Here is a 57671-nt window from a genome sequence, read left to right on the forward strand (position 1 = left end):
CGATGGGAAATCTCATCTTGAGGGGGGCTTCACGCTTAGATGCTTTCAGCGCTTATCCCTTCCGCACATAGCTACCCAGCGGTGCCCCTGGCGGGACAACTGGTACACCAGCGGTGCGTCCATCCCGGTCCTCTCGTACTAAGGACAGCTCCTCTCAAATTTCCTGCGCCCGCGACGGATAGGGACCGAACTGTCTCACGACGTTCTGAACCCAGCTCGCGTACCGCTTTAATGGGCGAACAGCCCAACCCTTGGGACCGACTACAGCCCCAGGATGCGATGAGCCGACATCGAGGTGCCAAACCTCCCCGTCGATGTGGACTCTTGGGGGAGATCAGCCTGTTATCCCCGGGGTAGCTTTTATCCGTTGAGCGATGGCCCTTCCATGCGGAACCACCGGATCACTAAGCCCGACTTTCGTCCCTGCTCGACTTGTAGGTCTCGCAGTCAAGCTCCCTTCTGCCTTTGCACTCTCCGAATGATTTCCAACCATTCTGAGGGAACCTTTGGGCGCCTCCGTTACCTTTTAGGAGGCGACCGCCCCAGTCAAACTGCCCACCTGACACTGTCTCCCGCCCCGATCAGGGGCGCGGGTTAGAATGTCAGTACAGCCAGGGTAGTATCCCACCGTCGCCTCAGCGCAAGCTGGCGCTCACGCGTCTCTGGCTCCTACCTATCCTGTACAAGCTGTACCCACATTCAATATCAGGCTGCAGTAAAGCTCCACGGGGTCTTTCCGTCCTGTCGCGGGTAACCTGCATCTTCACAGGTACTATAATTTCACCGAGTCTCTCGTTGAGACAGTGCCCAGATCGTTACGCCTTTCGTGCGGGTCGGAACTTACCCGACAAGGAATTTCGCTACCTTAGGACCGTTATAGTTACGGCCGCCGTTTACTGGGGCTTCGGTTCGCACCTTCGCTTTTCGCTAAGCGCTCCCCTTAACCTTCCAGCACCGGGCAGGCGTCAGCCCCTATACTTCACCTTACGGTTTCGCAGAGACCTGTGTTTTTGCTAAACAGTCGCCTGGGCCTTTTCACTGCGGCTCATCATGGCTTATCACCTTGATGAGCACCCCTTCTCCCGAAGTTACGGGGTCATTTTGCCGAGTTCCTTAACGAGAGTTCTCTCGCTCACCTTAGGATTCTCTCCTCGCCTACCTGTGTCGGTTTGCGGTACGGGCACCTCTCACCTCGCTAGAGGCTTTTCTTGGCAGTGTGGAATCGGGAACTTCGGTACTTCCTTTCCCTCGCCATCACAGCTCAGCCTTCCGGCAAGCGGATTTGCCTGCTTGCCAGCCTAACTGCTTGGACGCGCACATCCAGCCGCGCGCTTGCCCTATCCTCCTGCGTCCCCCCATTGCTCAAACGGTGAGGAGGTGGTACAGGAATATCAACCTGTTGTCCATCACCTACGCCTTTCGGCCTCGGCTTAGGTCCCGACTAACCCTGAGCGGACGAGCCTTCCTCAGGAAACCTTAGGCTTTCGGCGGAGGGGATTCTCACCCCTCTTTCGCTACTCATACCGGCATTCTCACTTCTAAGCGCTCCACCGGTCCTTCCGGTCCGGCTTCGATGCCCTTAGAACGCTCTCCTACCGCTGACACCAACGGTGTCAACCCGCAGCTTCGGTGATACGTTTAGCCCCGGTACATTTTCGGCGCAGAGCCACTCGACCAGTGAGCTATTACGCACTCTTTAAATGGTGGCTGCTTCTAAGCCAACATCCTGGTTGTCTAAGCAGCTCCACATCCTTTTCCACTTAACGTATACTTTGGGACCTTAGCTGGCGGTCTGGGCTGTTTCCCTTTTGACCACGGATCTTATCACTCGCAGTCTGACTCCCAAGGATAAGTCATTGGCATTCGGAGTTTGACTGAATTCGGTAACCCGATGGGGGCCCCTCGTCCAATCAGTGCTCTACCTCCAAGACTCTTCCCTTGAGGCTAGCCCTAAAGCTATTTCGGAGAGAACCAGCTATCTCCAAGTTCGATTGGCATTTCACCCCTACCCACACCTCATCCCCGCACTTTTCAACGTGCGTGGGTTCGGGCCTCCAGCAAGTGTTACCTTGCCTTCACCCTGGACATGGGTAGATCACCTGGTTTCGGGTCTGCGACCTCGTACTATTTCGCCCTCTTCAGACTCGCTTTCGCTGCGGCTCCGCCTTTCGGCTTAACCTTGCACGAAATCGCAACTCGCCGGTTCATTCTACAAAAGGCACGCCATCACCCGTTAACGGGCTCTGACTACTTGTAGGCACACGGTTTCAGGTTCTCTTTCACTCCCCTCCCGGGGTGCTTTTCACCTTTCCCTCACGGTACTGGTTCACTATCGGTCACTAGGGAGTATTTAGCCTTGGGAGATGGTCCTCCCTGCTTCCGACGGGATTTCACGTGTCCCGCCGTACTCAGGATCCACTCGGGAGGGAACGGAGTTTCGACTACAGGGTTGTTACCTTCTCTGACGGGCCTTTCCAGACCTCTTCGTCTACCCCGTTCCTTTGTCACTCCTTAATCGAGTGTCCTACAACCCCAAGAGGCACGCCTCTTGGTTTGGGCTGTTCCCGTTTCGCTCGCCGCTACTCAGGGAATCGCTGTTGCTTTCTCTTCCTCCGGGTACTTAGATGTTTCAGTTCCCCGGGTTGCCCTCCATACCCTATGGATTCAGGTATGGATACTGCCCCATTACGGGCAGTGGGTTCCCCCATTCGGACATCTCCGGATCGACGCTTACTTACAGCTCCCCGAAGCATTTCGGTGTTTGTCCCGTCCTTCATCGGCTCCTAGTGCCAAGGCATCCACCGTGCGCCCTTTCTAACTTAACCGTTTCTTCCTAACATGAGCGATCTATTCGTGAATGTCTTTCCGTTATCCAGTTTTCAAAGAACAATCAAGAAGGATATGATCCTTCAAAACTAAACAAAACGGAAAAGCGCACCCTATTTCAATGTATATATCCTTAGAAAGGAGGTGATCCAGCCGCACCTTCCGATACGGCTACCTTGTTACGACTTCACCCCAATCATTTGTCCCACCTTCGGCGGCTGGCTCCCGTAAGGGTTACCCCACCGACTTCGGGTGTTACAAACTCTCGTGGTGTGACGGGCGGTGTGTACAAGACCCGGGAACGTATTCACCGCGGCATGCTGATCCGCGATTACTAGCGATTCCGGCTTCATGCAGGCGAGTTGCAGCCTGCAATCCGAACTGAGAGTGGTTTTTTGGGATTCGCTCCACCTCGCGGTTTCGCTGCCCTTTGTACCACCCATTGTAGCACGTGTGTAGCCCAGGTCATAAGGGGCATGATGATTTGACGTCATCCCCACCTTCCTCCGACTTTTAGCCGGCAGTCACCTTAGAGTGCCCAACTGAATGCTGGCAACTAAGGTCAAGGGTTGCGCTCGTTGCGGGACTTAACCCAACATCTCACGACACGAGCTGACGACAACCATGCACCACCTGTCACCCTGTCCCCGAAAGGGGAACGCCCTATCTCTAGGGTTGTCAGGGGATGTCAAGACCTGGTAAGGTTCTTCGCGTTGCTTCGAATTAAACCACATGCTCCACCGCTTGTGCGGGTCCCCGTCAATTCCTTTGAGTTTCAGCCTTGCGGCCGTACTCCCCAGGCGGAGTGCTTAATGCGTTTGCTGCAGCACTAAAGGGTGGATACCCTCTAACACTTAGCACTCATCGTTTACGGCGTGGACTACCAGGGTATCTAATCCTGTTCGCTCCCCACGCTTTCGCGCCTCAGCGTCAGTTACAGGCCAGAGAGCCGCCTTCGCCACTGGTGTTCCTCCACATCTCTACGCATTTCACCGCTACACGTGGAATTCCGCTCCCCTCTCCTGCACTCAAGTTCCCCAGTTTCCAATGGCCGCTCGCGGTTGAGCCGCGAGATTTCACATCAGACTTAAGGAACCGCCTGCGCGCGCTTTACGCCCAATAATTCCGGACAACGCTTGCCACCTACGTATTACCGCGGCTGCTGGCACGTAGTTAGCCGTGGCTTCCTCGTCAGGTACCGTCAAGGTACCGCCCTGTTCGAACGGCACTTGTTCTTCCCTGACAACAGAGCTTTACGATCCGAAGACCTTCTTCGCTCACGCGGCGTTGCTCCGTCAGACTTTCGTCCATTGCGGAAGATTCCCTACTGCTGCCTCCCGTAGGAGTCTGGGCCGTGTCTCAGTCCCAGTGTGGCCGGTCACCCTCTCAGGTCGGCTACGCATCGTCGCCTTGGTGAGCCGTTACCTCACCAACTAGCTAATGCGCCGCGGGCCCATCCTGCAGTGACAGCTAAAAGCCGCCTTTCAACCGAAAACCATGCGGTTTTCGGTGTTATCCGGTATTAGCTCCGGTTTCCCGAAGTTATCCCAGTCTGCAGGGCAGGTTGCCCACGTGTTACTCACCCGTCCGCCGCTAACCTAAAGGAGCAAGCTCCCATCGGTCCGCTCGACTTGCATGTATTAGGCACGCCGCCAGCGTTCGTCCTGAGCCAGGATCAAACTCTCCAAAAAAAGTTTGTCACCAAATGCTCTTTTAGAATCAACAGGCACGCTTTTCGTTTTGTTCAGTTTTCAAGGATCATTTTGGAGCGGGTGATGGGAATCGAACCCACGACATCAGCTTGGAAGGCTGAGGTTTTACCACTAAACTACACCCGCGCGAAAATATTTGTTTTTCTATTTAAATGATAAACACGCATTTTCCATGCCTCTTCCTCTTCCAGCATTGTTCGAGGATGTAAATGCGTCGAGGCAACTCGCAGATTATTCATTGAAGTGTCGCTCGTGGCTGAGGTTTTACCACTAAACTACACCCGCATATCTTAATTTATTCATGCAATTTTGCTTTTAAGCCTATATTGATCAAAATCGGGAAGACAGGATTCGAACCTGCGACCCCATGGTCCCAAACCATGTGCTCTACCAAGCTGAGCTACTTCCCGTATATGGCGCGCCCGAGAGGAGTCGAACCCCTAACCTTTTGATCCGTAGTCAAACGCTCTATCCAATTGAGCTACGGGCGCATTCCACAGGTTTTTTATTGTAACTCACTTAAAATATGATGTCAATACTTTTTTTGGTGCGGTAGAGAGGACTCGAACCTCCACGGGGTCGCCCCCACTAGGCCCTCAACCTAGCGCGTCTGCCATTCCGCCACTACCGCGAATATGCGGGTGGAGGGACTTGAACCCCCACGCCGTAAGGCGCTAGATCCTAAGTCTAGTGCGTCTGCCAATTCCGCCACACCCGCATTAAATGGTGAGCCATGGAGGATTCGAACCTCCGACCCTCTGATTAAAAGTCAGATGCTCTACCGACTGAGCTAATGGCTCATAAAAAGTAATTTCTTCTAATCTGTTTTAAAGTCGGTCAGATGTCCCTTCCTCTTCCAGCTTTCTCAAGGATGCTGGATGCGTCGGGACAACTCGCTGCTTATTCAACGAAGTCTTGCTCGTTGCTCTACCGACTGAGCTAATGGCTCTTATTATTTTTATAATAAGTGGCTGGGCTAGCTGGATTCGAACCAGCGCATCACGGAGTCAAAGTCCGTTGCCTTACCGCTTGGCTATAGCCCATCAAAAAGTCACAAAACTTATTGTAACATTTTTTGAACGCTATGTAAAGACTTTTTGGTTTGGATTTTTTAAAGTTAGAAATAGGAAGTTTTTCAACTTCCTATTTCAGCGAATATGAATGACCCGTACGGGATTCGAACCCGTGTTACCGCCGTGAAAGGGCGGTGTCTTAACCACTTGACCAACGGGCCATTTTTCATGGCGGAGAAGGAGGGATTTGAACCCTCGCGCCGCTTACACGACCTACTCCCTTAGCAGGGGAGCCCCTTCAGCCACTTGGGTACTTCTCCAAATTGGCTCCGCAGGCAGGATTCGAACCTGCGACCGTTCGGTTAACAGCCGAATGCTCTACCACTGAGCTACTGCGGAATGAAGAAAAAAATTGACGACTGTAACCATTGTAATGAGCATTTATAATTTTGTCAACAGTTCATTATATATTGTTTTTCGCTGCCATCCAATTAGCGACGGCTTTTATACTTTATCATATCTTTCTCCTTTTCGTCAACCATTATTTTTATAAAATTGAATTTTTCCTCCGCACTTTCCGCATAAATATCGTTCTGGGTTCATTTTTCTATGGCGAATAAAAGTGCTCATACATGATAGGCATTTATAAATATAAATAATATTATTTTTATTTTTTTCTCTTAATGGTGTGCAAAATCTAGGTGCACCTACTTTTTTTAAAAGCATTTTAAAGTCAGAGTCCCGATGCCGAAATCCTTTTCCTTCGATATGAAGATGGTAGTGGCAAAGTTCATGCTTAATAATCCCTATTAATTCGTCCATTCCGTATTGTTCATAATATTTTTTATTCACTTCAATATCATGGCTGTTTAATAAATATCTTCCGCCTGTTGTTCGAAGACGGTGATTAAAATACGCTTTGTGAACAAATTTTTTCCCAAAAAAGGATAGTGAAATTTGCTCCACAAGTTTTTGAAGCTGGTCATCATTCAATGTACTGCACCTACTTTAAAAACATGTTGAACAGGACAACAACTTAACGCATACAATAAATATTACTACATCTAATCGGACTCACATATTTTATTTTAGCATATGCTTTTTTTCTTGACCATAAAATGGCAAGCCAAAAAGAACAATACATCCAAGGAGGTATTAACCAATGCCGAATTGGCTTATAAATCAAATGAAGAAAGCATATTATGAAAAAAACGTTTATCAAATCAAGTTATTAAATCAATGCTGGTATTTCTATAGAAAAAAGCACTGCTCATAATTCAACAGCTCTCAAAGAACAGACTAACTTTTTTTCAAAATTTTTGGTTGATAGATCGTTGTTTGCTTCCATCAGCATGCAATATAAGGTTGATAAAAAAATCAGCTGTCGACTTTGCCGACAGCCGTGATTTCTGTTGTTATTTATTTAACCATTGTTAAAGCGACTCTTCCCTTTATCAACATCAACTTTTTCCACCCAGACTGTCACGATGTCCCCAACCGAAACAACGTCCAAAGGATGCTTTACATATTGTTTGCTTAATTTTGAAATGTGCACAAGTCCATCCTGTTTAACGCCGATATCAACAAATACACCAAAGTCTACTACGTTTCGAACCGTTCCTTGCAGCTCCATTCCTTCTTTCAAGTCTTCAAGCTGCAGCACATCTTTTTTCAAAAGAGGTTTTGGAACTTCATCACGAGGATCGCGCTCCGGTCTCATTAAAGCATCGCATATATCCTTCAATGTATATTCGCCAATATGCAAGGCTTTTGAAGTTTCTTGAATATTCAGCGATCTGATTTTATCTTTCAACAGTTCTGTACCGATATCATCGACTGTCAATGAAAGGCTTGACAGCAGTTTTCTAGCGTCTTCATAGCTTTCAGGATGAATGCTCGTCCTGTCAAGCGGATCGTCGCCGTCCAATATTCTTAAAAAGCCGATACATTGCTCATACGTTTTCTCCCCAAGCCGTGGGATGGATTTTAAATCGTTGCGATTCACAAATTTTCCAATTTCTTCTCTTCGTTTCACAATATTATGAGCCACTGTTTTTGATAATCCAGATACGTATTGCAACAGAGACGGCGAAGCAGTATTTACGTTGACACCGACTTGGTTGACAACTGTTTCCACAACAAACGTTAAAGAGTCATGCAATTTCTTTTGGGATACATCATGCTGGTATTGACCAACACCGATTGATTTAGGATCAATTTTCACCAATTCAGCAAGCGGATCTTGAAGCCTTCTAGCAATGGATACTGCGCTGCGTTCTTCGACTTCAAGATCTGGGAACTCTTCCCGGGCTAAATCAGAAGCTGAATAAACACTTGCTCCCGCCTCGTTAACAATTAAATAATAAATATCTTCTTTTAATTCTTTTATTACATCTGCAACAAATTGTTCTGTTTCTCTTGAAGCTGTTCCATTGCCGATAGCGATTACTTCAATTTGGAAGCGTTGAATAATATCGATCAGCTTTTGTTTTGATTTTTCTATTTCATTTTTTGGCGGATGAGGATAAATCACATCAATATAAAGAACTTTTCCAGTTTCATCGACTGCCGCAAGCTTGCATCCTGTACGGTAAGCCGGGTCGATTCCTAAAACGATCGTTCCTTTTAATGGAGGTTGAAGGAGCAGTTTTCTTAAATTTTCGGAAAAAACACGAATGGCCTGATCTTCAGCTTTTTCAGTCAATTCTTTTCTAATCTCCCGCTCAATCGAAGGCTGTATGAGCCGTCTATACGCATCCTCCAACGTTTCAATTAAAATATCAGCAGCAATTGTCCTTTGATCCGAAACAACTTTTTTCTTCAAATAGGCTACTATTTGTTCTGTCGGCGGCTCGATTGCCACCCTTAAAATCCCTTCCTTCTCCCCTCTGTTTAACGCCAAAACACGATGGGGAACGATTTTTTTGATCGGTTCTTCATATTGGTAATACATTTCGAATACTTTTTTCTCATCTTTTTCTTCGTCTTTACACGTTGAGACGACCATACCTTCTTTCAACGTTTGCTCCCTTATCCATTGCCGAAAATTCGGATCGTCTGAAATCCATTCTGCAATAATATCTTTTGCACCAGAGAGAGCATCTTCAACCGTATGGATTTCTTTCTCTTCATTGATGTATTTTTCGGCTTCTTCTTCAATCGATCCCGCTAGCGGCAAGGAATATATCCATTTGGCTAAAGGCTCAAGCCCTCTTTCTTTTGCAATCGTTGCTTTCGTTCTTCTTTTTTGCCGGTATGGCCGATACAAGTCTTCAACTTGCTGCAATTTTTCAGCCGCCAGTATTTCATTTCGCAAAGATTCTGTTAGTTTTCCTTGTTCCTCAATTAACCGAATAACTTCTTCTTTTCTTTTTTCAAGGTTTTGTATGTATTGCCAGCGTTCACTAATGTTTCGTATTTCCACTTCATTTAAAGCGCCTGTTTGTTCTTTTCTGTACCGCGCAATAAAAGGAACGGTGTTGCCGTCTTCAAGCAATGCAATGACATTTTGAATTTGTTTGGTGGATATTGATAATTCGCTGCTTAACATTTGAAAAATTTTCTCATTATTTAACATTCTTTAGCCTCCACTACTATTTCCATCTACATAAACATTTTATCAAAAATTTTTTCAACATAAAAAGACAACCGTTTTCCATCCGATTGTCCCAACAATTAAAAAAGCTGCCCGATTATATAAGTTAAATCATCTGTCCGATCGGAAAGAAATTTATCGAAGCCTTTCGCAATCTCGTGAATAGAAGAATGATCTTTTAACGCCGTTTTAATGTTTGAAGCATAAAGGCCATCAGTGTGAATAATAAATTTTGACCCTTTTTCATATGAAAAAGTGCGGATGCGATATTTCTTCATTTTACCAGGTAAATATCCAGCGGTTGGAATTGGATAAATGTATTCCCCAGAAGGCAAATATAAGATGAAACGAACGTTTCCTACCGAGCCGTATGTAATAGTTTTGTCTACGAAATCCACCTTTAATATTCCGGCTGTCGCGCCTCTTTTACCTTTTAATTTCTTATGGCACTGTTTAAAAATCTCATGTACAGTTTCCTGCTGGTATTGCTTCACCGTTTGGCATATGATTTCAGATGATTCACGCGCAGCTTGTCCACTTCCCAACCCATCTGCGACAACACAAACAAATCTATGCTCGTCCGTACAGGTGAAAAAACTGTCTCCACAATAAGCACTGCCTACTTTTCCAACCTGACATGTCAAAAATTGAATATGTTCAGTTTCTTGATATTGAATCATTGCCCTATCTCCATTGGATCAGCGTGAACAGCTTTTTTTAATTTTTTTAATGCTTGGCGCAATAGTCTGGAAACATGCATTTGGGAGATACCTAAAATTTCACCTATTTCTTTTTGACTGCGGTTATGATAAAAAGAATGTAGAATAATTTCTTTTTCTCTCTCAGTTAAAACGTGCATAATGTTTTCAATAGTCAGTTTTTGAAGAATGCGTTCAAAGCCCTCGTCTTTTTGTCCGACAAGATCTAAAATGGTGACCGCGGTTCCATCCGGTCCAGCTTCTATTGAGTGATCAACAGAAAGCGTATGATAGTTTTTGACCATTTCCATAGCTTCCAAAACTTCTTCCTCAGCTGCTCCTAAATATTCTGCTATTTCCTTGACCTTCGGAGAGCGCTCCAGCTGACTCGTCAACTGCTCCACCGCTGCATTTATTTTTGGTCCAAGTTCTTTCATTCTGCGGGGCACATGGACGCTCCACGTTTTATCCCGAAGATAGCGTTTGATTTCTCCAATAATCGTTGGAACAACAAACGCATCAAATGATTTCCCAACTGTTGGGTCGAAGCGATCAATCGCTCCCAATAAACCGATCATCCCGACCTGTACCAAATCCTCCTGATACATTTTCGAACTTGAGTACTTTTTTGCCAGTGCAACAACAATTGGCTGATAAAGTTCAATAATTTGTTCTTGTGCTTTTTCATCTTTATTTTCCTGAACTTGACGAATGAGTGCATGGATTTCGTTATTGCTTCGTTTTTGACCATGAGGTTTGTTCATTTCTCATTCGCTCCTCATTTAAAAGCTTGGACATCTTGACAGTTACTCCTGAGTTCATATCGATTGTCACTTCATCCATGAGCGTTTTAATTAGAAACAAACCTAAACCGCCCTCGCTCAATTTTTCAATCGGCATGGAAGGAGAATAAGGCCCGGTGTTTTCTTTCATTTTTGATAAATCAAAATTTTTTCCATCGTCTGAAACAGTGATCTCTAATCGATTTTCGAACAAGCTGAAGCCGATTCTCACTTCACCGTTTTCATTATGACCGTAGGCATGCTGCACCGCATTTGTACACGCTTCACTGACGGCAATCTTTAAATCTTCAATGTCATCATATGTGTACCCCATTCTATTGGCGATACCGGATAGAGTCAATCTGACAATCCCTATATACTCAGTTTTCGCAGGTATTTTCATTTCAATGTAATCAATACATTTATCCATTAATCCTCACCTTTTCTTGAAATCTCGATGATGCTGTCCAAACCGGTAATATGAAATAGGCGCTCCAGCCGCGGCGACAAATTTGTCAATTTCAGCTTTCCGCCTTGTTTTCTGACCGTTTTCAACAATCCGACAAAAACTCCTAATCCGGTTGAGTCCATATATTCAACATCTTTTAGGTTGACTTCAATAAAAGGTTCGCTTTCCTCAGAAATGGGCGCAAGTTTATTTTTTAGCGCTGGCGCAGTATAGGCATCAATCTCTCCTTTTAGATGCACATACGAAACCTTTTTTTCCCTTTTAATATCAATTTCAAGATTCATTCTGATCCCCCTCATAAAAGACAAAATCATCCATTCACTTATACCCTTTTTCGAAGCCGTTTAAACATTTTTTTTCATAATGATTAAGGTGAAATCATCCCGCAATTGAAAACCTTGCATTTTCTCAAAATCTTTATAAATATTTTCTACTATTTGCTGAGCAGGCAAATGTAAATGAGCTCGGATGGCGCTCGTCACTGCAGCTCTATCAATAAATCCTTCCTTCGTTCTTGTTTCAGTTACTCCATCTGACAAAAGAATAATCATATCGTTTTGGAAAAGATTTAATTCATATTGCTCATATTTCACTTGCCGGTCAACACCTAAAACAAGCCCTTTTGATTGAAGGTCATAAAAGTGATCCTCGCTGGCGCAATAATAAAAGCCCGGTTCATGTCCTGCAGATGCATATGTAATCTTATTCGTCCGAAAATCGTACTTACCAAAAAACATGGTAATAAACATATTGACATCGATGTTTTGTTCAACAACTCTATTTAAATTTTCTAATATGTAACTCGGATTTTGCCTTGATTCCAGGAGGCTGTCCATCGCATATTTAATCATTGATATACACAATGCTGCAGGTATGCCTTTGCCTATGACATCCGCAATCGCAACGCTCATTGTGTTTTCATGTTCTGCAAACTGGTAATAATCTCCGTTCATAATTTTGGCAGGAACGCTGATGACCCCTATGTCCAATTCTTCGACTTTTGGAATATTTGTTTGCAGCAGTGCCTGCTGTACGTTTGCTGCAATTTCAATTTCGGATTTCAGCTCAAGCTGCCTGCCCCTCAAAAATTGATGTTCTTGATAAGCCAGACCATAACCAACCATTACCTCCAATAAAAAGTCAAAGGAATCTAAAATCTTTTTTGGTATGTCTGGAAATAATTCTTTTAAAACTTTTAAATGGATGTTGATGATTTCCTCAGGCGGTATTTTATGTTCAATTGCTTTCCAACTGAAGCGCTGCCCTTCATATAAAGCTTGTTCGGTCAGTTCTTGAATGTAATTTGCTAACATCTCTTTATATTTCATTTGAATATCATCATCAAACGCCATAAAATCCTCCTAACGAAGCCATTTCACCACTTGTACAACGGTCCCTTCGCCTGTCTTTGAGTCGATATAAAATTCGTCCATTAAGCGCTTAACACCAGGCAATCCAGCCCCAAGTCCTCCTGACGTCGTAAATCCATCCTCCATTGCCTTGCGAATATCAGGAATTCCCGGCCCATGATCAGAGGCGGTAATTTTAATTCCTTTTTTTTCTTTTTCTTCAATTTTATCGATGTAAATTTTCCCACCATTTGCATAATGATAAATGTTCCTTGCTAATTCTGATATTGCGGTGGTAATCCGGGCTTGGTCCACTGCGCCGAATCCAAGTTCTTTCGCAGCATGACGACCCAATTGGCGGGCAGCCACAATATCCCATTCGTTCATAATCATTACACAGGATTGGCCATCCATTCTAATCCTCCAGCTCCTTAAGCAATTCCAGCCCTTTTTCCAAGTCAAGCGCAGTATGAATATCTTCCAGTTCAATGCCTAATTCGATCAGCGTAATAGCCACAGCAGGCTGAATACCTGTCAACACGACCGTCGCCCCCATTAACTTAGACATGTTGACACAGTCCCCTAAAATCTTGGCGATAAATGAATCAATGACATCAACGGAAGTTAAATCAATGACAACACCTGTTGCTCCTGTTTCATGAATTTTCTTTAATAAATCTTCCTGAAATTGCATCGCTGTTTTGTCGTCCAGCTCCCACTGTATTGAAATTAATAGATTATTATACAGTTTTAAAATAGGTATTTTTGACGTTTTCATCATCTGCGTTCACCCATTGAAACAATTTTTCGATTGGTCATTTCAAGCGCAGCTTCGATGCCTTTTTGAAGGGTATTTTTCGTCGTAATTTGACTTAAATCAATGCCTAGATTCACTATCGTTTGCGCAATTTCAGGGCGAATGCCGACAAGCAAGCTTTTTGCTCCTACAAGACGAACTGCTTCTGCAGCTTGTATAATGTGATGGGCTACCATCGTATCCACAACAGGCACACCGGTTATATCAATCAGCACCACTTCAGAACGATATTTAACGACCCCCTTTTAATAAATTTTCCATAATTCTTTTGGCACGGTCCGTATCAATCGTTCCAATCAATGGCATAACAGTGATGCTATCAAAAACTGGAATCAACGGCGCAGACAATTCTTGCAGAGCCATTTTTTGGAGATTAATGGTTCTTTCATATGAAGAGGTATATTGCAGAAATACTTCCCGATTAACCGGTGAGGTAACTTTCTCTATCTCCGATAATAATTCAAGCGGATCACCCGGTATTTGTTTCTCAAGCAATTTAGCAAATAATATTTTTTCAAAAGTATGTAAGCATTGAGCAATTTTGTCCATTGGCCAGTCAAGCTGGACAATCCGTTTTGAAAATTCATGAATTTTTCCAGAAAATTCATCTTCTTTGTTTTTGCTCCATTCGATGAGAATATTCACATATTCTGCAGCAATTGCTTGATCAATTTGATCAGACTCAGCGGAAATTGATTGAGCATCAGCCTTGTTGAAGCGATCAATCCAATCCTTCATAATCTCGTCTCGATGCATTCGGATAAATTCAACTATTCCAGAAATTTTCAGTGACATGTTGCATGTCTCCTTTCAAAAACTTGGCCTTTTCAACTTTTATAGAAAAATAAAAAAAAATTATAGATATGTTCCCGTTTTTATCATTTTTCTTCCACAATATCTGCTAAGCTGTCGCATTCATTGCTTACAGCTATTTTATAAAGGGAACGCGGCAAATCTTCCTTTCGCTTCTCGACTATGGAAGATGCTGTTTTTAAATGCTTCGTCGTTTAAAAAAGCGAATGCAGCTTGTCAGCACGTCTGTTCATTTTTGCGCAAAAATCAAAAATACCACAGTTTCGCAACTGTGGACATTTTTTCAATCTTATTTATCTTAAACATTCTACCTGCAGGCAGTCCTTTTGAAAAGATCGTTGAAATATACGTAAAAAATATTAGAAATCGATCAGGCCTAAACTGATTTGTAAGGCATCGTCCACTTTATCCATCATTTCATCATCAAGATGGGTAATTTTATCCGTTAACCGTTGTTTATCAATCGTTCTAATCTGCTCAAGCAAAATGACCGAATCCCGTTCAAATCCATATTTTTTCGCATCAATTTCAACATGAGTCGGCAATTTTGCTTTTTGAATTTGTGCTGTAATAGCGGCTACGATCACCGTTGGACTAAAACGATTCCCTATATCATTTTGGATAATTAAAACTGGACGAACGCCGCCTTGCTCTGAACCAACTACAGGGGATAAATCAGCAAAATAAACGTCGCCGCGTTTAACAATCAAAAGATTACCCCCCGCTAACTAAGCGTTCAACGGTGTGTTCAGCCTCATACTCTGCCAGAAAAGCCTCCGATGCAATATTTAGATTGATCTTCGCCATTTCCATATAACCGCGTCTCATTGACTCGCGAATTTGGCGTTTTTTACGCTCTCTCAAATACATTTTCATTGCTTGATAAATAAATTCACTTCTGTTTCCGTTTTCCTGTTTCACGATTCCATCTAATTCAGAAACAAGTGCTTGTGGCAATCGAACAATAATTTCCGTTGTTGAGCTGGATTCAGACACCAAAATACACCTCCACCGTTCCTACAAAGCCGAAATCATTTTATTCCAATATTAATATTAACATTTATATTCGTTGAAGCAAAGCCATTTTTCAAATAATTTCTTCAATATTATCGGCATTGATATGAATATTTTATTCAAGTTTCTTCATTTTTCAGTAAGCAGAGGATTTCTTACGTTTGTTTTGCCCCCATTTCTTATATAAATCCGAGGAACCCGCCAATTGATCATGCATGGAATTTCATAATTAATCGTTTCCAGCCGTTTAGCCACTTCATCAACTGAAATCATGTCATTGCCTTGTGAACCGATAAGTGTCACTTTTGTCCCGACAGGTTTTTTTTCCGGAAGCTTAATCATCAGTTGATCCATGCAAATGCGCCCGATAATAGGAACGCGCCTTCCATCGACAAGAACTTCCGAACCAGTCAATTTTCGAATCCATCCATCAGCATAACCGATTGGAACCGTACCAATCCATTCCTCCTCTTTCGCTGCGTATGTTGCTCCGTAACTTACTTTTTCCCCTTTTTTTATTTTTTTAATATGAACAATCTTTGAGTGTAAAGAAAAGGCTTCATATAACGGAAAAGGCAGCGTGCTTTTGATAAATTCCGATGGCGCCAAACCATACATGGAAATGCCAAAGCGAACCGCATTAAAAGTTTTTGTTGGAAAGCGAAGAGTCGCAGCACTGTTAGCACAATGAATAATCAAACCGTCTGTATCCACGATTTGCAATAATTCCAGGAAACGTTCATATTGCTGTTCAAAATATGCTGTATCGTGTTCGTCTGCTGTGGCAAAATGAGTGAATATACCTTCTAATCGAAATAACTGCTGTCCCTTTATGAGCGAAATGGCTTGTTCGAGTTCTTTTTTATCTCTTATTCCGATCCGTCCCATACCTGTGTCTAATTTCAAGTGGATGTTGACTGATGTTTTCCCTAAATATTTTCCAGAACTTTCCAGCCATTCAGCTGAATAGGCAGTCACACTTATCCCATTTTCTCCTGCAACTGTAACATCTTCTGGTCTTACCGCTCCTAAAACGAGGATAGGGGCCTTTATTCCTGCTTGTCTCAATTTCAATGCTTCATCTAGAAAAGCGACTGCTAATTTAGCCGCACCTGCTGACAATGCTGCTTGGGCAACTTCCACATCTCCATGACCATAAGCATTAGCCTTCACAACAGCAATAATTTCAGTTTCATTCGGCAAATGTTCTTTTAATCCATGAATGTTCGCTTCAATATGATCTAAATTAATTTCTGCCCATGTATCTCGGAAATAGTTCTGCATCTTAATTTCATCTCCAACGATATCGTTTTGTTTATTTTATATCACTGTTTCTTTTTAAACAATAGTACATAAAAAAGGCGGCAGAAGATCGTTTCTTTTGCCGCTCAATTTTACTACTTCCCTGATTGGCTTTGTACAGAACGAGCAACTGCAATCATTTCTTTTTGCGTCAGTTCGTTTGAAGCGAGCATATAATCCACACCATTATATGTCCATGTTAAAGAATTGTCGGTCAGCGCTCCAACTGCAAACCCTAAATCGACCAGCTCTCCACTGACAAATTCTGAAGAGGTAACTGGTGAAACTTCCGCAAGCTCCTCAATAAGAGTAAATGATTTTTCGCCTCCGTAAGTTAATACTACTCGTTTTCCGCTATCTGTATTCAGCTCTTTTTCTTGGACGAGATCGACACCTTCCGGCAAGTCTTCCTTAAGCGGATAAAGAACAGCAAATTGTTTGTTCGCTGATTGAGCCAAAACAGGAATATCCACTTGGGCATTGGACATCGTTTTTTCTATTTCAAAGGCATTTTTATCAAATTTTGGATTCGATTCAAAATTGGAAAATTCAACAGAAACAAGCGCATTCCGATCAACATCCATCACTTTCACATATGAAGGTGTCAAATTTTTCTTATGAAATGCAATTTTTTGGTATGGGAGCATTTGATTGTTTTGATAATTGGTTTTTGTTTCAAATACATAGTTCTTTTCCCCGACTTCGAATTTCGCTTCTTTATCCTTCAATATATCTTGGACAAGCGATTCATACAGGTAAGCTTGACTCGAATTTTGCGGCCAATTGCTTTGGAAACGGAAGCTTTTGTTCAAAGCAGGAGTCAGAACAAATACCCCATCATCATTTCTTAAAATAATTTGGCTTTGATCCCTGTCATCATTTTTTAATAGCACTCGATAATAATGGGGCTTTTTGTGCCAAATTTCCACTTCATACACATGCGGCTCTTCCGCTGTTTTGATCGTCATTTTGGCGTTCACCTTATAGCCTTTTAATTCTTCAATTTTTTTGTTCAATGCACTTGAAACGTCTTCTTTTGATTTTACGCCACATGCAGATATTAATCCCACAAAAAGCAGACAGACAATCACGAGCTTTACGCCTCTCGTCAAATTTTTCAACCCCTTTGCCTCAATTAGCGTCACTAGGAAGTTTTGAAGAGTCAGTGAACAATTTCTGACTTGTCTCCCCTACCGCATTACAACTATATGAGGCAAGGTCAGCAAATATGCAGACTAGCTTGACAGGCTTTCAATGATTACTTGCGCAGCAGCAAAATTTTTTGAATGAGTGATTGTCACAAACACCCGGTCTGATGTAATATTTTGCACAATGATCGGTTTCCCTTTTTCATCATGTAAAATTTCAATATCTAAAAAGCCCACTGTCTTTCCGATTCCTGTCCCTAATGCTTTGCTAAATGCTTCTTTAGCGGCAAATCTGCCTGCCAAAAACTCCAATTGTCTTGAATCCCGCAATTTATTAAAGATTTCCTTTTCGCGAAACGATAAGATTCTGTCAATAATGTTGGATCTCCGCTCCATAATATCTTTCATCCTGTCCATTTCAACGATATCAAGTCCAATCCCAACGATCACACCATCACATCCCTTTAATTTTCTACTGTACTATTTATAAATTGAAAATCATACAAATGATTATAGAATACTTGTCCTGTTGAAAAGGAGAATTCACATGTTTCGCAGAACAGAAAGCCTTCACACTTTTATTCGCCTTTATCCTGCTGTCACGATCATAAGCTGCATACATGTTGTGTTATGGATTATGATGAAACTTTCTTTCCCAATATTTACGCTTCTATTTTCTTTTTTAACCGGATACAATGCAGGGGTTCATTCAGGGGAATGGTGGCGGCTCATTACACCAATTTTTTTGCATACTAGCTTTTCCCATCTTTTGTTTAATACAATCACACTTATTATTTTTGCCCCGCCGCTGGAACGAATGGTAAAGTCAATTTATTTTCTGGTCATTTACAGTGCATCAGGCATTATAGCCAACATTGCAACCTATTTGATCATGCCAATGGATTATTCTCATGCAGGAGCTTCAGGGGCGATTTTTGGCATTTTGGGCACGTACATGTTCATCTGTTTTTTCCGAAAGGAATATATGGATCAAAAAAACTCTCAAATGATCTTAACGGTTACAGCCATAGCTCTCGTACTGTCCTTTATTGATGCCCATATCAATGTAGTTGCACATGTAACAGGACTTCTGGCTGGATTTTTGCTAGGTAAAGTGTTTGTCCGCAAAAAACCAAGCTTCATTCATTATACGTATTATCATCAACCGGTTCGGCAGGAAGGAATGAAATTATTTTTCAAAAAATGGTCGATATGGATTTTTGTTTTCGTTTTTATACTTGCGGCTATTTTATATGTGTTGTAAAAATTTAAATCACTCCCATCCACATGAGAGATGGGAGCTTCTAAACTTGTCCTTCACTTCTTCTTGAAAACCATTTATAAATTTCCATTCCGTCCTTTTCCTCGAGGTTTTTAACAGCAAAAAAGCTTCCAGTAGACTTGGAAATAATACTGCACTGAACAGAAGTCAGATCTTTTTGTCTCTGAAAATAGGATTGTTTCAATTCCAATGATTGAATCCGCTTTTTTTCGAAAAAGACGGTTGTCTTATTCAACACGCGGAAAGACAGCGTCAATTCTTTTCCATTTAAATACCAACCTGTATCTTTATATTGAAAATATCCGAGCACCAGTGCAAAAGGAATGAGAATAAGTGATAAGTAGCCCCATGGTTTAAAAAACAAGCATAAAGGGACGGCTATGAGAAGTGATAAAATCAGCATACGGAGCAAAAATCTGGATAGCGCACGCCGCGGAACCGGGTGCAGTGTCTCGTTTATCGTCAAATGAAAAAAGCTTTCAACCTTTTCTTTAACTTGTTTCTTCCGAATTAACGGAAACAAAATGGTCTCGACATCCTTGTCACTTCCGCCTCCCGCCGATTCAATATGTACAGTTGCATATCCAAAAGGCTGGCGCAGCCAATTTTCTGTTACTTTAATTGCTTGAATACGATCTATTGGTATAGAAATCTGTTTTTTTTCAAAAATGCCACTTGAAATAATAATCTGTCCGGCTTCTTCTCGAACTGTAAAATCTCCGTACTGGAGTAAAACCCCGATAAAGCTTATAATCCACGCAATGATCAAACCAATCAAACATAAGATGACAATCATCGTCACACTTGCATGGACAATCCATTCCAGCTTGTCAAATATTTTTTCGTACGGAATAATTTCATCAAATTGGCTTAAAAAGGCTACGATTGACAGAGCAACCCCTAAGCCGCTTGAAGTTGCTGCAGTAATAAGCAGTTCGTTAAAGCTTATTTTGTAAAGAACCCTTCCTTCTTCCAGTTTGTTTTGCTCTGCTTCTCCTTGTGCTATTTGTCTTTTTTGCTCCTTGATGATTGTCCGAATCTGTTCTGCCTCTTCTTTCCGTATGGCGCTAAGTTCAACCTCTGCTTCGCCCATGCCGCCCGCTGTTTCGATTTCAAGCTTCACTACACCGAAGAGGCGCTGGATGAAACCGGCGGTTACATTTATGGATTGAATTCTTTCAATCGGTATATATCGATTTTTTTTTAAAAAAACGCCCTGCTCAACACGAAATTCATTTTCTTCAATGCGATAAGTAAATTTCAACCAATTTAACACACTGGAAATGATCGTGAGTATAAGTGCTAGAATCGTTCCGATCAATAAAAACGACCGGATGTTTCCTATGTTTGTGACAAACAAGAAAATATTCGTTACTATAATTTCTTTAATCGCCTTCGCAATTTTCACTAAAACAGCTACGGGATGCAATCTTTTCTGATCATACATCATCCTTCGCCTCCCGTGCCAATTTCGAGATATAATCGCGAAGCTGATCCGCTTCTTCCATTTCCAGGGCAGGAATCTCGTGAACCGTTGCTGCAGTGGAAATAGTTACAGTCGCCAAGTTATATTTTCTTAAAATCGGTCCTTGTGAGGTATCTACATGCTGAACTCTCACCATTGGAACAAGCACACGGGTAACTGTAAACAATCCATGCTGCAAATCCAGTTCATTCTCATGAACTTCATATCGCCATATTTTCAACCGAATATTTGGAAAAATGAAAATGGAACAAATAGAAGACACCAACCAAATAATTGCCAATATAGGAATAATCCATTTCGGCCAGTTGAAAAAAAATATCAATAAGGATATGCCTATGATCACCAGCAACTCAACGATGCTCCAAATAGCCGCAGTGATCTTCCATACAGTAACAGCTTTAGGACTAATGCGATTTTGTGGTTCGCGCCGCAAGTTTTTCCCTCCCTTGTCTCCTTCTGTAAAAAATTACGTTTCATTTAGGCAAAAAGTTTCAAATATATAAAAAGGAGGCAGCTCCAAGTTTTGGAATGCCTCTTTTTCCATGTCTGATTATTCTTTTTCATTCCAATTATTTTGGGCTAGCCGATCCTTTTGTCGATCTTGCTGAATGAAAGGAGCGTTTCCGTCCAACCCGTTTGTTTTTTAAATCAAGCTTTCGTTTATTTCTGCTTTTTTCTTTCTTCATAGGGAGAGGAGGTTCCTCCGTCAATTTTACAGGTGTCGTATCCGGCTCCTTCGTTAACATTTTAATAGCTGCTGCAAGCAATGGGACGGAATCATATTTTTCCAATAGCTCCGCAGCAAAATTTTTATACTGATCTAAATTTTCAGTTTCCACTACAGAGCAAATTTTTTCGACCGTCATTTTTTGTTTTCCTACTAGTGCTTCATCTAAAGTAGGAGGACGCATTCGATCCATTTTTCTTTTTGTTGTATGCTCAATGGTTTCCAAAATACCGCGTTCCCTTGCGGTTATAAACGTCATCGCTTTTCCTGACTTCCCAGCCCGTCCTGTTCTTCCAATTCTATGCACATAGCTTTCAGGGTCTTGAGGTACATCAAAATTATATATATGGGTGATACCAGATATATCAAGCCCTCTGGCTGCTACGTCTGTTGCAACAAGTACATCAATGGCTCCATTTTTAAATTTGTTCAAAACAGATAAGCGTTTCGCTTGGCTTAAATCGCCATGAATTCCTTCTGCTGAATAGCCGCGGACATTTAATGCTTCAGAAAGTTCGTCCACTCGGCGCTTTGTCCTGCCAAACACAATCGCAAGCTCCGGTGATTGCAGATCAAGAAGTCTTGTCAAAACGTCAAATTTTTGTTTTTCAGGCACTTCTAAATAATATTGCTGCACATTTGGAACCGTTACTTCTTTCGCTTTTACACGGACATGAGTCGGATTTTTCATAAAACGTTCTGCAATTGATTTAATTGGACCAGGCATTGTCGCAGAAAATAGAAGGGTTTGACGCTCCCTAGGAATATTTGAAAGAATGTGCTCAATATCATCAATAAACCCCATGTTGAGCATTTCATCCGCTTCATCTAAAACGACAGTGTGCACAGAATCAAGCCGCAGCGTATTGCGCCGTATGTGATCCAATAACCTTCCAGGTGTTCCAACAATGATGTGGGGCGGCTTCTTCAAAGCCCGAATCTGCCTGGAAATGTCCTGGCCTCCGTAAATCGGCAATACTCTTGTCCGTTTATCATAACCGATTTTATATAACTCTTCTGATACTTGTATAGCAAGTTCCCGTGTTGGAGCTATCACGATCGCTTGAACAGCTGAATCATGAACATTAATTTTTTCTACTAAAGGGATGCCAAAAGCTGCTGTTTTTCCTGTCCCTGTTTGCGCTTGTCCAATGATGTCTTTATTGTTCAAGCCTAAAGGGATCGCCTGCATTTGAATGGGAGTCGCTTCTTCGAAGCCCATTCTTTTTATTGATTTTAACAGCTCCGGACTCAACCCGAACTGGTGAAACAAATTTGTCAATTTTTCCAAACTCCTTTAAGACTTTTATTAAGCGCTGCTGGATAAAAAGGCTCTTGTGCGTATTTTCTAGAAACTGTAAGCTTATCATAGTCGTGAGAATCAGTGTAAACTCCGATTTTTGCTGGAAAGTACGCATAGGGATTTTTATCCATTCACCGCAGGTGTTATCATACCATTTCCATCAATCTATTTCAACTTACCGCACTATAGCTAAAAAAGCATAAAAACAAAAGCACAAGCAAAATGATGTTTTATTTTATTCTTTCATTAATGCATGAACAACATCTTCCAGCTTCATTCCTCTGGACGCTTTCACTAACACAAGATCTTTTGAACCTGCAGCTTTCTTTAATTCATGAATTAGTTCATCTTTGTCAAAAAACACATGAATTTTTCTTTCATCTATAACTTTCTTTGCACCAACGGCAATTTCTTTTCCGAGTTTTCCAAATGTAAAGAGGTGATCAATTTCTTTTTCAGACAGCATCATTCCTACTTCTTGATGAAGTTCAACTTCTCTTTCGCCAAGCTCCAGCATATCCCCTAAGACAAGAATTTTTTGCGAATATCCTTTTAGACCATGGACTAGATCAATGGCTGCTTTCATCGCTGTAGGATTCGCGTTATATGCATCATTTATGATGGACAGACCGTTCTTCGTTTGAATCAATTCAAGTCTCATGTTTGTTATTTTCAAATCGCGAAGCCCTTTTTCAATACGATTCAGTCCGATCTTTAGGAGTTCTCCAACAGCGATAGCTGCCAAGGCGTTTAAAACATTGTGACGGCCTAAAACAGGGATAAAAAAAGGCTGTTCAGCTATATTGGCGCGAAACCGTGTTCCTTCACCCAACAGCTCCATTGATGTCGGAAAAAGATTATTGTTTTTATTTTCTCCAAACGTTACGGTTTGACATGAATAATCTTTTTTTAACAAAGGCTCATCACCATGATAAATGAGCGTTCCATTCTCTTTTAAACCCTTTATAATTTCAAGCTTTGCTTCCGCAATCCCTTCACGAGAGCCTAAATCTTGTAAATGAGCATCGCCGATATTGGTAATGACGGCTATATCAGGACGTGCAATTGATGATAATAATTCAATTTCTCCCTTAGCGTTCATGCCCATTTCTAATACAGCCACCTCTGTATCTTCAGGCATATCTAATATTGTTAAAGGCAGACCGATATGGTTATTGAAATTCCCTTTCGTTTTATGCACGCGATACCGAGTGCCCACAACCGATGCGATCATATCTTTTGTCGTTGTTTTGCCATTAGAGCCTGTAATCCCTACTACTTTTGGGTTTACTGCCAACAAATAGTGAGAAGCAATCTGCTGCAATGCTGCCAAGGTGTCGTCGACAATGATCAATGGTTTGTCTTGCGGCGGATTCGGGACTGATCTAGACCATAAGGAGGCATGAGCACCATTTTCGAACGCTTTCTCGACAAAGTCATGTCCATTAAACTTTTCGCCAATAATGGGTACAAATAAGTTTCCTTTACGGACATTCCGCGAATCAGTCGTTACTCCTTCGATGGTAATCTTCTCAAATTCCTCTTTTAATTCTGCGTTGTTTGCCATCTGCTTAATTGCTGATAATTGCCGTTTTATCATGCTATTTTGTTCTCCTTTCAAAAGGCGGCTTTACACAGCCGCCCTAAGAACGATCTTTAAATAGTATACTTGATTCTCTGTTTTAGTTCATATCGCTCGATTCCAAGCTGAACCAATTTTTCAATCAACGCCGGATAATCGATGCCGCTGTGCTTCCATAAAAGAGGGAACATGCTAAACGGCGTAAATCCAGGCATTGTGTTCACTTCATTGATCAACGGTGTTCCGTCTTTTCTCAAGAAAAAGTCTGCCCGAACAAGTCCAGAACCATCGATAGCTTTAAATGCTTTCAGCGCCATTTTCTTGATTTGTTCATATTGCTCTTCCGTTATGTCAGCTGGAATAATGAGCTCCGTATCTCCGTCTTCATATTTCGCTTTATAATCGTAAAACTCTTTTTTCGGAGCAATTTCCCCAACAACAGAACAGATCGGTTCGTCATTTCCAATTACTCCGATTTCAACTTCCCTTCCATCAATACTTTCTTCAATAATCAGCTTCCGATCATACAGAAACGCTTCTTCAATAGATTGAATGAGCGATTGCCGATCTTTTGACTTGCTGATACCTACGCTTGAGCCGAGGTTGGCTGGCTTTACAAAGCAAGGATACCCGAGCTGCTCCTCGACTTTTTGAAAAACCTTCTCTTTATCTTTTTCCCAGTCTTTGTTCGTAAACCAAACGTACTTTGCCTGAGCAAGTCCTGCTTGGGCAAATAAATTTTTCATAATGATTTTATCCATTCCTGCTGCTGAAGCCAAAACTCCATTCCCAACATAAGGTATATTCAGCAATTCCAGCATTCCTTGTATCGTTCCATCTTCACCATTCGGTCCATGCAATAGCGGAAATACGACATGGACTGGATCAGCGCTTCCTGGAGCATTAAATAGCTCTTGACTGAAAGGTACCGGCAAATGTTCACCTTTTTCTCCAGCTTCGGAATTTCCCGCTAGAAACTTCAAGTCTTCTACTCTTTCAACTGGACCGTTCAATTGCTTTCCTTTTACCCATTGCCCTTGCTCCGTAATATAAATTGGATATATGTCAAATTTATTTTTATCGAGAGCGTTTATTACTGCCCGAGCTGTTTGTAATGATACTTGATGCTCGGCAGATTTGCCCCCATATACAAGCGCCAGTTTGATTGCCATTTATTTTTTCCTCCCGTTTTGAAAAAAATCATCTGTTTTATTTTATCATTATATAGGTTGTTTTTGTTATCATTGCCGAACAATTTATTTGCGGGAGAAAAAAATTCACTTCTTCTTTACCATGAATTAAAATAAATACGAAGGAAGGAGGGGTTATCCAATGAAGCCAATAGAGACAGCAGAACAGTTTGAACAAGTGATTCAGAGCAATCAAGAAACCATCATCAAGTTTTTTGCCGATTGGTGCCCTGATTGCAAAAGAATGGACATGTTTATCGGCGACATTTTAGAAGAATACGGTCAATATGAATGGTATGAGATCAATAAAGATCAATTCCCCGACCTAGCTGAAAAATATCAAGTAATGGGAATTCCAAGCATTTTAATTTTTAAAAACAACGAAAAAATCGCTCATCTGCACAGCGCATACGCAAAAACACCTGAGGAAGTGAAAGAATTTTTAGGCTCGCATCTTAAATAAAGAAAAAGCCGCTGGGGGTGTCTAATAAGTCGTTTTTACGGCTTATAGACGCCCCCATTAATGTTTTAGAAACGTTGATATATCGGTGTTTATGATTTTTTGTTTTCAATGGCGATTTGATTTTCTGGACAGCCCTTTCATAAAAAGCACGAATCTAAAAAAACTGGACTTCGGATGTTTTTTCATCCAGTCCAGCCTCATTCTTTTCCTATCAAAATATTTCTATTCCTTTTTTAAATCCTCTAAAACCGTCAATAAATCTCTTAATTGGCTGATTTCATAGTCTGGAGTGACTTCTCCGCTAAGCTCCAACTGCTTTCGATTAATCCAAACAGACCGGATATTTGTCCGTGATGCCCCAAGTATGTCAGTGCTCAGTTTGTCTCCAACCATTACCACTTCATTGCTTTGAACACCCATTAAGTTTAGTGCGTGTTCAAAAATTGACGGATCAGGCTTACCTTTGCCGAACTCACCTGAAATGACAATATGCTCAAAATACGATGAGAGAGCAGAAACACTAGCAATCTTTTCTTTTTGCAGGCTTGGATCCCCGTTTGTTAAAAGAAGCAAACGATAGTTTTGTTTCAGCCGTTCTAATACTTCAAATGTATCTTCATATACGAGCGGTCTTTTGCGCCGTTCTGCATGAAAAAGCTCAGCCAGCTTTTCCCCGAATTCAGCATCATCTATACCGACCGCCTTCAAACCGTTCGTCCAAGCAGCTTTTCTGTAAACAGGCGCCAATTGATTAAGCTTCCCAAACTGTTCGTGCACGATTTCGCTAAAATTCGCCCAAAGGCCTTCAAACGGATTGATGCCAATCATTTTTGTAAATGGATATGTTTCATAAGATTCATACAATTTTCTCGCTTCTTGACGAACCGCTTCCTCAAGCTGTTTTGAATCAACCCCGTATTGTTCTTCGGCTGTGGTGCAAACATATTGGAATGTGTCGCTGACGCTTTTTTCATCCCAAAGAAGTGTATCATCTAAGTCAAAAAAAACAGCTTTAATCAATCATCTATCTCCTCTCCATATTCTGTTCCATTCTTACCTAAAAACAATTTTTTGACACTGCCAATATTTCTGATTCGAAAGCAAATAAAGATGGATGGCACCTTAATAAATTTTATTTGAAATCAATATAAAATTGAATTATACCTCTTTCGTCCAGCCGAACTTGTCTTCCGCTTTTCCGTATTGAATGTTCGTGATCGTTTCATAAAGCTTTTTAGAAAACTCGCCTGTTTCAGAATTATTCAATAGCATTTTATGCTCATTCCATTTCAGCTCCCCGACCGGCGAAATTACCGCTGCTGTTCCTGTTCCGAAAACTTCTTCCAATTCCCCGTTTTTGTAGGCATTGAAGATATCTTCTATTGCAATGCGTTCTTCATGCACCGGTACTCCCCAATCTTTCACTAGCTGGATAACGGAGTCTCTTGTTATACCGCTCAAAATGCTTCCGTTTAATTTTGGCGTGTACACTTCACCGTTGATTTTGAAGAAAATGTTCATGCTTCCAACTTCTTCTACATATTTATTTTCTTTTCCATCGAGCCAGAGCACCTGATCGTATCCTAATTCCTCCGCTTTTTTTTGGGCGTATAAGCTAGCGGCATAGTTTCCGGAAGTTTTAACATGACCAACTCCTCCCGGTACAGCGCGAACATATTCATCTTCAACATAAATTTTTACAGGAACGAGCTGACGGCCTGAATAGTAAGCTCCAACTGGCGACAGGATAATCATAAACTTGTATTCGCTTGCTGGTCTAACTCCTAAATATGGTTCCGTTGCAATGATGAACGGTCTGATATATAAAGAAGTGCCTTCTTTATTTGGAATCCAATCTCTTTCCACTTCAACAAGCCGCACAATGGCTTCCAATACTAGATCAGGGTCAATGGGCGGAATACACATTCGTTCGCAAGAGCGGTTCAATCGCTCTATATTTTTATCCGGTCTGAATAACAATGTGCGGCCGTCATTCGTTTTATAAGCTTTCAGCCCTTCAAAAATTGCTTGCCCGTAATGAAATACCATTGCTGACGGCGAGAGCACCAACGGTTCAAACGGCACTATACGAGGGGAATGCCACCCTTGCACCTTATTATAATCCAATATAAACATATGGTCTGTAAAATGTTTTCCAAATCCTAACGATTCAAGATCAGGCTTTTCTTTTAACCGGTCCGATTTAATAAATTCAATAACTTGATTCATGTTCATCCATCCTTTCTCATTATTTTAATTTTATTGTGCGCTGCTGACTAGACCTATTTGGTTGCCAATTTTTATTGAATGCTTGATTGGCTAAATCGGGCTTTTCTTTTAGCGGGCAGCATGGCGAAATAGCCAATTAAAAAAACATGCCCCAGCAATCACCAACGCATAAAACATCGGTTGATTGCTGGGGCGAGATGCTTCGCGGTACCACCCAGCTTCTCTGTATTCCTCACAGAATACAGACTCAGCAAGTCACACATAGATGACTTTCTTCGTAACGGAAGATCCGTTGTTTTATACTTTGGCAAAAAGCCATTTCTAAAACAAGGCTCCAAGGCGATCTTCAAAGAGAGATAACGGCTGGCCTTTCAGCCTATGGGTCAGCTCTCTAATACGTCATCGCTCTCTTCTACTGCTCCTTTTCCTCACCTTTTTCATATGAAATTATCAAAATAAAAACTCGCCCCAATCCAAAAAGAAATATTGGATTGTTGAGGCGAGTTTTTCGCGGTACCACTCAACTTTTCTGTATTCCTCGCGAAATACAGACTCAGCAAGTCACGTACATGACTTTTCTTGATAACGGAAGAACCGTTGCTTTATACTTTAGCTTGCGCTATTTCTAAAACAAAGCTCCAAGGTGACCTTCAAAGAGTGGTGAACGACTGACCTTTCAGCCTGCGGGTCAGCTCTCTATGCGCCACCGGCCTCTTTTACTGCTCCTTTTCTTTGCTTTTCTTATCTGAAAATAATTTATTTAGTAAATAATTTTGAAAATGATTATATAACCTCTTTCGTTTTAAGTCAATAAGAATTTAGTTTTTAACAAAAATTTGTTTCCGACACGTCTCGATTTCACCTAATTCATCACTTTTTCTCTATATCTGAATACACTGACATAAGAAAAATGAAAGGCGGGATATTTGCATGTATGCTAATACACATTATGCAAACTACTATTATCCAGTTTACGACCACAGCTTCATTAGACAAAATAGATATAACAGCTCCATTGACAATATACTGAAGGCTATCTTAAACGGAATTTCTTCTGAAGCAAGTGCCATTGATTTTTACACAAGATTGGCAAAGGCGGCGGCAACTTCTGAACAGAGACAGGCAATTGAACATGCGCTAGAAGACGAAAAAATACATTTACGAACATTCACGCAGCTTTATCAAACATTAACAGGAAAAAAACCGGTTTATCAAACAAAAATAACTCGATTCCGAAATTTCCAAGAAGGTCTGCGGATCGCTTATGAACAAGAATTGGAAGCATATGAGACATACCGCGATAATTATTTATCTACACAAGATCCAATGATTCGAGATGCTTTCTTTAGAGCCATGACTGATGAAATTGAACATGCGTTAAGATTTAGCCACGTACTAAACAAGAAATAGTCGAAATCAATTTTTGCTTCCAGTCATATGAGCGGTCTCATTTGGGTCAAATGCTAAAGGGACTTTTGTGATTTTACTTGTTGTTTCATCAAGTGCGACAAGATCACTTTGGTTCACATCATGAACATTTGTTTTCCCTAAACCTTTGACAGCGACCTGTATTTCTTCCGAAAATGACGTTAAAAAATTAGATAAATAATATGCTGCCTCCTCTTTATTAAATTGATCCGCCATTCTTCCGCTATAAAAGGCCAATACCGTCGGTGGCTCAAATGGTATTGTTTTTACGACCTGTGTATGCGTCATTGCCCATAAAGCAGCAGTTCCTATATAAACAGCATCTGCTCCAAGCGCCAAAGCCTTCAATGCATCCCCGGGAGTATTGATTCCGCCGCCAATCAATAAGCTCACTTTTCCTTTCATTTCTCTCTTTGTTATATAGTGGACAGCCCTAGTCAATGCATAAATCGTCGGCAATCCGAAATCATCTTGTATGATCGGCGCCGATCCTTTTGTACCTGCCTGACCGCCATCAATCGAAATAAAATCCACACCTGCCAAAAGTCCGTATTCAATATCTTCTTCAAGCCTGTTGCTTGCACAAATTTTGATTCCGATCGGGACTCCTCCAGTGAGTTGTTTTAATTCTTTTACAACCTTTCTTAAATCGTTCGGACTGTTCCATTCATTGAATCTTCTTGGAATAACTGCGGTCTCATCCGGTTTTAAACCTAATATATCACGGGCTTTTCCTTGCAAAAATTCAGGTGAAATTCTTGCCGGGACAGCAGCTGAAGCTCCTTGCCCAATATGGATTTCCACAGCATCTGCCTGTTTTAATACATCTGCATTTTTCCCCCAATTCGCAGTGTGGTATTGAACGATCAAATGCTTTGCCCGTTCACGTTCCTCTTGTAAAAATCCCCCTTCACCGATGTTACAGGCTGTTCCGACAACGGCTGTTCCCCAGGCTTGGGCAATTCGAACTTGTTCGCTTACGCCAAGACCATATGCCATCCCGCCAAGCAAAACAGGTATATCAATTGTGAGAGGTTTTTTGGCCAAGGGACCAATAACCGTTTTCATTTCCACTTTTGCGTCCTCTTTTGCTGGAAAAACAGCGAGCTGAGCGGGTGAAAAAACAAGTCCGTCAAAGTTTAGAAATTTTCGCGGGCTACCAAACGGGCGGTCAATAATTTTCCCTTCTGCAGCCCTCAAGCTGTTCTCAACGACAATCCTTGGGCTTATCCGCGTAAAGGCACTGACCATTTCCCAGACATTTTCCGCATAAGGATCACCCATGAGAATTTTTGTAAATGATGAAACAGCCTTTTTAATAAGAGGGCGAATAGTTAATAACACGATCACATATGTCAGAAGGGGACTTAATAATAATGCACCTATTACCAAAAATTCATTCATCCTTCATCGATCCTTTTGAATAAGGTTGTAGATGCTTTCTTTTTTGCCATTTGCCGCGAATGGCTATGATCACCAGCAATATACAAGGAATAATAATTAAAATCGGCAGCTCAATGAACAATGGAAGCTTTTCCTTAAAAAGCTCTTTTTTCTCGATCTCATTTTCCACACTTACAATTGCAATGACAAAAATCATGATCGCTGCAGGCAGTATAAAAGGCTGGTGCTTTTGTTTTTTAAACAGCTCCGCCATTCCTACAACTCCTGCATAAAAAAAAATATTTAATTTTACGAAAAGGCCGATAAATAAAGTTAAAATGACAATCGGATCCATTCTCTGAAAAAAGTCGCCGACATTGATTTTTTGGGCTGTATTAAGCAAAGGGAGATCGGCTAATTCCGTTCCGTACACCCCAAGCACTGCAATAGTTAATGCAAAAGTCCATGAGACGGCCAAACCGCTGAATAAAACCGATAACGTTCCAATTCGCACACCGTTCTGAGGTTTGTTTAAGTATGGAAGTATCATGAAAAAGACAACCATTTCGCTATAAGAAATGATAGACGGAAACACCGCTTTGATTAAAGGAAATAAGCCATCTTCTAAAATTGGCAAAAGATGTATTGGATCAACAATTCCGGAGGCAAACACTAAAAAATTTCCCATTATCCCTAGAGTGATCATGATAAAGAAAAGCAGCTGGGCAACTCTTGCGAACACTTCAATTCCTAAAAAGCATGAATAAGAAATAAGTAAAACTCCCATCAATAAAACCACTTCAATAGGCGTTTCAGGCAAAAGATATTTAATCATGTTATCCCCAGTATCCCGCAATATAAAGCCGGCGATTAAGATAAAATAAAAATTATATATGATTGAAAGCACTGTACCAACAATTTTCCCTGTGTTTTCCAAAAATATTCCTGTCAAGGTGAGGTTTGGAAAACGATTATAAATTGGACCGTAAATCAATAAAATAAGGAGAATGTTAATTCCGGAAACAACTAACACGGCGATCCAATTATTTTGCTTTACTTCCAATCCTAGCCCTGTGACAATCAGACTTCCAAATTGAAACAAAAACATAAATGAAAACATCTGTAACCCATCGATTTTTGCTTTTTCCATATAAAATTCCTTCCATTTCCCTGCTCTCAATCCTCCAGCTTGTGAAGCGGAGGATTGTTGATCGTGCCTGTTCTTCGAATTTTGACATCAACAGTAGTTTTTATTGGAAGTTCAGTGAACGTTTCCTTCCAATGTTTTTTTATTTTTTTCCAATTTTTATAATCGTCCCGATACAATGATTTTCCAAAACCGAAAGCATCGACTCGGTAATTTTGCTGAACATTCGAAAGAACTTTTTCAACTTCTTGTTTTATTTTTTCTTCCGTCTTTTTTTCTATCTTCCTTATCGTTTTTGTATTTGTTATTGTGAGATGCTTGCATTGTACATCCGCTACATTTCCTTGAGCCTCGATATGAACTTCACCAACGGGATTGCCTTTATGCATTTTTGTTTTTAGCTGACTTTTTGCAGAAAAAATGTCAATACTTATCTTTCCGTCATTCTTGCATGAAATTTCTTCGATCGTTCGATGTACTTTGCCGATAATATAATGAAGTGCTCTGCTCTGTTGTTCATCCAGCCAGCCTATTAATCGGTCTTGGTGAAACAAAGCGATTCCTTTAAATTTTAATTTTGCTTCAGGGTCAATTTGTTCATAATTGGCTTTCGTTTCACCGACTTGCTGATTGCCTTCTACTGATATTCCTGTCAGTTTCACTTCGATCCCTTCGCTGCTTAAATCCGATAACAATTGATCAAGAGTTACAGATATTGTCGGCGCCCATTGCTTATCTGATAATTCAAGAGAATTAAAAAGCTGGTTCGCCGGGATATCTTCTAACGCTGTTAAAACTTTTAAAATATCCCCTGCCTTGGCATCCTTTGCAACAGTTATATAAAAATCTGTTCTCATTTCATGATCGCGTGACAAAAGATCAAGCACCTCCCCAATTCCCTCTTTTGCTAATTCCTCACCGATTACTAAAATCCGCAAATGAGAAGAGTAAATTCTCCTTGGAACAGCAGTGGTCATTCGCCGTATAGCTTCAATGATGGTGTGACCTTTCTCTTGATAAGTCATAACAGGAGTTTTATCCCCTTTACTCATCAGCATGGCAATTTGACCAGGGTTTACTATTTGCGAGGTCACCACATACTGGTCTCCTTCTTTATCGATCCCTAAACCCACTTGAATGGCAATCGTGTTTAATTCTCTTCGGTTCCAGCAGCCGGATAACAACAACAAAACAACAGCAAATAAAAGCATCTTTTTGAATTTCATTTTTGCTTAACTCCAGCATTTTTATTTCTTGTTAATATTTGCATTTTTCGTTTTTTTATTCTTAATGCAAGAAAAATTTGCACAAAAAAAAGACGCCAATGCGTCCATGTTCATGATCGATTTTTAATGAGCTGTCGTTATTTCAATTTGATTTCCGGAAGGATCAATTGTGTATATTTTTCCATCTTTTTCAGTTATACGTGCATTTATTTCTTTTAATCTCTTGATCACCTGATCTTTTTCTTCCTTATTCGGCAAAATGATTGTGAACCATTTAAGCCCGACACTATTCTCAGGAGGCTTTGGAGCCCCTATACCGTTCCAAGTATTTAACGCAATATGGTGATGGTATTTGCCGCTAGAAATAAATAATGCATGAGATCCATATTTTGATGTCATTTGAAAACCGAGGCCTTTACAATAAAATTGTTCTGCTTCATCTAAATAGGCAACATGCAAATGAACATGACCAATAATGGTTGCTTCAGGCATCCCTTGCCAGCCCTCTGGATCTCTTTCAGAAAATAAATCGTTTATATCTAACGGAATCGTGTCCATCACAACTTGATTTTGATTCCATTCCCAATTCGCCGACTTTCGATCAGCATAAATTTCAATGCCGTTTCCATCCGGGTCTGCCAAATAGACCGCTTCACTGACCAAATGATCGGAAGCACCCTGCAGCGGATAGTTCATTTGAATGAGATGATAAAGGGCATCAGCTAAATCTTTCCTTTCCGGCAATAAAATGGCAAAATGATATAACCCTGTCGTCCGAACTTGTTTTCTTATGACATTATCCGGTTGTTCGACAATCAATAGCGGCTTCTTTCCATCAGCAGAAAAAACGACTTTATTTTCCTTTTGCTCTAATATTTTAAACCCCAATAAATTGTGGTAAAACGCAATAGATCTCTTAAGATCCTCCACTTTGATCGATACTCCCCCGATATATTTATTGGGCGAACGATGAAATGCAAGCTCCATGTATTATCCAATCCCTTCTACAAGATTCTTTAGCTTTTGACAGGCAGTTTAATCTCAAATTTCGTTCCTTTGCCTTTTTTACTTGTCACGTTGATTTCTCCTTGATGCAGGAGCACTAACTGCTTCACAATTGAGAGTCCTAACCCGAATTCCCCGTATTTATTGTTTGTTCTTGACAGATCTGCTTTGTAAAATCTCTGCCAAATGTTTTCAATTTCTTTTTCGTCCATTCCGATCCCGGTATCTTCGATTTCAATGATTGTTTCCTTATATCCAGGTTTCCCCCGCAAAAATATTTTTCCGTTTTGTGTAAACTGAATGCTATTTTTAACAATATTGATCAAAATTTGAATGAGGCGATCATAATCAGCATAAATGATTTCATTTTCATCCGCTTCAATGATCATAATGTTATTTTTCTCCTCAGCTTGTGAAAGAAGCTGTTCCTTCACAATTTCAAACACATCAATTAACTGTATAGGTTCTATATTTAGCTTTACTTGATTCGACCGAATTTTTTCATAGTCCAAATTTTCATTAACTAGCCGAATCAGCCTTTTTGCCTCTTGGCTTACTAATTGAATGCCTCTTTCTTTTTCTTCTTCAGGAATCATATCGCTTTTTAATCCTTCAATGACACCGCTGATCGTTGTAAGAGGAGTTTTCAACTCATGAGAAACATCTGCAATAAACTGTCTCCTTCTTTTTTCAAGCCTGCTTATTTCCTCCTGAGAAGCTTTAAGCTTTTTTACCATTTCATTAAAGTCGCTTGCCAGTTCACCAATTTCATCGATTTTGGAGGCATTCACCTGGACGTCATAGTTTCCAGATGACACCATTGACGTTGCTTCACGAATCCTCTGAATTCTCCGAACATGCAGCTTCGATAAAAGACCGCTTAGCAAAAATGAAACCGTCAACGAAATTAAAATTGTATAAAATAAAAACTGATTAATGTCGCTGATGGTCTCTCTTGAACCGCTTATCGGCGAAACTAGGAGAACTCCTCCCATCAGCTCCCCGTTCACGATGAATGGCAAAGAAACGAAGGATACCGCCTGATCAAACCGTTTTAAATCTTGCTTGACCACGACAATTTTGCCATCCTCCAAACTCTCCCATTCTTTTTCTGACATTGTGAACCGCGGGAAAAAGCCAGCTTCCGGATAAAAAATTTCGCCTTGTTGATTAAACACACTGAACATAATATTTCGTGTCCTCAGCACCTGCCGGTACTGATCCAAAATCCGGTTTCCACCCCAATTATCGCGGCTATAATCATGTAAAATGTTTTGGCCGTAGGCAATCAATTCTTCTACTTTATTTTGATAAACATAGTTTTCAACATATTTTGCAAAGGAAAAGCTCAAAATCAAGAATGCAATGACTAAAACTCCTATATGGCTAATAAGCAGCTGATACATATATTTAAGTTTCATCGTGCTTCACCGATTCGTCGAATTTATATCCCACCCCCCAAACCGTGTGAAGGAAGTTTTGCGCTTCAGGCCCGAGCTTCTTTCTCAGCCTTTTCATATGAACATCAACCGTTCTTTCATCCCCGTAAAATTGATACCCCCATATACTTTCCAGCAACTGCTCTCTCGTAAATACTTGGCGCGGATGTGTGAGAAAATGATAAAGGAGGTCAAACTCTTTTGGAGTTAGGTTATTAATCGATTGTCCTTTAAAATACGCTTCTCTTGCATCTTTGTCCACTTTAAAGTGTTTGGTTGTCACAATGTTTTTTTGACGAGGTTCTTGCTTGTTATATCTTCTAGCCACTGCCTTTATTCTCGCCATTAGTGCAATCGGGCTAAACGGTTTCGTGACATAATCATCGGCTCCCATTTCAAGTCCGATCACTTGATCGGATTCACTGTCTTTAGCGGTCAGCATGATGATCGGAACGGAGTGTTCTTCTTCTCTTAATTTTCTGCAAAGCGTGACTCCATCCATTCCGGGGAGCATCCAATCGATGATGAGCAAGTCCCAATTGCCACTCTTAGCGGATTGGTAGCCTTCAAGTCCATCATGGACAAATTCCCCTTCAATCCCTTCCTTTATAAAAAACATATTTAGCATCGAACAGACGCTTTCATTATCTTCGATCACTAAAATTTTCATTTCTCTTCCTCCCGCTAAAACAACTCTTATTTTCAAGATAAACGAGTAAAGAAAGGGAAGCAACTACTTCAACTTCTCTTTTAAAAAATTAAACTTTCGAACATAGATTTTTCATAAATTGTTCATATGTTTCCAATATGCTTATCGTTGACAATCACGAAGGAGGTAAGATTAGATGAATTTTTTTAAAAGGTCGTTGTTAAGCGTATGGGCTAGAAAAGGAAAGAGCCTTTTACAACTGTTTATTTTCACCATCATTTGCTTACTTGTCCTTTCCGGTCTGGCGATCGAAAGTGCAGCAAAGAAAGCCAGTGATTTAGCGAAGGAAAAGCTGGGAGGAGAAGTGAGCTTGCAGATGGATATGGAAAAAATGCGGAATCAGCAGCAATCGGAAGGTGAACGGACGAGGTTTCAGCTTGAACCCATTCCGGTAAAATCGGCAGAAGAATTACCTACATACTCAGAAGTAAAAGGTTATAACTTATATTCGTCGACAAACGGAATTGCTGAAGACTTTGATCCAATTGAAAATGAAGACACAAGTGATTCGGATGAGGAAACAGAAAACAGAGGTCCCTTTGGGGAAAATGGAAATCCAATGTTTCAATCTGATGTCAGTCTGCAAGGCGTCGTTTTTACTGATGCTGTCGAAGAATTTATGAACGGAGATTCTACATTGGTAGAAGGTGAACATATAACTGATCAATCATTAGGAAAAAATGTTGTGGTCATCGAAAAAACATTGGCGGATGAAAACGACTTAACTGTCGGTGATACGATTACGGTAAAAGGTGCCAATGAAGAGGAAAAAACGATTGAATTAAAAATCATTGGCATTTATGAGACAACCACAAACGAACAAGATCAAGGAATGAATTTTTCTTTTATGAACCCTTACAACAAATTGTACGTTCCATATACTGTCGTGAACACACTGAAAGGTGAAGACTATGAAAATACCATTGACCGCGCTGTTTATTACATGAAAGATCCTGCAGAAATAGACTCGTTTATTCAAAAAGCGAAGAAAAATTCGAGCATAGACTTCGATACATTCAAGCTTGATGCAAATGATCAGCTATACAATCAAATGGTCGGACCAATCAACAATGTCGCGTCATTTTCAAAAAATGTCGTTTACTTAGTGACGATTTCAGGGGCTGTCATTCTTGGACTGATCGTCATGCTGTCAATCCGCGAACGGAAATACGAGATGGGTGTTCTTCTTTCTCTTGGGGAGAAAAGATGGAAGCTCATCGGTCAATTTGTCACAGAAATATTGATTGTAGCCGTTCTCGCCATCGGAATTTCAAGCGCTTGCGGAAATGTGGTGGCCGGCAAGATCAGCGATCAATTATTAGCGCAGGAGCTGGCCCAGCAAGAGCAGATGAATACACCTCCATCCTTTCGACCAGGTATGGGAGGCAGTGTAGGAATGAGAGGGCAAGCAGCTAACGTGGAAACAATTGATGACTTAGAAATCGCAATAACACCGAAAGATTTAGGCATGCTGTCGTCTATCGGAATGTTAATTGCCGTTTTATCATCATTTATTCCATCGCTGTCCGTTTTGCGGCTGCATCCGAAGGTGATTTTAACTAAACAAGACTAAGAAAAGAAGGGGATCAAATGAGTGCATTGTTGAAATTTCAAGATGTTAGCTATTGGTATAGCAGAGATCAAAAAAAAGTAGAAATCTTAAAAAAGATCAATATTGATTTTGAAAAAGGTACATTTTACACAATTACTGGTCCAAGCGGTGCGGGAAAATCCACATTTTTAGCTCTTGCCGGTGCTCTTGATTCTCCAAAAGAAGGGGCTATTTTATACGAGGGCAAGGATTTTAAAAAAATCGGCTATTCCAAATTTCGCAATCAATACGTCTCAATCGTCTTTCAATCATACAACCTGCTTCCTTATATGACAGCATTGCAAAACGTCGTTGCGGCAATGGAAATAACGAAATCCTCTAAAAAGCCATATAAACAATTTGCACTAAAAACATTAGAACAAATGGGGATTTCGCAGGACCAAGCAAAGCAAAAAGTACTGACACTAAGCGGAGGACAACAGCAAAGAGTTTCCATTGCCCGCGCTCTTTGCTGCGAATCGCAGTTAATTGTCGCGGATGAACCAACAGGAAACTTGGATGAGCAAACATCTAAAGAAATCGTCCGCATTTTTCAAGATTTAGCACATCAAGAGGGAAAATGCGTCATCATGGTGACGCACGATTTAACAATTGCATCCATCGCCGATGTGAACATTCATTTATCAAATGGAACCTTCCAAATACAATAAAAAGCTTGGGGTTGTCCAAAAAGTCAATTCCATTGAAAACAAACAATCATAAACACCGATATTTCAACGTTCCTAAAACATTAAAAGGGGCAGTCAATAAGCCGAAAAAACGACTTTGAACTGCCCCGGCTTTTTATTTAGTTTCTTTTTTACACATACTTATTTCGTCCGGCATTCAATCCAGCAATGATCATCAAAACACAGACAGCAATAAACAATAAAATGGGCACCACCCACGAATGAGTTTTGTCATACAAAACGCCAATTAAAATGGGCCCAAAAGCAGCAAGCAAATAACCAATTGATTGCGCCATTCCCGATAAAGCGGAAGCTTGCTCGGAGCTTCTTGTTCTTAAACCAAATAGCGCTAATACGAGCCCAATGCTTGCCCCTTGTCCAATACCGATTAAAATAATCCAAAAGACAATCAGTAAAAGAGGCCCGCCATACAATAATCCAACGAGACCTGCTAAATAAATAGCTCCTAAAACCGCTACAATTCGCCTTTGATCTGCATATTTGTCCGACAGTGCCGGAGCGACAAATGTTGCCGGCAAGCCAGCAATTTGCACAAGAAACAGCATCCAACCAGCTGTTGAAGCACTTAATCCGTCCGCCTGCAAAATTTCAGGAAGCCATGCAACCATACTATAAAATAAGAACGATTGAAGACCCATAAAAAATGTGACTTGCCATGCCAGCGGCGACCGGAGCAAAAAACCATTTGAAATATGTTCAATTGGCGGTTTCGCGGATCTCTGTTTTCCACTAATTAGTGGAAACCATAAACATATCGCCACAATTGCTAAAATTGCCCAAAATAATAAGGCATTTCTCCATCCAAATTTTAATCCTTCCGACAACGGAATTGCTAAACCGGAAGCGATCCCTGCAAGCATACCCATAGCTGTTGAATAAACGCTTGTCATCAGTCCGATTTTATCCGGGAACCGTTCTTTTACAATACCCGGAAGAAGCACATTTCCAATGGCAATGCCTACTCCAATCAATACAGTTCCTAAAAGCAGACCGATCATCGCTCCGAATGTTCGAATAATCATTCCTGCAAGAAGCACGACTAACCCGGTAAAAATCGCCTTTTCATTTCCGTATCGGCTTGCAAATTTCGGAGCTAATGGCGAAAGAACCGCAAAAACGATTAACGGGATAGTCGTTAGTAAACCCGCAACCCCGTTGGAGATTCCGAGATCTTCACGAATATAACCGATGAGCGGTCCGACCGAAGTAATAGCAGGACGCAAATTAAAAGCAGCAAAGATGATTCCAACTATCAAGAGCATTTTTTTACTAGAAATTTCTTTTTCTGCCCTTACCGTATAGCGTTCCATACTCACCCCTCCTTTACCCCCTTGAACATCTTAAAAGTCAATTATTAATATACTAATCCCCATCGATGGGAAAATCAACCACATACCATGTATGATCATTTGAGAAAACAGTCAGCTTCTGGAATAATGTTAATAAACGATGTTTGAAAGGAGAGTCCGTTTATGGAAATTGTTGTAGTTGGCGCCAATGGAAAAATCGGAAAAATTCTTGTTCAGTTATTAAAAGAAAGCAACGAGCACACAGTGAAAGCAATGATCCGCAACGAAAACCAAAAAGAATATTTTGACTCGATCGGAGTCAAGACGGTTTTAGCTGATTTGGAAGGCACAGTCGATCAGATTGCCGAGGCGATCAAAGGTGCGGAAGGGATCGTCTTTACCGCAGGTTCAGGCGGACATACAGGTGCAGATAAAACTCTTTTAGTAGATCTAGACGGTGCCGTAAAAACAATTGAAGCAGCAGAAAAGACAGGCGTTCAACGGTTTATAATGGTCAGCGCTCTGCAAGCCCATAATAGACAAAATTGGAACGAAAAGATTAAACATTATTATGTTGCCAAGCATTATGCCGACCGTTTCCTTGTCCAAAGCCGTTTAAACTATACAATTGTCCGGCCGGGGGCGCTATTGGATGAGAAAGGAACCGGAGAAATAAAAATTGCCGAAAATCTTGAAAGAGCCGCCATTCCAAGAGAAGATGTGGCTTCGGTTATTTTTGCATCAATAACGGAGAAAAACACTTTTCGTCGCTCATTTGACCTAGTCTCAGGAAACACCCCGATTCGCGAAGCATTAAAAAATTTTTAATATACGAAGAAAGGTTGGCGAATAATGCAGGTTAGCATTTTAGACCAAGCACCGATTTTGAACAACTCAACAGCAAAAGAGGCGTTGGAGCAATCCATTCAACTGGCCGTAATGGCGGAAAAACTAGGCTATACCCGCTACTGGATTGCGGAGCATCACAATCTTTCCGGACTTGCCTGCTCCGCTCCAGAAATTATGCTCCCAGTTATAGGGGCAAAAACAAAATCGATTCGCATCGGGTCAGGCGCAACGCTTCTCCCCCACTATAAGCCGTATAAAGTTGCGGAAATGTTTAATATGCTGGCAACATTATTTCCTAACCGCATTGATCTTGGGATCGGGCGGGCCCCCGGAGGAGACGCTCAATCAAGCATTGCGTTATCCGGCAATTATCTCGAAAATGTAAAAAACATGCCGAAAACCGTTCAAGAGCTGCTTCATTTTTTATATAATGACTATCCAAAAAATGAATTATTTTCGAGCATCTCAGCCTCTCCTTTGCCAAATATTCCTCCTGAACCTTGGATCCTTGGCACAAGCATAAAGAGCGCCTTTTTAGCAGCTGAAAACGGCATTTCCTATGCATTTGGCCAATTTATGAGCAATGAAGACGGGCGGCAAATTATTCAAACATATAAAAATCAGTTCCAGAAAAAAAGAAAACAGCAGCCAAAGACAATTGTCACAGTCTCGGCAATATGCGCTGAAACTAACGAAAAAGCGGAGCAAATTGCCTTCAGCAGCTTTTTATGGAATCTTCAGCATCATAAAGGAAAAACACTTGATTTTCCATTAAAAGAAGAAGCAAAGCAGCAATTGCTGAATTCAGATGAGTTTCAACAGTTTCAAAAGAATATGATCATTGGCGATCCAAAATTTGTCGTTCACCGTTTATATGAATTAAAAAATTGGTATGAAGCAGATGAAATGATGATCATAACAATAACTGGAAGCTATGAAGAACGCACAAAATCGTATCAATTGATAGCAGAGGAAATAAATAGAAAGAAATCTTATCGTTAATATAATCAATATGACCATGGATAAAATCGGTTTAACCTATATGGGAACCGATTTTTTCTTTTTCCAATCCCCCATTTCATATTGTATCCTCCCCTTTTTTTAAAAATTCCCTAACTTACAACTGTTTCAAATATTATATATATATAATTTTATGCATTTAACAGTTGACGTTTTAATTATATTAAAATATTATTTAAAGAGCGGTAGGACGGTTATTTTTTTATTTTCGGACAATTCAAAACATCTTAAAAATTATATAAAAATAATGGAGGTTTATTTTTATGATAACAAAGGAGCAGATTGTCCAAAGCCTTCCGCAAAAAGGTTTTTTTGGACATCCAAAAGGATTATTTACGCTGTTTTTTACGGAGTTTTGGGAACGTTTTTCCTATTACGGAATGAGAGCAATACTTCTTTATTATATGTATTATGAAGTTTCTAAAGGCGGTTTGGGAATAGATGAAGCTACCGCTGCATCGATTATGGCGATCTACGGTTCTCTCGTGTATATGTCGGGAACGATTGGAGGATGGATTGCAGACCGCCTGTTAGGGACAAGCAAAACTGTTTTTTACGGCGGAATTTTAATCATGCTCGGCCATATCGTCTTATCCTTCCCTGGAAATATTGAAGCTTTATTCATTTCCATGACGCTGATTGTTCTTGGTACTGGACTTTTAAAGCCGAATGTATCAAGTGTTGTCGGCGATCTTTATGCAGATAACGATGCCCGCCGCGATTCAGGGTTTAGTATTTTTTACATGGGTATTAATTTAGGTGGATTTTTAGCTCCCATTATTGTTGGAACTTTAGGACAAGGATATAATTTCCATCTTGGCTTTGCTCTTGCTGCTATTGGTATGTTTTTCGGGCTTTTGACATTTGTCCTGACAAAAAAGAAAAACCTTGGTCTCGCCGGAACACAGGTGCCTAACCCGTTACAACCGGAAGAACGAAAAAAAGTATTCACTATTTTCGGCATCGGCGCTTTAGTAATTATCGCCTTTTTAGCTGTCACCATCCCTGCAGGACTTTTGACTATAAATAGCTTTACTATGATTGTCAGCATCCTCGGAATTGTAATACCTGCATGTTATTTTATATTTATGTACCGGAGTCCTAAAACAACAGAAGTGGAGCGTTCGCGTGTAATTGCTTACATTCCGCTCTTTATTGCCGCAGTAGTTTTTTGGGCTATTCAAGAACAAGGGGCTATTATTTTGGCCACTTATGCAGATAAGCGCACCCAATTATCCTATGCAGGACTTGAACTGCACTCATCATGGTTTCAATCATTGAACCCTTTATTTATCATCTTTTTGGCGCCGGTTTTTGCATGGTTTTGGGTGAAGCTTGGAAAGCGTCAGCCATCAACACCGAGCAAGTTTGCATTCGGACTTATTTTTGGCGGTCTATCATTTCTAGTTATGATCATTCCTGCTTATGTAAACGGTACTGAGTCATTAGTTAGCCCTTTATGGCTCGTACTTAGCTTCTTCCTTGTTGTAATCGGAGAGCTGTGCTTGTCCCCAGTAGGACTTTCAGCAACTACAAAGCTTGCTCCAGCGGCTTTTTCAGCGCAAACAATGAGCCTATGGTTTTTAACTAGTGCAGCCGCTCAAGCCATTAATGCCCAGCTTGTAAAATACTACACAGTTGAAACAGAAATTGTTTATTTTGGCATTATCGGCATGATTTCAATTATTCTTGGCCTTATTTTATTCTTCATGGCACCTATGATTAAACGTTTGATGAAAGATGTTCTATAATAAAGTTTTGCTGCATGTAAAAACCTGCCTGTTTATGTTTTGAACAGGCAGGTTTTTTGCCATATATGAAGTTTGTTTTTGCCAAAATCACTCAGCAAAAAAGTTTGAATTTCTCTCCGCTTACTTTGATACTTTATCCAAAAGCTTCAATGATTCTCTATTAAATGCTTCTAAGTCAGCAGGTGTACGGCTTGTAACCAATTGGTTTTGGCACACGACAACTTCTTCGTCATGATAGTTGGCGCCTGCATACTCCATATCTACGCGAATTGATTTATAGCCAGTTGCATCCCGACCTTCCAATGCTTTTGCCGAAATTAGCAGCTGAGGTCCATGACAAATAGCAAATACCGGTTTTTTCGCATCCATCATAGCTTTTACAAAAGAAACAAAACGGTCATCCGCACGCAAAATGTCCGGCGAGAAACCTCCCGGCAAAAGAAGTGCATCAAAATCGTCCGGTTTTACATCATCAATCGAGTAGTCAATTCTAACTTCCGCTTCACCTTTTTTTCCTTTAACTTTTTTGCCAGCTTCTTTTTCAATTGTGACCACTTCATGACCTGCTGATTGAAATGCTTCTGCAGGACTTGTGAACTCACTGTCTTCGAACAAGTCTGTAATAAGAGTAGCTACTTTTGCCATGTGATCAACTCCTTTATTTTAGATTATCATAAAAAATTTTGTGGAAACATTTATTTGCTTCATATATTATTATCAATTACCTATATTACTAATCAAACGTTTGTTTAACAATAAATATGATTGCCAAAATCAGCAGTCTCGCAATGCGGCTGCCTTCATCCGCGTTTAGAGGCGGAATTTTTCGGATAAATCGAATCAACCGAGACAAAATGGACCAAGCAAGCTATTAAGCCTGTTCCATTTGTCTTCAATATAGAAATGCTGTCAGCTTCAAGTCCTTGCATTTTGATGCTGAGTTCAGTATTCCAACCTCTTTCAGCTAATAAACCGAATGCGCCGGGCAGCGAAGCTTTGACATTACAGTTGAATTAGAAAATGAAAACGTTCGTTTATAAATTTATTTGAGAAGAGCGGGCTTTTAAATAAGAATTTCGGGGAGGGACGACAACTATCCTTTTCTTTCTGGAAGAAAACATTTGATCGTTTGCACAATTAGGGAGCTGCAAGCTCTTTAAAACGAAGGGAAACAGTTGTCTAAACCGAAAAAACTAACGGTTCTCAGTCCTCATCTTTTTTAAACATACATTCTTAATATGCGGTCTACTGCTCCACCATATGATTCCCCAAACAAATTCAGATGGACAAGCAAATAATAAAGCTGGTACAAAGGCTTGATTTCCTCATATCTTTCGGAAAGAGGGTAATATTCTTCATATGAGCGGTAAAAATCTTGGGAAAAGCCGCCAAATAATTCGGTAAAGGCAATTTCAAAATGGCGATCTCCATACATTACGGACGGATCAATTAAAAATGGTTCCCCATTCGGTCCAACTATCCAATTCCCTCCCCATAAATCGCCGTGTAAAAGAGAAGCCTCCACGTTTGCTGGAATCCATTCATGCAAGCGATTAAGGAGAGTTTCCAATCTTTTTCCACGTTCACCACGTATATAATTTTTCTTGATTCCTATTTCCATTTGTCCGCTTAAACGGTAGTCCCGATAGTATTCAAGCCAAGATGACATAAGGCGGTTTCTTTGAGGCAGCGTTCCAATATATGTATTTTTCGAATATCCGTGATATACAAAATGGCTTTTGTGTAAAGCTGCCAGCTTTTGGCCTAACAGCTTTTCTGTATTATCATCTTTTTTACCGTTCACCCATTCCATGATCAAAAATCCCTCGTTGGAATTCTCGGAGTAAGCAAACACCTTCGGTACGCGCACGGTGTTAGTATCCCTAATCAGTTGAAGCCCTTCCGCTTCCAGACGGAAAAAATCTTCGGGAGCTTCTAAATTGTACTTTAAAAAATACGTTTGGTTTTCTGTCTGTACAAAATAGCTTTCGTTAATATCACCTCCGCTTACTTTCCGAATGTTTTCGATTACTCCAAAATCTCCAGCAGCCCTTAATGCTTCCGCTATAATTTTTTTCATCCTGCCTCCTCTTTTTCTTTTTTGTACTTATCTTTTCATAAATCATATATCTTTTGCAACGAAATCAACAAAGCAGCCTTTATTAATTGAAAAGTTATTTTTCTTTAGATTTCATTGTTCCAACAATAAAATATTCAAGAGCTTTTACATCTTCTATTAATTTTCTCCGTAATTGTTGATATGTTTCAAAAGATTGGTAGTCTAAATGATGATTTTCTTCAAACATTGTGCACAAATCGTTAAAGTTTTTGTAGATTCGGTCAAAATTTTTTTCCATCAGCACCAAAACATTTTTCATTCTCCTTTTCCTACTCCTTTTCCAAAAACCCCTTAAAAGAGACGGCGCAAAAATTCTCCTTATTTTATTTCGGAAAAAATAATTATATTTTCGACTCTTTCATAAATAATAGTTACTTCTCATACATTTTTAGTTGGAATCACTCATATCGTGTAAGGTGTCATTCCGACATTCATGATAAAATGGTAAAAAGGAAATCAGATGCATTGGAGTGAATATTGATGACAAAACAAGAAATTGAACAAAGAATCGCCGAATTAAAATCTGACTATATCCGCATTCAAGGGGACATCGAAAAGCTTGAATCAGTCGGAGGAAATATAGAAAAAGCGGAACAGCAGCTTACGGAAATTGAAAACGAGTTGGCCAATCTTAGAACGGCGCTGAACAAGCAGCGTTAACACCAAGATCAAATTCCGCTGTCCGTTTCCTTTCATAATCATTTTCATTGATCCATTGGATGGGAAAAAAGAAGGTTCTGTGTGGTTTTATCCCCTCCAGGTGGAAAGTAAAAAAAGTGTTCTTAGGAGTCTGCCGGAGAGGGGATTTTTTATGGTGAAAAATCAAACATGTAACTCATATTCAGAAGATCTGAAGCTTGAATCGTTCGTTTGAAATGAAAGGAGGCTCCCTTATCGGCAACTTCATGAACATTTTGGAATTAAGCGGCATACGCAAAATTTAAGAAATGTCAAAATGTAGAGGCTTTTTGATGCGTTTTTACGATCGGCGGGAAGTATGAAAACACATGCAATTTAAAAGTTTAGAAGAAGAAAGCACAAGTCGATTTGCTTAAAAAGCGCCGTCCAAATCTATACGGGAAGAAGTGGCCCTAAAAGCCGATCGGTTTCATATTATTGATAAAGCATTTATGTTTGTTGCGATCATTTTTTAGGATTTCGTAAATGATTTCAATTTTTCTAAATCACAATGATGATGATAAATCAAAAAAAATTAGAACTGATTGCTGGATGAGATCAAATCGAACAGGTGGACACATCCCAATATGTAACGAAATCCATATGCTTTCATTTCCAGATCCTTTTTTATTTCTAATTTACACGGCTAAGAGTATGACAGACAACGTAACGACACAACGCTGTACGTCGCCTTTCGGATAAAGCGCTCCTCCAGTCCTGGCAATCATCGAATACGCTTAAAGCACTTCTTGACACCTCTTGTGTAAAGGTTTTACAGAATTTTGTCCACCTACGAAAAAATCCAAAATTTTGCGATATCCTTTTTCGTTTACTCCTAACACTACATAAATGACTTTTTTTCAACCGTCGTAGTCCAAATATAAAACAGCATAACGCTTGGATAGTGGACGGTTGCGCCATTTTTGATGTCTTCTCTTTCTGGTCATACAACTGATCGTCAGGAGAATAGGGACTTTCATCCACATGCTAATTTCCCGTGTCTTGATGATCGCTTCCTAAATCGAGCCCGTATAATGTTTATAAAAGGGAAATTCGCGTTTGAAATTCCGAGTTTCGTTCTTAGCACCAAAAGGGCATCAGTCTAATCGATCTCCGGGTAAAGAAAACGCATGGAAGTCGTTTCGGCAGTTTGCATCGGAATAATTGAGTAAATTTTAAAAGAGAAGCCCGATCTTGAGTCTCGCCTTCATGAACCTAAGCAGTAATCGAAGTGTGATGTAAACGATACCATCCAACGAGCGATCAAGGAGATTCGGAAACGTCTAAAGCCGATGAACAGTTTAAGCAGTTAAGAATCCGCTGAAAAAGCAGTATATTTGACCTTTCAAACTTTTAGCGAGAAATAGGCAGAACGAAAAGTTGCGAAGATTTGCAGAAGCGCAGGAAGCCCTCCAGCGAAAATTCGAAGAACGTAACAATTAATCATATATGGCAGATTAATTGCGTTTACTGCTTATTGATGCCTCTTTTTTATGGTTTAAAAACGTTAATATTTTTAGAATTTGACTCCCTAGACAGTCTCCTGCAAAGGAAATCGGTTCCCTATCAATTCCAAATTCATTCAGAAATATTGTATCTACCCCGCATACATAAAATTTTTTAACAGTATACCCATTTATACCATTCTCTACTTTTGTAAAAAAATATGACAAGGTTTTTTATTTGGTTTTTGTAATTTTTTGTAGATTTTCGTAGATTTAATTTAACATTAATTTAGAATTTGTTAAATATTTTAAAAATTATTTACATATCGAAAGGAGGGGGTTGATTAATGATCATTTTCCATGAAGTAAATAAACATTACGGAAAATTCCATGTTCTGCAAAATATCAATCTGCATATTAAACAAGGGGAAGTTGTCGTCATTATCGGTCCTTCAGGATCCGGGAAAAGTACACTCGTTCGTTGTATTAACAGGCTTGAAACAATTTCTAGTGGAGAATTAATAGTAGATAATGTAAAAGTTCATGACAAAAAAACAGATATAAATAAATTACGCCGCAACATCGGGATGGTATTTCAACATTTTCATCTTTATCCTCACAAAACCGTCCTACAAAACATTACGCTGGCTCCTATAAAAGTGTTAGGAATTGCAAAAGAAGAGGCTGAAAGAACTGCAATGTACTATTTAGAAAAAGTAGGAATACCTGATAAGGCAAATTCCTATCCATCCTCTCTATCCGGAGGACAACAACAGCGTGTTGCAATTGCCCGTGGTCTTGCAATGAAACCAAAAATCATGTTGTTTGATGAACCAACTTCTGCACTGGATCCAGAAACAATCGGAGAAGTGTTAGACGTCATGAAAAAGCTGGCGAAAGAAGGGATGACCATGGTGGTTGTAACACACGAAATGGGTTTTGCCCGAGAAGTTGCAGACCGAATTGTGTTTATTGATCAAGGGAAAATATTGGAGGTTTCAACACCTGAAGAATTTTTCTCCAATCCAAAAGAAGAAAGAGCAAAAAATTTCCTAAACAGAATATTAAATCATTAAATATGAAGGGGGATGTTATATATGAGCTTTCGATCATTCTGTAAGAAAATACTTTCCATCTCTTTAATTTCTATTTTATGTATATCTATTTTGTCAGCCTGCGGTGGAAAAACTACTACTAATACTACTGCAGAACAAGAAAAAACAGAAAATTCTTCCGACAATCAAAATACGTTAGAAAAAATAAAAGAAAGGGACAAATTGATTGTCGGCGTAAAATATGATTTAAATCTTTTCGGACTTAAGGATCCTAAAACCGGAAAGGTGGAAGGGTTTGATATCGATATTGCTAAAGGTTTAGCTAAAAAAATATTAGGAGATGAAAATAAAATCGAACTGAAAGAAGTAACTTCTAAAACCCGAATTCCTCTTTTAAACAATGGCGATATCGACTGTATCATTGCCACAATGACTATATCGGAAGAGCGCAAAAAAGAAGTAGATTTTTCAGATGTTTATTTTATGGCCGGACAATCTTTACTTGTGAAGAAAGACAGCAAAATCAACGGTATTTCTGACGTCAAAAAAGGTGTAACCGTTTTAACGGCAAAAGGATCTACTTCCGCTCAAAATATTCGTGAAAAAGCACCAGAAGCAACTGTATTAGAATTTGAAAATTATGCTGAAGCCTTTACTGCTTTAAAAGCTGGTCAAGGAGATGCTTTGACAACAGATAATGCTTTATTACTAGGAATGGCAAAGCAAGATCCTAATTTCCGAGTCGTTGATGAAACATTTACAGAAGAACCTTATGGAATTGCTGTCCGCAAAGGTGATACAGAATTTGTAAATACAATTAATGAATATTTAAAAGAAATTAAAGAAAACGGCGAATATGACAAAATTTATGAGAAATGGATCGGAGACGTACCAAAAAATGAAAAATAATTTGATAAACAGATGAGCGGTTTTTCACCCTCATCTGTTTCTTCCTGAAAGGAGTGATTATATTTGTTGAATTTTTCCATACTCATTGATCATTGGGATATGTATATAGAAGGCTTTTTTAATACAATAAAAGCTAGTGTATTCGCTATGATTGCAAGCTTAGTTGTAGGAACAATTATCGCTATTTTCCGTATAGCTCCCTTTCGACCACTCAATTGGCTTGGCACGATGTACGTGGAATTTATCCGAAACATCCCGTTGATGTTAATAGTATTTGTATTCTTTTTCGCTCCTTCCGCTTTGGGGTTACGCATTAATTCTTTTTTGGCAGGAACACTAGGTCTTACAACTTATACAGCCGCATTTATCGCCGAGTCGATACGTGCAGGTATTCAAGCAGTACCGAAAGGTCAAATGGAAGCTGCCCGTTCGTCCGGTTTAACATACGTACAAACGATGTGGTATATTATTTTGCCACAAGCAATTAAAATTGTTATCCCTCCATTAGGAAATCAATTTCTTAATCTTGTGAAAAACTCGTCTGTACTCGGTGTAATTGCTGGCTTAGATCTCATGTATTTCGGTGATTTAATATCTTCTGAAACATTCGTAACATTTGATGTATATATTTTTGTTGCTATGTTTTACTTGCTGTTAACTATTCCTTTAAGCTTAAGTGTCAGTTTTCTTGAACGCAGACTAGCAAAAAATAGATAAAGAGGATAGCCCTCTACCATGTAAATATATTGAATAAATTTAATTTGTATCCACTAACATGAGGTTAAGAATCTATAGGTGTTAAAGAATTGGGAGAATTTATAGAGGGAGGGGAAAACAAAATGGATTTTATTGGTGCTTATTCACCCAGTCATATCATATTTCTCTTGAAAGGATTTTCTGTCACCCTACTTGTTGCTTTTATATCCATTTCCCTTAGTTTTATATTCGGCATCATGATTGGTGTATTGCGTTACACAAAAGTTCCGATCATTAGTCACCTACTAGCCGTTTGGGTGGAAACGATTCGAAACTTACCGTTATTATTAATTATTTTCTTTACGTTTTTTGCTCTTCCAGAAATAGGGTTAAAATTAGATAAAATGGCCGCTGCCATTTTAGCATTAGTAGTTTTTGAATCTACTATGTTGTCAGAAATTGTTCGAGGTGGATTAAATTCCATTGAAAAAGGTCAAATAGAAGCTGCTCGTTCTTCTGGATTAAATTATTTGCAAACTTTATGGTATATTATACTGCCGCAAGCTTTACGCCGGATGGTTCCGCCAATTGTCAGTCAATTCATTTCACTACTAAAGGATACTTCTTTTGCTGTCGTGATCTCTTTACCAGAATTAATGAATCATGCACAAATCATTAATGGTAAAAATATCAACTATGTCATTCCGATCTTTATTTTAGTTGCTCTCATGTATTTTACTGTAAATTATTTATTATCATTAGTTTCAAGACGGTTGGAAAACAAATATATCTAAATAGACGTTTCGTAGGTTTCTGGCCATAATGGTATTATAATTGTCTATGAGGGAGAATGCGATGAATAACCGCCTTTGGACACTTGTTGTCCTTGTTTTCACTACTGCACTTCTGGGAGAAATGAAAATCAATCCTTTTGATAATTTTTTTCGATTTTCATTAGGAAGTGCAATTTTCTTCTTTGGATTACTATCTTTTCGATCTGCTCCTATCCTTGTAACTGGATTTAGTACTGGCATTTTTGTTTTGCTGTTTCGGATGATGATCGATCTTATATTAGGGCGAGTCTTTTGGATCGACAGTTTCTTTATCCATTTACCCGCTGCCTTTTACTATTTTAATTTTACTTTACTCGTTTATGTTACAAAAATTCAAAAATATTTAAAAACTCCCATTCGTGTAGGAATCATTGGAGCATGCATTGATTTTTCATCTAATATGGTGGAATTATCTTTTCGCATACTAATACAAGAACAATTTACCCTCACGTTAGAAACTATTTGGATGCTACTTTTATTTGGGATTTTAAGAAGTTTTTGCGCAGTAGGGCTTTACAATATTTTGAATTTTTCTCAATTAAAAGCCATAAGCGAAGCGCGACAACATGAACTCGAACGTCTCGTTATGATCAATACAAGCCTTTATGAAGAAACATTTTTTTTGCGGAAATCAATGAGCCATCTAGAAGATATAACTAGAAAAAGCTATCAACTATATATGCGTTTAATGGAATTAGAAAATAAAGAGGCAAGTACAGCCCTTTATATTGCTGAACATGTTCATGAAGTGAAAAAAGATTCACAAAAGATTTTGGCAGGATTATCTAAACTAATGAGTCAAGAGCAACTAAACCTTCATATTTCCATTACAGATATTTGCGATTTAGTTATTAAAACAAATCAAAAATATGCAGAAGCTTTAGAAAAGCCAATTCAATTCCAAAAAAAATGTGATATTGACTCATGTACTAACCATGTATATGCTCTTCTATCTGTATTAAACAACCTTGTTTCAAACGCAGTCGAAGCAATACATCATTCAGGTTGGGTTGAACTGCGTGTAGTGGAAGATAATCATAACATAAAATTTTTCGTAACCGACACCGGTATTGGTATATCCGAGGAAGATCAAGACTGGATTTTTGAACCCGGATTTACAACAAAATTTGACAAAAACGGGAATCCATCAACAGGAATCGGTTTGACACACGCCCAAAAAATTGTACAAAATTTAAATGGTTCAATACAATTATCAAATGAAAAAGGACCACCTACTCAATTTATAGTAACGATACCAAAAGATCAGCTGTTTAAAACGCTTACATAGGTATTCCATAATAAAGAAAGGGGGGGAACATGATGTACCTTCGCTTCTTCCTAATTGAAGACGATCCTGTTGTTAGAAGAATGTTGGAAAAAATAATAACAGACAGCGGGCTTGGAAAAGTTATCGGGCAAGCAGATGATGGGATTAATGTTTCAATCGATCAACTCAAAAATGTGGATGTTATTCTAATTGATCTATTGATGCCTCGACTAGACGGCATTCAAACAATGAAAAAATTGAGAAGCGAAGGATTCACCGGTCCCTTTATTATGATTTCTCAAGTTGAAAATAAAGAAATGGTCGGTGAAGCATACTTGCAGGGTGTCGACACATACATTCAAAAACCTATTAACAAATACGAAGTCGTTTCCGTTTTAAAACGAGTTGCCAACCATCTTGCCTTATCTTCTTCACTTATATCTATTCGCAATTTATTAGAAGTAATGGATGATAAAGATAAAGATCAGCAAACATTTTTAAAAGCTTCTACATATTCTGCAAAGCATTCGATTGAGGAAAAAGCTTGCCATCTCCTTCTCACTTTAGGCATTGCTGGCGAGACGGGAACTTCTGACATATTAGCAGTGATAAAATGGCTAGAGGCTCGAGAACAGAATGGAAAAAATATACACGACCTTCCTCAATTAAAAGACTTATACAAACAAATTTTGCTGCAATCTGGCAATCATTTTGATGAAGAATCTCTACAAAAGGAATTGCGTGCCATGGAACAGCGTATTCGCCGAATAGTTTTACAAACATTCACCAATTTAGCTTCAATTGGATTAACTGATTATACAAACCCTAATTTCGAACATTACGCCCCCCGTTTATTTGATTTTGAAGAAATCCGCCAACGAATGGAGGAACTAAAAAATGGAGAAAAGACAACAAAATGCCGATTGAGCATAAAAAAATTTATAACTGCACTTTATTTGGAGACAAAAGAAGAAATGAATTTCCACTAGTTTCTTACATATATAGTAAAAATTATTTTTCATCAGCATCTCTTGTCCACCTCCACCGATGAATTGGAATCTATTCCCGGCAATCTGTTGACACATGTTATATCTTAATCCTTTCTTTTATAAGGGAAATGATCCGCCGAATATAAAGTTGCAAGAAAGCAATGATCATCATACTATGTCTACTACACAATAAAAAACTTAACCACCGCACGAATGATATGATACCCTTTATAGTTGACCGAAAAAAGAAAGCTCATGGAAGGGATTTTTATGTGGAAAGCCTTCGATAACATATAATATAACAATCGGTTAAGTCCAAATTTTTTTGTAAATTTCCCTCTTTGATAGAAACATGGATCTGATGGCTTGACGTGGCAGGTAAATCCGGCAAGTCTTCCTGTCGGTCGTCTTCCCGAACAAATGATCATGTTGTCAAGGAACGTTGCGGCAGGGATCTTGCCCAGAATTCCACGTTCTCCTTGATACAGCGAATGAGTCATCGCCAGAGTTTTCGAATTCACCATTCGAGTTTCTTGCTCTTTCGTTTTCAACAACCGTCTTTAGCTCCTGTCACTTTTCTGCCCTGCTATGACTCTTTATTCAATGCCTAACAGATTGGGTTTACGCATTTCAACTGGCTCTTTTTTTTTTGACGGCAAAAAATTGATCGATCTTATTAGATCGATCTAAAAATATGTTTTCCATACCAATCATTTTACTTTTCTAATTTTTCCTGAGCAGTTGGTTTTGGACTCAATTTCGAACAAGGTCCTGCCTGAAGCATGTAGCTTCCTCCATCATGACCGAGCATGTTTCTTACATCTTTTGCAACGTCAATTATGCGATCTAAATGAATTCCAGTCTCAATCCCCATCTCTTCTAGTGAATGAACTAAATCCTCTGTTGCAATGTTACCCGTTGCTCCTGGTGCATATGGGCATCCGCCGAGACCTGCGACAGAACTGTCAAAATGGATGACACCTTGCTGCAAAGCGGCAACCACATTCGCCAACGCCATTCCGCGCGTATTATGGAAGTGCATGGAGAAAGTCATGTGAGGAAATTCCTTTTTTAATACGCCAAGATATTGATAGACTTGTTTTGGATTGGCCATTCCAGTCGTGTCAGCAAGCGAAACTTCAGTTATCCCCATTTTCTTATATCGATCTACAATTGTTACTATTTTTTCTAAAGGCACTTTTCCTTCGTACGGACATCCAAATGCAACGGAAATTGATCCTCCTACTTCAACATTATGTTTTTGCGCCAAATCGACAATAGGTTCAAATCCTCTTTGCGCTTCTTCCACAAGGCAGTTTGCATTTGATAAACTATGCGAATCTGTTGCCGAGAGCATAAGCTTCAATTTCTTTATTCCAGCCGCAATTGCTCTTTGGGCCCCTTTTACATTTGGCACTAAAGCACGAAATTTAATATGCGTTAAATCTTCTATCCCTTTCACAACTTCCTCGGCGTCTTTCAACTGCGGAATTGCTTTCGGATGAACGAACGATGTCACTTCTATCGATTGAACTCCTGTGTTCGCAAGCGCACGGATAATTTTTATTTTTTGTTCAGTCGGAATCCATTGATCCTCTGATTGAAACCCGTCGCGCGGCGCAACTTCACAAATGATGACCCTTGCAGGAAACATGGCATCACTCATTTAAATGACTCCTTTCTCTTTTAACTCGGCAAGCTCCTGTTTTGATAACCCTAATTTTCCGCCTAATATTTCTTCATTATGCTCTCCAAGCTCAGGAGCGCGGTAACGAATGGTTCCAGGAGTTTTTGAAAAATTAGGAACGACGCCCGGCACTTTTACTTTTCCAAGCCGAGGATGCTCAACTTCTACTATGTTTTTCCTAGCTTGATAATGTTCATTTTCAAAAATATCTTTAATACTTAAAATCGGACTGACAGGCACACCGTACAAATCCAATTTTTCCTGCAGCTCCTTCAGCGTAAACTGGCGTATCCAGTCAGAGACAATCTTTTGTACTTCATCGTCATGTTTTAAACGTTGTGAATTTGTATAATAACGTTCATCCTCAAGCATATCTGTTCGTTCCATTGCTTCTGCAAGCCGATTAAATGTTGAATCAGTACTGCAAACAAGAACAACATATTTTCCATCCTTCGTTTCATATGTTCCTGCTGGACTTGAATGTCCGGCCAACCCGGGTGTTCTTTCTCTTACTATACCGTTTTGGTCATATTCAGCTACTAAAAATTCGAGCATTCGGAAAATCGATTCATATAATCCCATTTCGACTACTTGCCCTTCTGGATCATCAGTTTTATCACGGTAATATAATGCACTGACCGCAGCAAATGCAGTATATACACCAGTGATATAATCAAGCAATGAATAAGATGGGCTGACAGGCGGTCTGTCCGGATACCCTTGGATATAAGTATGGCCGCTGAAAGCGGTGCACGGAGTTCCGAACCCGGCTTTTTCGCGATACGGTCCTGTTTGACCGTAGCCGGAGATTCGAACCATAATCAATTTAGGATTTGCTTTTTTCAATTCTTCATACCCTAGCCCCCACTTTTCAAGAGTACCGGGGCGAAAGTTTTCAATTAAAATATCCGTATTTTTTATAAGTTTTTTTAAAATTTCTTTTCCTTCTTCTTTCCGTATATCTAAAGTAACTGATTTTTTGTTGCGAGCAAGCCCTGGCCATCTGAGCGGCTCATTCCCCTTCCAAGGGCCTACAGTCCGCAAAGTATCACCTTTATTGGGCAATTCAATTTTCGTCACTTCGGCGCCAAGGTCAGCTAACAGCGTTGCCCCAAAAGGAGCAGCGATCATAGTCGATATATCCAAAATATTTACTCCTGTTAACGGACCATATTTTCCTTTTTCCATCGTATCCCCCTCCAAAACATTAATTTTTCTCTGGCAGCATGCCTAATACATTGCTTCGCAAATTGCTTAAATGGACTTTCATCGCTTCCGATGCGTTTGCTTTATCTTTTTGTTTCACGGCTTCCAAAATCGCTTCATGTTCAAAAAAAGATTCAGAATAACGTGCTTGCGACTGCAACGTTTGCTTTCGCACTTGGCGGTATAAATTCAAATTCGTATCCATAAATGAGATGAACACAAAATTATGTGTCGCTTGGGCGAGAGATAAATGAAAGTTGCTGTCTGCATCTATTTCCTCTTCCGGATTTTTTAACTTTTCTTCCATTAATTTCAATGCTTTTTCCATCTTTTCTATATCTTCTTTCGTTGCCCTTTCGCATGCTATTTCAGCAATTTTTGGCTCCAATGCTTCCCGGGCCTCCAAAAATTGAATCACTGTTGTTTTTTCGAGTATATCAATAGGGTTGATCTGATATTTCAGAATCAAGCTTTGATCGACTTTTTGAACGAACCGTCCGCCGCCTGGTTTTGAAATAATGATTCCTTCCGATTCTAAAACTCTGCATGCTTCCCGCAAAGAAGTCCTGCTGCACCCGAGAATTTTCGCCAATTCACGCTCCGGAGGCAGGCGGTCATTTGGTTTTAGTTTTCCTTCTTCTATCAGCTGCTTAATTTGATCAACAATTTTTTCGTAAACTCTCGTATTGGTGAGTTCATTAAATATATTGGATTTCATAAACATGTTCCTTTCATTTTTTTAGGACTGTTGGGCAGTCCAATTTTATTAAAATTATAATATTCTGTCATTAAATCGTCAAGCTGCTGCACCATCGAACATGTAAAACACCGGAAGATATGAAGAGAAAAGCGTTCAATGCAAGATGTAAGATGATTTTTCTTATCCAGGGCATTTCATTTCTCATGTGGAAACCTTTCATTACACTTCTAAAGCAAGCGTGTGTTAACATTCCATCTATTCCTAAATTTCTTGAAATATATTATGATTAATTAATAGCAATCAATCATTGATTTATTTTTCCGAAGGAGGAACGCAATGTATAAGCAATATTTGCCTTTTGCGATAAAGTTAGCTAAAGAGGCCGGTGAATTGATTCGGCCGTATGCAGGAAAAGCTGGGCAGCAAACATTAAAGTCAGCAAAAGATTTTGTGACTGAAATGGATTTGAAAGCTGAAAAGCTGATCATTGATCGCATTCAGGAGACATATCCTGATCACCGCATATTCAGTGAGGAAGCCGGCAGCATTGGGGGAAAGGATGAATTTGAATGGGTGATTGACCCTATTGACGGGACCATCAACTACAGTTTCGGCGTTCCGCTTTACGGAGTTTCCATCGCCCTAACCTATCAAAATGATCCAGTCGTCTCTGCTATATCATTGCCTGCTTTTGGGGAAACGTATTGGGCAGCAAAGGGAGAAGGAGCCTATTTAAATGG

General features: G+C 40.0%; 50 protein-coding genes, 10 tRNA genes, 2 rRNA genes, 5 pseudogenes and 2 other annotated features (1 of these 69 running past the window's edge). Of the genes and pseudogenes, 18 read left to right on the top strand and 49 right to left on the bottom strand.

Features of this window, described 5'->3' with window-relative positions; genetic code table 11:
* The 13 genes from ACVIJU_RS00005 to ACVIJU_RS00065 all read right to left on the bottom strand — a co-directional run.
* Positions 1 to 2825, bottom strand: a 23S ribosomal RNA gene (locus ACVIJU_RS00005); the annotation flags it as partial.
* Between the two features lie 138 nt (positions 2826 to 2963).
* A 16S ribosomal RNA gene (locus tag ACVIJU_RS00010) occupies positions 2964 to 4517 on the bottom strand.
* Between the two features lie 73 nt (positions 4518 to 4590).
* Positions 4591 to 4664, bottom strand: a tRNA-Gly gene (locus ACVIJU_RS00015).
* Positions 4665 to 4874: 210 nt separating this feature from the next.
* Positions 4875 to 4948: transfer RNA gene (locus tag ACVIJU_RS00020), tRNA-Pro, on the bottom strand.
* Positions 4949 to 4952: 4 nt separating this feature from the next.
* Positions 4953 to 5029, bottom strand: a tRNA-Arg gene (locus tag ACVIJU_RS00025).
* A gap of 54 nt (positions 5030 to 5083) precedes the next feature.
* Positions 5084 to 5169: transfer RNA gene (locus ACVIJU_RS00030), tRNA-Leu, on the bottom strand.
* A 5-nt stretch (positions 5170 to 5174) separates the two neighbouring features.
* Positions 5175 to 5256: transfer RNA gene (locus tag ACVIJU_RS00035), tRNA-Leu, on the bottom strand.
* A 6-nt stretch (positions 5257 to 5262) separates the two neighbouring features.
* A tRNA-Lys gene (locus ACVIJU_RS00040) sits at positions 5263 to 5338 on the bottom strand.
* A gap of 168 nt (positions 5339 to 5506) precedes the next feature.
* Positions 5507 to 5581, bottom strand: a tRNA-Gln gene (locus ACVIJU_RS00045).
* 119 nt (positions 5582 to 5700) lie between these two features.
* A tRNA-Glu gene (locus tag ACVIJU_RS00050) sits at positions 5701 to 5772 on the bottom strand.
* A gap of 8 nt (positions 5773 to 5780) precedes the next feature.
* Positions 5781 to 5871, bottom strand: a tRNA-Ser gene (locus ACVIJU_RS00055).
* 4 nt (positions 5872 to 5875) lie between these two features.
* Positions 5876 to 5950, bottom strand: a tRNA-Asn gene (locus ACVIJU_RS00060).
* A gap of 135 nt (positions 5951 to 6085) precedes the next feature.
* Positions 6086 to 6544, bottom strand: a complete 459-nt coding sequence (locus tag ACVIJU_RS00065) for a SprT family protein (protein WP_117017404.1) — start codon at positions 6542 to 6544, stop codon at positions 6086 to 6088.
* Positions 6545 to 6713: 169 nt separating this feature from the next.
* On the opposite strand from ACVIJU_RS00065, the gene cmpA reads away from it, so the two are divergent.
* Positions 6714 to 6827, top strand: a complete 114-nt coding sequence (gene cmpA, locus ACVIJU_RS00070; protein ID WP_094245000.1) for a cortex morphogenetic protein CmpA — start codon at positions 6714 to 6716, stop codon at positions 6825 to 6827.
* A 143-nt stretch (positions 6828 to 6970) separates the two neighbouring features.
* On the opposite strand, the pseudogene ACVIJU_RS00075 reads toward cmpA, so the two are convergent.
* The 14 genes and pseudogenes from ACVIJU_RS00075 to acpS all read right to left on the bottom strand — a co-directional run bounded on the left by ACVIJU_RS00075 (position 6971) and on the right by acpS (position 17988).
* A pseudogene (locus ACVIJU_RS00075) lies at positions 6971 to 9128 on the bottom strand (Tex family protein).
* Positions 9129 to 9226: 98 nt separating this feature from the next.
* Positions 9227 to 9826 carry a PP2C family serine/threonine-protein phosphatase gene (locus ACVIJU_RS00080; RefSeq protein WP_117017402.1) on the bottom strand — a complete coding sequence of 200 codons (600 nt, stop codon included), beginning with the start codon at positions 9824 to 9826 and terminating at the stop codon, positions 9227 to 9229.
* Entirely contained in the window at positions 9823 to 10608 is a 786-nt protein-coding gene (gene sigB / locus ACVIJU_RS00085) for an RNA polymerase sigma factor SigB (protein ID WP_117017401.1), read from the bottom strand. The genes ACVIJU_RS00080 and sigB overlap by 4 nt, the downstream gene beginning before the upstream one ends.
* Positions 10574 to 11056, bottom strand: coding sequence for an anti-sigma B factor RsbW (rsbW, locus tag ACVIJU_RS00090; RefSeq protein ID WP_063388235.1), 483 nt, complete (start codon positions 11054 to 11056; stop codon positions 10574 to 10576). Before rsbW ends, sigB begins: the two co-directional genes overlap by 35 nt.
* Positions 11056 to 11379 carry an anti-sigma factor antagonist gene (locus tag ACVIJU_RS00095; protein ID WP_063388234.1) on the bottom strand — a complete coding sequence of 108 codons (324 nt, stop codon included), beginning with the start codon at positions 11377 to 11379 and terminating at the stop codon, positions 11056 to 11058. The genes rsbW and ACVIJU_RS00095 overlap by 1 nt, the downstream gene beginning before the upstream one ends.
* 60 nt (positions 11380 to 11439) lie before the next feature.
* A complete protein-coding gene (locus tag ACVIJU_RS00100) occupies positions 11440 to 12447 on the bottom strand; it encodes a PP2C family protein-serine/threonine phosphatase (RefSeq protein WP_066247065.1) in 1008 nt (335 codons plus the stop codon).
* Between the two features lie 9 nt (positions 12448 to 12456).
* Positions 12457 to 12858: an anti-sigma regulatory factor gene (locus ACVIJU_RS00105; protein WP_063388232.1), complete on the bottom strand. Its 402-nt coding sequence runs from the start codon at positions 12856 to 12858 to the stop codon at positions 12457 to 12459.
* 1 nt (position 12859) lies between these two features.
* Positions 12860 to 13222, bottom strand: coding sequence for an STAS domain-containing protein (locus ACVIJU_RS00110; RefSeq protein ID WP_063388242.1), 363 nt, complete (start codon positions 13220 to 13222; stop codon positions 12860 to 12862).
* A pseudogene (locus ACVIJU_RS00115) lies at positions 13222 to 14056 on the bottom strand (STAS domain-containing protein). Before ACVIJU_RS00115 ends, ACVIJU_RS00110 begins: the two are co-directional and overlap by 1 nt.
* A gap of 377 nt (positions 14057 to 14433) precedes the next feature.
* Positions 14434 to 14784 carry a type II toxin-antitoxin system endoribonuclease NdoA gene (gene ndoA, locus ACVIJU_RS00120; protein WP_063388230.1) on the bottom strand — a complete coding sequence of 117 codons (351 nt, stop codon included), beginning with the start codon at positions 14782 to 14784 and terminating at the stop codon, positions 14434 to 14436.
* A gap of 4 nt (positions 14785 to 14788) precedes the next feature.
* Positions 14789 to 15070, bottom strand: a complete 282-nt coding sequence (locus ACVIJU_RS00125) for a CopG family ribbon-helix-helix protein (protein ID WP_063388229.1) — start codon at positions 15068 to 15070, stop codon at positions 14789 to 14791.
* A gap of 147 nt (positions 15071 to 15217) precedes the next feature.
* Positions 15218 to 16372 (bottom strand): alanine racemase, encoded by a 1155-nt coding sequence (alr, locus tag ACVIJU_RS00130; RefSeq protein WP_063388228.1) that lies wholly within the window; start codon positions 16370 to 16372, stop codon positions 15218 to 15220.
* 113 nt (positions 16373 to 16485) lie between these two features.
* Positions 16486 to 17502, bottom strand: a complete 1017-nt coding sequence (locus tag ACVIJU_RS00135; RefSeq protein WP_201108609.1) for a LolA family protein — start codon at positions 17500 to 17502, stop codon at positions 16486 to 16488.
* A gap of 123 nt (positions 17503 to 17625) precedes the next feature.
* Positions 17626 to 17988, bottom strand: coding sequence for a holo-ACP synthase (gene acpS / locus ACVIJU_RS00140; RefSeq protein ID WP_063388226.1), 363 nt, complete (start codon positions 17986 to 17988; stop codon positions 17626 to 17628).
* Positions 17989 to 18085: 97 nt separating this feature from the next.
* Between acpS and ACVIJU_RS00145 the strand changes: the two are divergent.
* Positions 18086 to 18670: pseudogene (locus tag ACVIJU_RS00145) on the top strand (rhomboid family intramembrane serine protease); the annotation flags it as partial.
* Positions 18671 to 18842: 172 nt separating this feature from the next.
* Here ACVIJU_RS00145 and ACVIJU_RS00150 read toward each other — a convergent pair.
* The 5 genes from ACVIJU_RS00150 to ACVIJU_RS00170 form a co-directional block, all read right to left on the bottom strand.
* The gene (locus tag ACVIJU_RS00150) at positions 18843 to 20270 is read right to left on the bottom strand and encodes a PH domain-containing protein (RefSeq protein ID WP_456687137.1); all 1428 of its coding nucleotides are present in this window, start codon (positions 20268 to 20270) and stop codon (positions 18843 to 18845) included.
* Positions 20260 to 20739 carry a PH domain-containing protein gene (locus tag ACVIJU_RS00155; RefSeq protein WP_063388223.1) on the bottom strand — a complete coding sequence of 160 codons (480 nt, stop codon included), beginning with the start codon at positions 20737 to 20739 and terminating at the stop codon, positions 20260 to 20262. Before ACVIJU_RS00155 ends, ACVIJU_RS00150 begins: the two co-directional genes overlap by 11 nt.
* Positions 20740 to 20875: 136 nt before the next feature.
* Positions 20876 to 22255 carry a DEAD/DEAH box helicase gene (locus ACVIJU_RS00160; protein ID WP_063388241.1) on the bottom strand — a complete coding sequence of 460 codons (1380 nt, stop codon included), beginning with the start codon at positions 22253 to 22255 and terminating at the stop codon, positions 20876 to 20878.
* A 316-nt stretch (positions 22256 to 22571) separates the two neighbouring features.
* On the bottom strand, positions 22572 to 23936 hold the full coding sequence (locus ACVIJU_RS00165; RefSeq protein WP_063388222.1) for a UDP-N-acetylmuramoyl-tripeptide--D-alanyl-D-alanine ligase: 1365 nt from the start codon (positions 23934 to 23936) through the stop codon (positions 22572 to 22574).
* A 56-nt stretch (positions 23937 to 23992) separates the two neighbouring features.
* Positions 23993 to 25090, bottom strand: coding sequence for a D-alanine--D-alanine ligase (locus ACVIJU_RS00170; protein WP_063388221.1), 1098 nt, complete (start codon positions 25088 to 25090; stop codon positions 23993 to 23995).
* 160 nt (positions 25091 to 25250) lie between these two features.
* On the opposite strand from ACVIJU_RS00170, the gene ACVIJU_RS00175 reads away from it, so the two are divergent.
* The gene (locus ACVIJU_RS00175; protein WP_063388220.1) at positions 25251 to 25571 is read left to right on the top strand and encodes a thioredoxin family protein; all 321 of its coding nucleotides are present in this window, start codon (positions 25251 to 25253) and stop codon (positions 25569 to 25571) included.
* Positions 25572 to 25793: 222 nt separating this feature from the next.
* Here ACVIJU_RS00175 and ACVIJU_RS00180 read toward each other — a convergent pair whose 3' ends face one another.
* Positions 25794 to 26588 carry an HAD family hydrolase gene (locus ACVIJU_RS00180; RefSeq protein ID WP_117017405.1) on the bottom strand — a complete coding sequence of 265 codons (795 nt, stop codon included), beginning with the start codon at positions 26586 to 26588 and terminating at the stop codon, positions 25794 to 25796.
* 141 nt (positions 26589 to 26729) lie between these two features.
* Positions 26730 to 27800 carry a branched-chain amino acid aminotransferase gene (locus tag ACVIJU_RS00185; protein ID WP_117017400.1) on the bottom strand — a complete coding sequence of 357 codons (1071 nt, stop codon included), beginning with the start codon at positions 27798 to 27800 and terminating at the stop codon, positions 26730 to 26732.
* Between the two features lie 185 nt (positions 27801 to 27985).
* Positions 27986 to 28238: a binding site (T-box leader), on the bottom strand.
* Positions 28239 to 28292: 54 nt separating this feature from the next.
* Positions 28293 to 28542 (bottom strand) — a binding site (T-box leader).
* A gap of 188 nt (positions 28543 to 28730) precedes the next feature.
* Here ACVIJU_RS00185 and ACVIJU_RS00190 point away from each other — a divergent pair.
* On the top strand, positions 28731 to 29210 hold the full coding sequence (locus ACVIJU_RS00190) for a ferritin family protein (RefSeq protein ID WP_117017399.1): 480 nt from the start codon (positions 28731 to 28733) through the stop codon (positions 29208 to 29210).
* Between the two features lie 6 nt (positions 29211 to 29216).
* Here the strand turns inward: ACVIJU_RS00190 and ACVIJU_RS00195 are convergent, their stop codons facing one another.
* From ACVIJU_RS00195 to ACVIJU_RS00220, 6 genes are all read right to left on the bottom strand, one after another.
* Positions 29217 to 30632 carry an FMN-binding glutamate synthase family protein gene (locus ACVIJU_RS00195; RefSeq protein ID WP_117017398.1) on the bottom strand — a complete coding sequence of 472 codons (1416 nt, stop codon included), beginning with the start codon at positions 30630 to 30632 and terminating at the stop codon, positions 29217 to 29219.
* Positions 30625 to 31761, bottom strand: a complete 1137-nt coding sequence (locus ACVIJU_RS00200) for a GerAB/ArcD/ProY family transporter (RefSeq protein WP_327862604.1) — start codon at positions 31759 to 31761, stop codon at positions 30625 to 30627. Before ACVIJU_RS00200 ends, ACVIJU_RS00195 begins: the two co-directional genes overlap by 8 nt.
* A gap of 26 nt (positions 31762 to 31787) precedes the next feature.
* Positions 31788 to 32984: a Ger(x)C family spore germination protein gene (locus ACVIJU_RS00205; RefSeq protein WP_327862603.1), complete on the bottom strand. Its 1197-nt coding sequence runs from the start codon at positions 32982 to 32984 to the stop codon at positions 31788 to 31790.
* Positions 32985 to 33107: 123 nt separating this feature from the next.
* Positions 33108 to 33971, bottom strand: coding sequence for a VOC family protein (locus tag ACVIJU_RS00210; RefSeq protein ID WP_117017395.1), 864 nt, complete (start codon positions 33969 to 33971; stop codon positions 33108 to 33110).
* Between the two features lie 29 nt (positions 33972 to 34000).
* The gene (locus ACVIJU_RS00215; RefSeq protein WP_063388213.1) at positions 34001 to 35410 is read right to left on the bottom strand and encodes a sensor histidine kinase; all 1410 of its coding nucleotides are present in this window, start codon (positions 35408 to 35410) and stop codon (positions 34001 to 34003) included.
* Positions 35400 to 36098: a response regulator transcription factor gene (locus tag ACVIJU_RS00220; RefSeq protein WP_063388212.1), complete on the bottom strand. Its 699-nt coding sequence runs from the start codon at positions 36096 to 36098 to the stop codon at positions 35400 to 35402. Before ACVIJU_RS00220 ends, ACVIJU_RS00215 begins: the two co-directional genes overlap by 11 nt.
* Positions 36099 to 36273: 175 nt before the next feature.
* Between ACVIJU_RS00220 and ACVIJU_RS00225 the strand changes: the two genes are divergently transcribed.
* Complete coding sequence (locus ACVIJU_RS00225) at positions 36274 to 37710, top strand: ABC transporter permease (RefSeq protein ID WP_456687138.1); 1437 nt, start codon at positions 36274 to 36276, stop codon at positions 37708 to 37710.
* A gap of 17 nt (positions 37711 to 37727) precedes the next feature.
* Positions 37728 to 38399 carry an ABC transporter ATP-binding protein gene (locus ACVIJU_RS00230; protein ID WP_456687139.1) on the top strand — a complete coding sequence of 224 codons (672 nt, stop codon included), beginning with the start codon at positions 37728 to 37730 and terminating at the stop codon, positions 38397 to 38399.
* A 149-nt stretch (positions 38400 to 38548) separates the two neighbouring features.
* Here ACVIJU_RS00230 and ACVIJU_RS00235 read toward each other — a convergent pair whose 3' ends face one another.
* Positions 38549 to 39748 (bottom strand): CynX/NimT family MFS transporter, encoded by a 1200-nt coding sequence (locus tag ACVIJU_RS00235; RefSeq protein ID WP_117017393.1) that lies wholly within the window; start codon positions 39746 to 39748, stop codon positions 38549 to 38551.
* Between the two features lie 162 nt (positions 39749 to 39910).
* Here ACVIJU_RS00235 and ACVIJU_RS00240 point away from each other — a divergent pair, with 162 nt between their 5' ends.
* From ACVIJU_RS00240 to ACVIJU_RS00250, 3 genes are all read left to right on the top strand, one after another.
* Positions 39911 to 40555: an SDR family oxidoreductase gene (locus ACVIJU_RS00240; protein ID WP_063388744.1), complete on the top strand. Its 645-nt coding sequence runs from the start codon at positions 39911 to 39913 to the stop codon at positions 40553 to 40555.
* A 24-nt stretch (positions 40556 to 40579) separates the two neighbouring features.
* Positions 40580 to 41578, top strand: a complete 999-nt coding sequence (locus ACVIJU_RS00245; RefSeq protein ID WP_117017392.1) for an LLM class flavin-dependent oxidoreductase — start codon at positions 40580 to 40582, stop codon at positions 41576 to 41578.
* Between the two features lie 281 nt (positions 41579 to 41859).
* Positions 41860 to 43347, top strand: a complete 1488-nt coding sequence (locus ACVIJU_RS00250) for a peptide MFS transporter (RefSeq protein WP_327847759.1) — start codon at positions 41860 to 41862, stop codon at positions 43345 to 43347.
* Positions 43348 to 43467: 120 nt separating this feature from the next.
* On the opposite strand, the gene ACVIJU_RS00255 is transcribed toward ACVIJU_RS00250, so the two are convergent.
* From ACVIJU_RS00255 to ACVIJU_RS00265, 3 genes are all read right to left on the bottom strand, one after another.
* Positions 43468 to 43992, bottom strand: coding sequence for a type 1 glutamine amidotransferase domain-containing protein (locus tag ACVIJU_RS00255; protein WP_063388741.1), 525 nt, complete (start codon positions 43990 to 43992; stop codon positions 43468 to 43470).
* Positions 43993 to 44566: 574 nt separating this feature from the next.
* The gene (locus ACVIJU_RS00260) at positions 44567 to 45427 is read right to left on the bottom strand and encodes a fructosamine kinase family protein (protein ID WP_327864019.1); all 861 of its coding nucleotides are present in this window, start codon (positions 45425 to 45427) and stop codon (positions 44567 to 44569) included.
* Positions 45428 to 45521: 94 nt separating this feature from the next.
* A complete protein-coding gene (locus ACVIJU_RS00265; protein ID WP_063388739.1) occupies positions 45522 to 45725 on the bottom strand; it encodes a hypothetical protein in 204 nt (67 codons plus the stop codon).
* A gap of 221 nt (positions 45726 to 45946) precedes the next feature.
* Between ACVIJU_RS00265 and ACVIJU_RS00270 the strand changes: the two genes are divergently transcribed.
* Positions 45947 to 46126, top strand: coding sequence for an SE1832 family protein (locus tag ACVIJU_RS00270; protein ID WP_063388738.1), 180 nt, complete (start codon positions 45947 to 45949; stop codon positions 46124 to 46126).
* Positions 46127 to 46812: 686 nt separating this feature from the next.
* Here ACVIJU_RS00270 and ACVIJU_RS00275 read toward each other — a convergent pair.
* Positions 46813 to 47070, bottom strand: a pseudogene (locus ACVIJU_RS00275) (transposase); the annotation flags it as partial.
* A 318-nt stretch (positions 47071 to 47388) separates the two neighbouring features.
* Here ACVIJU_RS00275 and ACVIJU_RS00280 point away from each other — a divergent pair.
* From ACVIJU_RS00280 to ACVIJU_RS00310, 7 genes and pseudogenes are all read left to right on the top strand, one after another.
* Positions 47389 to 47587, top strand: a pseudogene (locus ACVIJU_RS00280) (IS256 family transposase); the annotation flags it as partial.
* A 349-nt stretch (positions 47588 to 47936) separates the two neighbouring features.
* Positions 47937 to 48665, top strand: a complete 729-nt coding sequence (locus ACVIJU_RS00285) for an amino acid ABC transporter ATP-binding protein (RefSeq protein ID WP_066247113.1) — start codon at positions 47937 to 47939, stop codon at positions 48663 to 48665.
* Positions 48666 to 48686: 21 nt separating this feature from the next.
* Entirely contained in the window at positions 48687 to 49553 is an 867-nt protein-coding gene (locus ACVIJU_RS00290) for a glutamate ABC transporter substrate-binding protein (RefSeq protein WP_066247116.1), read from the top strand.
* A 63-nt stretch (positions 49554 to 49616) separates the two neighbouring features.
* Positions 49617 to 50270: an amino acid ABC transporter permease gene (locus tag ACVIJU_RS00295; RefSeq protein WP_066247119.1), complete on the top strand. Its 654-nt coding sequence runs from the start codon at positions 49617 to 49619 to the stop codon at positions 50268 to 50270.
* 122 nt (positions 50271 to 50392) lie between these two features.
* Positions 50393 to 51043, top strand: a complete 651-nt coding sequence (locus ACVIJU_RS00300; RefSeq protein ID WP_327847761.1) for an amino acid ABC transporter permease — start codon at positions 50393 to 50395, stop codon at positions 51041 to 51043.
* A gap of 61 nt (positions 51044 to 51104) precedes the next feature.
* Positions 51105 to 52370: an ATP-binding protein gene (locus ACVIJU_RS00305; RefSeq protein WP_327847762.1), complete on the top strand. Its 1266-nt coding sequence runs from the start codon at positions 51105 to 51107 to the stop codon at positions 52368 to 52370.
* A 32-nt stretch (positions 52371 to 52402) separates the two neighbouring features.
* On the top strand, positions 52403 to 53338 hold the full coding sequence (locus ACVIJU_RS00310; protein WP_066247125.1) for a response regulator: 936 nt from the start codon (positions 52403 to 52405) through the stop codon (positions 53336 to 53338).
* Between the two features lie 182 nt (positions 53339 to 53520).
* Here ACVIJU_RS00310 and ACVIJU_RS00315 read toward each other — a convergent pair whose 3' ends face one another.
* From ACVIJU_RS00315 to ACVIJU_RS00330, 4 genes are all read right to left on the bottom strand, one after another.
* A complete protein-coding gene (locus ACVIJU_RS00315; RefSeq protein ID WP_327847763.1) occupies positions 53521 to 53892 on the bottom strand; it encodes a hypothetical protein in 372 nt (123 codons plus the stop codon).
* A 161-nt stretch (positions 53893 to 54053) separates the two neighbouring features.
* Entirely contained in the window at positions 54054 to 55004 is a 951-nt protein-coding gene (locus ACVIJU_RS00320) for a hydroxymethylglutaryl-CoA lyase (protein ID WP_066247129.1), read from the bottom strand.
* Positions 55005 to 56213 (bottom strand): CaiB/BaiF CoA transferase family protein, encoded by a 1209-nt coding sequence (locus ACVIJU_RS00325; protein ID WP_066247132.1) that lies wholly within the window; start codon positions 56211 to 56213, stop codon positions 55005 to 55007.
* Positions 56214 to 56232: 19 nt separating this feature from the next.
* A complete protein-coding gene (locus tag ACVIJU_RS00330) occupies positions 56233 to 56949 on the bottom strand; it encodes a FadR/GntR family transcriptional regulator (protein WP_327863778.1) in 717 nt (238 codons plus the stop codon).
* Positions 56950 to 57267: 318 nt separating this feature from the next.
* Here ACVIJU_RS00330 and ACVIJU_RS00335 point away from each other — a divergent pair, with 318 nt between their 5' ends.
* On the top strand, positions 57268 to 57671 hold the 5' portion of the coding sequence (locus ACVIJU_RS00335) for an inositol monophosphatase family protein (RefSeq protein ID WP_340854572.1). The gene runs 364 nt beyond the window's last position; the window shows 404 of its 768 coding nt (coding positions 1–404); its start codon is at positions 57268 to 57270; its stop codon lies beyond the right edge, outside the window.

Source organism: Aeribacillus sp. SP014, from assembly GCF_054055575.1.

Coding starts and splice junctions, on each gene's coding strand:
- cmpA (WP_094245000.1), top strand. CDS start 6,714: ATGCCGAATTGGCTTATAAATCAAATGAAGAAAGCATATTATGAAAAA.
- ACVIJU_RS00080 (WP_117017402.1), bottom strand. CDS start 9,826: ATGATTCAATATCAAGAAACTGAACATATTCAATTTTTGACATGTCAG.
- sigB (WP_117017401.1), bottom strand. CDS start 10,608: ATGAACAAACCTCATGGTCAAAAACGAAGCAATAACGAAATCCATGCA.
- rsbW (WP_063388235.1), bottom strand. CDS start 11,056: ATGGATAAATGTATTGATTACATTGAAATGAAAATACCTGCGAAAACT.
- ACVIJU_RS00095 (WP_063388234.1), bottom strand. CDS start 11,379: ATGAATCTTGAAATTGATATTAAAAGGGAAAAAAAGGTTTCGTATGTG.
- ACVIJU_RS00100 (WP_066247065.1), bottom strand. CDS start 12,447: ATGGCGTTTGATGATGATATTCAAATGAAATATAAAGAGATGTTAGCA.
- ACVIJU_RS00105 (WP_063388232.1), bottom strand. CDS start 12,858: ATGGATGGCCAATCCTGTGTAATGATTATGAACGAATGGGATATTGTG.
- ACVIJU_RS00110 (WP_063388242.1), bottom strand. CDS start 13,222: ATGAAAACGTCAAAAATACCTATTTTAAAACTGTATAATAATCTATTA.
- alr (WP_063388228.1), bottom strand. CDS start 16,372: ATGCAGAACTATTTCCGAGATACATGGGCAGAAATTAATTTAGATCAT.
- ACVIJU_RS00150 (WP_456687137.1), bottom strand. CDS start 20,270: ATGATGTATGATCAGAAAAGATTGCATCCCGTAGCTGTTTTAGTGAAA.
- ACVIJU_RS00160 (WP_063388241.1), bottom strand. CDS start 22,255: ATGGGCTTCGAAGAAGCGACTCCCATTCAAATGCAGGCGATCCCTTTA.
- ACVIJU_RS00165 (WP_063388222.1), bottom strand. CDS start 23,936: ATGATAAAACGGCAATTATCAGCAATTAAGCAGATGGCAAACAACGCA.
- ACVIJU_RS00170 (WP_063388221.1), bottom strand. CDS start 25,090: ATGGCAATCAAACTGGCGCTTGTATATGGGGGCAAATCTGCCGAGCAT.
- ACVIJU_RS00175 (WP_063388220.1), top strand. CDS start 25,251: ATGAAGCCAATAGAGACAGCAGAACAGTTTGAACAAGTGATTCAGAGC.
- ACVIJU_RS00185 (WP_117017400.1), bottom strand. CDS start 27,800: ATGAATCAAGTTATTGAATTTATTAAATCGGACCGGTTAAAAGAAAAG.
- ACVIJU_RS00190 (WP_117017399.1), top strand. CDS start 28,731: ATGTATGCTAATACACATTATGCAAACTACTATTATCCAGTTTACGAC.
- ACVIJU_RS00195 (WP_117017398.1), bottom strand. CDS start 30,632: ATGAATGAATTTTTGGTAATAGGTGCATTATTATTAAGTCCCCTTCTG.
- ACVIJU_RS00200 (WP_327862604.1), bottom strand. CDS start 31,761: ATGGAAAAAGCAAAAATCGATGGGTTACAGATGTTTTCATTTATGTTT.
- ACVIJU_RS00205 (WP_327862603.1), bottom strand. CDS start 32,984: ATGAAATTCAAAAAGATGCTTTTATTTGCTGTTGTTTTGTTGTTGTTA.
- ACVIJU_RS00210 (WP_117017395.1), bottom strand. CDS start 33,971: ATGGAGCTTGCATTTCATCGTTCGCCCAATAAATATATCGGGGGAGTA.
- ACVIJU_RS00215 (WP_063388213.1), bottom strand. CDS start 35,410: ATGAAACTTAAATATATGTATCAGCTGCTTATTAGCCATATAGGAGTT.
- ACVIJU_RS00220 (WP_063388212.1), bottom strand. CDS start 36,098: ATGAAAATTTTAGTGATCGAAGATAATGAAAGCGTCTGTTCGATGCTA.
- ACVIJU_RS00225 (WP_456687138.1), top strand. CDS start 36,274: ATGAATTTTTTTAAAAGGTCGTTGTTAAGCGTATGGGCTAGAAAAGGA.
- ACVIJU_RS00230 (WP_456687139.1), top strand. CDS start 37,728: ATGAGTGCATTGTTGAAATTTCAAGATGTTAGCTATTGGTATAGCAGA.
- ACVIJU_RS00235 (WP_117017393.1), bottom strand. CDS start 39,748: ATGGAACGCTATACGGTAAGGGCAGAAAAAGAAATTTCTAGTAAAAAA.
- ACVIJU_RS00240 (WP_063388744.1), top strand. CDS start 39,911: ATGGAAATTGTTGTAGTTGGCGCCAATGGAAAAATCGGAAAAATTCTT.
- ACVIJU_RS00245 (WP_117017392.1), top strand. CDS start 40,580: ATGCAGGTTAGCATTTTAGACCAAGCACCGATTTTGAACAACTCAACA.
- ACVIJU_RS00250 (WP_327847759.1), top strand. CDS start 41,860: ATGATAACAAAGGAGCAGATTGTCCAAAGCCTTCCGCAAAAAGGTTTT.
- ACVIJU_RS00255 (WP_063388741.1), bottom strand. CDS start 43,992: ATGGCAAAAGTAGCTACTCTTATTACAGACTTGTTCGAAGACAGTGAG.
- ACVIJU_RS00260 (WP_327864019.1), bottom strand. CDS start 45,427: ATGAAAAAAATTATAGCGGAAGCATTAAGGGCTGCTGGAGATTTTGGA.
- ACVIJU_RS00265 (WP_063388739.1), bottom strand. CDS start 45,725: ATGAAAAATGTTTTGGTGCTGATGGAAAAAAATTTTGACCGAATCTAC.
- ACVIJU_RS00270 (WP_063388738.1), top strand. CDS start 45,947: ATGACAAAACAAGAAATTGAACAAAGAATCGCCGAATTAAAATCTGAC.
- ACVIJU_RS00285 (WP_066247113.1), top strand. CDS start 47,937: ATGATCATTTTCCATGAAGTAAATAAACATTACGGAAAATTCCATGTT.
- ACVIJU_RS00290 (WP_066247116.1), top strand. CDS start 48,687: ATGAGCTTTCGATCATTCTGTAAGAAAATACTTTCCATCTCTTTAATT.
- ACVIJU_RS00300 (WP_327847761.1), top strand. CDS start 50,393: ATGGATTTTATTGGTGCTTATTCACCCAGTCATATCATATTTCTCTTG.
- ACVIJU_RS00305 (WP_327847762.1), top strand. CDS start 51,105: ATGAATAACCGCCTTTGGACACTTGTTGTCCTTGTTTTCACTACTGCA.
- ACVIJU_RS00310 (WP_066247125.1), top strand. CDS start 52,403: ATGTACCTTCGCTTCTTCCTAATTGAAGACGATCCTGTTGTTAGAAGA.
- ACVIJU_RS00320 (WP_066247129.1), bottom strand. CDS start 55,004: ATGAGTGATGCCATGTTTCCTGCAAGGGTCATCATTTGTGAAGTTGCG.
- ACVIJU_RS00325 (WP_066247132.1), bottom strand. CDS start 56,213: ATGGAAAAAGGAAAATATGGTCCGTTAACAGGAGTAAATATTTTGGAT.
- ACVIJU_RS00330 (WP_327863778.1), bottom strand. CDS start 56,949: ATGAAATCCAATATATTTAATGAACTCACCAATACGAGAGTTTACGAA.